The sequence below is a fragment of the Streptomyces olivaceoviridis genome, from assembly GCF_014650115.1.
GTDB classification, from domain to species: domain Bacteria; phylum Actinomycetota; class Actinomycetes; order Streptomycetales; family Streptomycetaceae; genus Streptomyces; species Streptomyces olivaceoviridis.
On sequence record NZ_BMUI01000038.1, the window covers coordinates 1 to 57,671 of the forward strand.

A 57,671-nucleotide genomic window follows, 5' to 3' on the forward strand; every position below is an offset into this window, starting at 1 on the left:
CTGGCGTCGTCTGGTCCTCGGTCTTCGATATCGCCCCGGTGCTCGGCGTTCGGCGCCGCCCGGCCCTCGGCGTCCGGCGTCGCCCGCTCCCCGGCGTCCGGCGTCGTCTGGTCCTCGGTCTTCGATATCGCCCCGGTGCTCGGCGTTCGGCGCCGCCCAGCCCCCGGCATCCGGCGCCCCCGGCCCGCTCCCCGGGCATCCGGAGCCGCCCAGCCCACGGCATCCGGCGCCCCCGGCTCCTCCCCACGCGCCCGACCCCTACCGGCGGCGTTTCCCGTTCCGCCTCTTGACGCCAGTGGTCCGGACCTTTAGTTTCACGCCTTAAACAAAGCCCCGCAGGTCCCAACGGCCGAATGTCCCCCGGCTGTTGGGTCTGCGGTCCCCCACCGAAAGGCCACCCGCCCACATGGCCAGACCCCTTCCGGCGGCAGGCTCGCTCGCCGCACTGTCCCTAGCCGCCACCCTGCTCACCGCGGCGCCCGCGCCCGCCGTCACCGCCGGGGCCGCCGCCCTGCCCACCGGCTTCGCCACGGTCGTGAACGCCGCGAGCGGCAGGTGTCTGGACGCCAAGGCCGCCGCCACCGCCAACGGCACCGCCGTGCAGCAGTACGCCTGCAACGGCACCACGGCCCAGCAGTGGAGCCTCATCGACGCCGGCGACGGCTACGTCCGCATCGGCAACCGCAACGACACCAACCAGGTGGCCGACGTCGCCGACGTCTCCACGGCCGACGGCGCGGCCGTCCACCTGTGGAGTTACGGCGGCGGCGCCAACCAGCAGTGGCTCCCCGTGGACGACGGCGGCGGCGCCTTCCACTTCGTCAACCGCAACAGCGGCAAGTGCCTGGACGACCCCGGCGCCTCGCTCGCCGACAGCGTGCAGTTCGTGCAGTACACCTGCAACGGCACCGCCGCCCAGCGCTTCCAGGTGGTCCCCGTGACCCAGTCGACGAGCAACCCCGACCTCGGCCCCAATGTCGTCGTCTTCGACCCGTCGATGTCCTCCTCGACCATCCAGGGCAAGCTGGACACGATCTTCAAGCAGCAGGAGACCAACCAGTTCGGCTCCCAGCGCTACGCCGTCCTCTTCAAGCCCGGCGCCTACAACGCCAACGTCAACGTCGGCTTCTACACCCAGGTGCTCGGCCTCGGCCTGACCCCGGACGCGGTGACGGTCAACGGCGCGGTGCACGCCGAGGCCGACTGGTTCCAGGGCAACGCCACCCAGAACTTCTGGCGCGGCGCCGAGAACCTCTCCGTCAACCCCACCGGCGGCGGCGACCGCTGGGCGGTGTCGCAGGCGGCGGCCTACCGCCGGATGCACCTGCGCGGCAACCTCGCCCTGGACGACGGCGGCTGGTCCTCCGGCGGCTACCTCGCCGACAGCAAGGTCGACGGACAGGTCAACTCCGGTTCGCAGCAGCAGTGGCTGACCCGCAACTCCCAGCTCGGCAGCTGGACCGGCTCCAACTGGAACATGGTGTTCGTCGGCAGCCAGGGCGTCCCGGCCACCAGCTTCCCCAACCCCCCGTACACCACCGTCGCGCAGAGCCCGGTCACCCGGGAGAAGCCGTTCCTGTACGTCGACGGCTCCGGGAACTACCAGGTATTCGTGCCGTCCGTACGCACCGACTCCACCGCGACGAGCTGGGCGGGCGGCAGCCCGGCCGGCAGCTCGCTGCCGCTGAGCCAGTTCTACGTCGTCAAGCCCGGCGCCACCGCCGCACAGATCAACGCGGCCCTGGCGGCCGGCCAGAACCTGCTGGTCACGCCCGGTGTCTACCACCTCGACCAGACGCTCAAGGTGACCCGCCCGGACACGGTCGTCCTCGGCCTCGGCCTCGCCACCTTCGTCCCGGACAACGGCGTCACCGCGATGTCCGTCGCCGACGTCGACGGCGTGAAGATCGCGGGTCTGCTCTTCGACGCCGGCACCACCAGCTCGAAGACCCTGGTCGAGGTCGGGCCGGCCGGCTCCACCGCCTCCCACGCGGCCGACCCGACCTCCCTGCACGACGTGTACTTCCGCGTCGGCGGCGCCGGCGTCGGCAAGGCCGCCACCAGCCTCGTCGTCAACAGCGACAACGTCATCGGCGACCACATGTGGATCTGGCGCGCCGACCACGGCAGCGGCGTCGGCTGGACCAGCAACACCGCCGACACCGGCCTGGTCGTCAACGGCGACGACGTCACCATGTACGGCCTGTTCGTGGAGCACTTCCAGAAGTACCAGACCGTCTGGAACGGCAACGGCGGCCGTACCTACTTCTTCCAGAACGAGATGCCGTACGACCCGCCGAACCAGGCCGCCTGGATGAACGGCTCCACGCAGGGCTACGCCGCCTACAAGGTCGCCGACTCGGTCACCAGCCACCAGGCGTACGGCCTCGGCAGCTACTGCTACTTCAACGTCAACCCGAGCGTGACGGCCGCCCGCGCCATCGAGGCGCCGAACAACCCGAACGTCCGCTTCACCAGCATGGTGACCGTCTCGCTCGGCGGCACCGGCACCATCAGTCACGTCATCAACAACACCGGAGGACCCTCGAACGCGACGACCAACGTCGCGAACCTCGTCCGCTACCCGTGAGCGAAGGGGACGACCTTCCGGACGTGTGAGCCCGGCGTGTCCTGGATACGCGGTCTGCACGGCTCCACCGTCCGTCCGGAAGGTCGTCCCCCGCCATGACCAGCGCATCCCACCACTCCGAGGTCACCCTCCGGGTCAACGGCAAACCCCACACCCTGCGCGTCGACCACCGGCGCGTGCTGCTCGACCTGCTGCGTGAGGACCTGGACCTCACCGGCTCCAAGAAGGGCTGCGACCACGGCCAGTGCGGTGCCTGCACCGTGCTGGTCGACGGGCGCCGCCTCAACAGCTGTCTGCTCCTCGCCGTCACCCTCGACGGCAGCGAGATCACCACCGTCGAGGGCCTGGGCGGCGACCGCGAGGAGCCGCACCCGCTCCAGCGGGCCTTCCTGGACCGCGACGCCTTCCAGTGCGGCTACTGCACCCCCGGCCAGCTCTGCTCCGCGGTGGGCATGCTCGCCGAGGCCGCGGCCGGCCACCCCTCCCACGTCACCGACCCGGCGGCCCCCACCGAGGGACCCGTACCGCTGGACCGGCCCGAGATCCGCGAACGGATGAGCGGCAACCTGTGCCGCTGCGGTGCCTATCCACGCATCGTCGAGGCGATCGAGGACGTGATCTGAGTGAACGGCTTCGGATACCTCAGGCCCGGCAGCGTCCAGGAGGCCGTCGAGGCCCACGCCGCCCAGCCCGGCGCCCGCTACCTGGCCGGCGGCACCAACCTGGTCGACCTGCTGAAGCTCGGCGTGGAGCGGCCCGCCCTCCTCATCGACATCGGCCGGCTGCCGCTGAACGGCATCCAGGAGCTGCCCGACGGCTCCCTGCGCGTCGGCGCCACCGTCCGCAACAGCGACCTCGCCGCCGACCCGCGCGTCCGCGAGCGCTGGCCGGCCCTGTCCCAGGCGCTCCTCGCCGGCGCCTCCGCACAGCTGCGCAACGCCGCCACCACCGGCGGCAACCTGCTCCAGCGCACCCGCTGCCCCTACTTCCAGGACCTGGACAAACCCTGCAACAAACGGGAGCCGGGCAGCGGCTGCGGCGCCCGGGACGGCGTCCACCGCGACCACGCCGTCCTCGGCCACTCCCCGCAGTGCATCGCCACCCACCCCTCCGACATGGCCGTCGCCCTCGCCGCCCTCGACGCCCAGGTCGAGCTGTACGGCACCGACGGCACCCGGCGCCTGCCGGTGGCCGACTTCCACCGGCTGCCCGGCGAGCACCCCGAGCGGGACACCTGGATCCGCCCCGGCGAACTGATCACCGGCGTGCTGCTCCCGGCCGCCACCGCCGGTGCCCCGTCCGCCTACCGCAAGGCCCGGGACCGGGCGTCGTACGCCTTCGCGCTCGCCTCCGTGGCCGTCCTGCTGCGGGTCGCGGACGGCGTCGTCGACCAGGTGGGCGTCGCCTTCGGCGGGCTCGCCCACCGGCCCTGGCGGGCCCGGCACACCGAACTGGCCCTGCTGGGCGCCCCCGCCACCCCGGCCGCCTTCGAAGGGGCCGTCGCCCTCGAACTCGCGCACGCCGAGCCGCTGCGGGACAACGCCTACAAGGTGTCCCTCGCCCGCAACCTCGCCCTGGACGTCCTGAACCGTCTCGCCCCGGCCCCGGCAGTGGCCTGAGCCCTCGCCGGAGGAGCAGGAGGATTCCATGACCGGCACGACCGGCACGACCGGCACCGCCCTGGGCGCCCCCGCCGAGCGCCGGGAAGGGCGCCAGAAGGTCACCGGCGCCGCCCGCTACGCCGCCGAGTACACCCTGCCCGGCCGCGTCCACGCCTGGCCCGTGCCCGCCGCGGTCACCCGGGGCCGGGTCACCGCCGTCGACACCTCGGCCGCCCTCGCCCTGCCCGGCGTCCTCGCCGTCCTCACCCCCTTCGACGCGCCCCGGCTCGCCGAGCCCGAGGACGGCACGCTCGCCGTGCTCCAGAACCCGGACGTGCCGCACCGGGGCTGGTGCGTGGCCCTGGCCGTCGCCGAGACCCTGGAGACCGCCCGCGCCGCCGCCCGCACCGTCCGCGTCACCTACGCCACCGCACCCCACGACACCGGCCCCGTCGAGGGCCACCCGGGCGGCTACGAACCGCAGGAAGCGGGCGGTCAGCCCGGCCGGGTCGAGCACGGCGACCCCGAGGCCGCCTACGCCGCGGCCGAGGTCCGCGTCGACGTCACCTACCGGGTGCCGCCGCTGCACAACCACCCGATGGAGCCGCACGCCAGCACGGCCCACTGGGACGGCGACCGGCTCACCGCGTACACCTCCAGCCAGGGCGGTACGACCGTGCGGTCCGTGCTCGCCCAGCTGTTCCGGCTGCCCGAGGAGCGGATCACCGTCGTCGCCGAGCACGTCGGCGGCGGCTTCGGCTCCAAGGGGACCCCGCGCCCGGACGTCGTCCTCGCCGCGCTCGCCGCCCGGCACACCGGCCGGCCCGTCACCGTGGCCTACCCCCGCCGGTACCTGCCCACCGTCGTCGGCCACCGCGCCCCGACCGTGCAGCGGCTGCGGCTCGGCGCGCACCCGGACGGCCGGCTCACCGCCCTGCTGCACGACGTCACCACCCAGACCTCCCGCGTGAAGGAGTTCGTGGAATACGCCGGGGTGGTCTCCCGTGTCATGTACGCCACCCCCAACCTGCGCAGCGTCCACCACGTGGTGCCGCTGGACGTGCCCACCCCGTCCTGGATGCGGGCCCCCGGCGAGTCACCCGGCATGTACGCCCTGGAGTCCGCCATGGACGAACTCGCCGACGCGCTCGGCGTGGACCCGGTGGAACTGCGCGTGCGCAACGAACCGGAGCGGGAACCGGGCAGCGGCAAGCCGTTCAGCAGCCGGCACGTCGTGGAGTGCCTGCGCGAGGGCGCCCGCCGCTTCGGCTGGACCGGCCGCGACCCGCGCCCCGGCGTCCGCCGCGAGGGCCCGCTGCTGATCGGCACCGGCGTGGCCGCCGCCACCTACCCCGTGCAGGTCGCCCCGTCCACCGCCACCGCCGAGGCCCGGCCCGACGGCACCTTCGTCATCCGGGTCAACGCGGCCGACATCGGCACCGGAGCCCGTACCGTCCTCGCCCAGATCGCCGCCGACGCCCTCGGCGTCCCCCTGGAGCGGGTGCGCACCGAGGTCGGCCACAGCGATCTGCCGCCGGCCCCGCTGGCCGGGGGGTCCATGGGCACCGCCTCCTGGGGCTGGGCCGTGCACGAGGCGTGCACCCGGCTCGCCGCCCATCCCGAGGAGGGGCCGACGGTCCGCGCCGACACCACCGGGACGGCCGACGCGGAAAGCCCCTACGCGCGGCACGCGTTCGGCGCGCACTTCGCCGAGGTCGCCGTCGACACCGTCACCGGCGAGGTCCGGGTGTGCCGGCTGCTCGGCGTCTTCGCCGCCGGGCGGATCCTCAACGCCCGCACCGCACGCTCCCAGTTCACCGGTGCCATGGTCATGGGCCTCGGCATGGCCCTCACCGAACACAGCACCCTGGACCCGGCGTTCGGCGACTTCCCCGAGGCCGACCTCGCCTCCTACCACGTGCCCGTCCACGCCGACGTCCCCGGCATCGAAGCCGACTGGATCGACGAACACGACACCCACCTCAACCCCATGGGCAGCAAGGGCATCGGCGAGATCGGCATCGTCGGCACCGCCGCCGCCCTCGGCAACGCCGTCCACCACGCCACCGGCATCCGCTTCCGCACCCTCCCCCTCACCCCCGACCGGATCCTCGCCGGCCTGCTGTCCGAGGGGTGACGGTGACGGGACCGGCGTGGGAGCACCCCTGGGAGTACCCCTGGGAGTACGTCTGGGAGTACGACGGCTACCGGCCCGCGGAGGAACGCCTTCGGGAGTCCCTGTGCACCCTCGGCAACGGCTACTTCGCCACCCGCGGGGCGCTGCCCGAGTGCACCGCGGACGACGTGCACTACCCGGGCACCTACGCGGCCGGCTGCTACAACCGGCTCACCTCCGAGGTCGCCGGGCGCCGGATCGAGAACGAGGACATGGTCAACCTGCCCAACTGGCTGCCGCTGCGCTTCCGGCCCACAGGCGGGGACTGGCTCACCCCGGACACCGTGCCCGTCACCGAGCACCACCAGGTGCTCCACCTCGATCCCGGCCTGCTGGAACGCCGTACCCGCTACCCGATCGGACCCGGCGCCACCCTCCTCGTCCGGCAGGTGCGCCTGGTCCACCTGGCCGACCCCCACCTCGCCGCGCTGCGCACCGAGTTCACCGCCGAGGGCCACACCGTCGAGCTGGACGTCGAGGCCGCGCTCGACGGACGCGTCACCAACTCCGGCGTCGCCCGCTACCGGGACCTGGACGGCCGGCACCTCAGCCACATCGAGGTCGGCACCAGCGCACCCGGCACGGTCTGGCTGCGCTGCCGCACCCGGGTCTCCGACATCGGCTTCGGACTGGCCGCCCGGCTGACCGCCGGGGTGCCGGTCACCCACGCCAACGAGGCCCACCGCGCCGTCCAGCGGCTCCGGTTGTCCCTGCCGCCCGGCCGGACGGCCACCGTCGACAAGACCGTCGCCCTGCACACCTCCCGGGACCCGGCCATCAGCGACCCGCTGCGCGCGGCCGTGGACCGGGCCGGCGCCGCCCCCGGCTTCGACGAACTGCGCGAGACCCACCACGCCACCTGGGAGCAGCTGTGGCGGCGCACCGCGCTCGACGTGCCCGGCGAGGCGGGCAGCATCCTGCGCCTGCACCTGTTCCACGTGCTCCAGACCCTTTCGCCGCACACCGCCGACCTGGACGTCGGCGTCCCCGCCCGCGGCCTGCACGGCGAGGCCTACCGGGGCCACGTCTTCTGGGACGAACTCTTCGTCCTGCCCTACCTGAACCTCCACCTCCCCGAGGTCTCCCGCGCCCTGCTCCGCTACCGCCACCGCCGCCTGGACGCCGCCTGCCACGCGGCCCGCGACCTCGGCCGGGGCGGCGCGCTCTACCCGTGGCAGAGCGGCAGCGACGGCCGCGAGGAGACCCAGCAGCTGCACCTCAACCCGCGCTCCGGCCGCTGGCTGCCGGACCACTCCCGGCTCCAGCACCACGTCGGCTCGGCCGTGGCCTACAACGTCTGGCAGTACTGCGAGGCGACCGGCGACATCGAGTTCCTGCACGGCGAGGGCGCCGAGGTGCTCCTCCAGATCGCCCGCTTCTGGGGGCAGTCGGCGACCTGGGACGACCACCTCGGCCGGTACCGCATCCGGGGCGTGGTCGGCCCCGACGAGTACCACGACGCCTACCCCGGCGCGGACCGGCCCGGCCTGGACGACAACGCGTACACCAACGTCACCGCCGCCTGGGTGCTCATCCGCGCCCTGGAACTGCTGCACGGCCTGCCCGAGCCGCGCCGCCGGGAGCTCACCGAGCTGACCGGTCTCGGCGAGGACGAACCCGACCGCTGGACGGAGGTCTCCCGCCGCCTGCACATCCCCTTCCACGACGGGGTGATCAGCCAGTTCGACGGCTACGGCGACCTCGCCGAACTGGACTGGGCGGGCTATCGCGGACGGTACGACGACATCCGGCGCCTGGACCGCATCCTGGAGGCGGAGGGCGACACCGTCAACCGGTACAAGGCGTCCAAACAGGCCGACGTGCTGATGCTCGGCTACCTCTTCTCACCGCTCGAACTCCGCGCGCTGTTCCAGCAGTTGGGCTACCACCTGGACGAGCACATCTGGCTCGCGACCGTGGACCACTACCTGCACCGCACCAGTCACGGCTCCACCCTCAGCGGCCTGGTCCACGGCTGGATCCTGGCCCGCGCCCGCCGCTCCGACGCCTGGAGCTTCGTCCAGGAGGCGCTGCGCGGCGACATCGCCGACCTCCAGGGCGGCACCACCGGAGAGGGCATCCACCTCGGCGCGATGGCCGGCACGCTCGACCTCGTCCAGCGCGGACTGACCGGGCTGGAGACCCGCGCCGGCGGCCTGTGCCTCGACCCGGTCCCGCTGCCCGAGCTGTCCTCCTACGGCTTCGGCATCCGCTACCACGGCCACTGGGGCGTCCGGCTGCGCCTGCGCAGCGGCCTGCTGGAGATCGCCGTACCGGACTCCGACCGCTCACCCATCGACGTCCGCCTGCGCGACCGCGTCATACCGGTGGGGCCGGGGGAGACGGCCCGGCTGGTGCTGCCGGACTGAGGCCCGGCCACCGGCCCCCGGGGCGAGGCGCGCCGGGCGGGGACTCAGCCTTCCGCGACCGGGTACCGGTGCACCGGCGGCAGACCGGGCAGCAGTCCCGGCCACACCGTGTCCAGGACGTGCGCGCTCGGCGTGAACAGCGGCCGGGCGAGACCGGGCAGGTCGGCGGGCTCGTGCCACTCCCAGCGGCGGACCAGCCGTGGCTCGGTGACGACCGGCTCGCCGGTGAACGCCGTGACCTGGACGGCGGCCGTCACCCGGGGCATGCCCTCCACGGAGTCCATCAGGACCGCCCGCACCCGCGCGCCGACGGGATCGGCCTTCAGGGACGTCTCCTCCTCCAGCTCCCGCACGGCCGCCGCGGCGAAGTCCTCGCCCGGCTCGTTCTTGCCGCCGGGCAGCTCCCACACGCCCCGCACCGACCAGCCCAGCAGCACCCGCCCCGCCGCATCCGTGACGACGACACCGGCCCCGGTCAGGGCGTGCGGAGCGGGCCGGCCCTTGCCGGCGCAGACCAGCCCGGCGGGAGCGGGGCCGCGCAGGACGAGCAGGGCCAGGCCGTCGGCGTCGTACCGCCCGGCGGACTCCCAGCCCGCGCACAGCAGCCCGATCTCCTCCTCGTCGAGCGCCACGCCCCGCTCGCGCTCCGGTACGGCGTCCACCACCGGGGTGATCACGCAGAGCGCGCCGCCGGGACGCAGCCGCTCCCGCAGCCGGCCGAGCACCCGCGTGCGGTCGCGGACGAACGCCCAGCCGAGCCGGACGGTGATCAAATCGTAGATGCCATGGGGTAGTTGATCCAGGTCGTCGCGTTCGATGTCCAGCTGCCGGTACGTCACCCCGTCCGCGCCGGCGCTCCGGGCCCCGGCGAGCGCGACGGCGGACCAGTCCACGGCGTCCACCAGGTACCCGGACGCGGCCAGGTGGCGGGCGAGTTCGCCGAGCCCGCAGCCGACGTCCAGGCAGCGCCCACCCGCCGGAACCGGGACGTGCTCGGCTAGCAGCCGGCGCTCGGCGGGGCCCAGGGACCGGAACCGGCCGCCGCGCGCGTAGTGCGCGTCCCACTCCTCGGGTTTCAGCTGTGCCACCGGGCCTCCTCATGACGGTCGATACGCGGACAAGGGGATCATGACCTGGTCACGGCCGGGACACACCGCCGTCCCCGATCTCGACGGCGCCCCCCGGCGGGACCACCATGGGAGGGCGGTCGAGGACGAGAGGAGCCGCCGCACATGAGGGTGACCGACGCGCCCTTGCGCGTCCTGGCCGTGGACGACGAGGAACCCGCGCTCGAAGAACTGCTCTACCTGCTGGGGGAGGACCCGCGGGTCGGCACCGCCGTGCCCGCCCTGGAGGCCACCGAGGCGCTGCGCCGGCTGAGCCGGGCCATGGCGGAGGGCCCGGGTGGCACGGAGGGCTTCGACGTCGTCTTCCTCGACATCGACATGCCCGGCCTCAGCGGTCTCGAACTCGCCCGGCTGCTGGGCGGGTTCGCCGCTCCGCCGCTCGTCGTCTTCGTCACCGCCCACGAGGACTTCGCCGTGCGCGCCTTCGACCTCAAGGCGGTCGACTACCTGCTCAAGCCGCTCCGCAAGGAGCGCTTCGCCGAGGCCGTACGACGGGTCGCCGAGCTCGTCCGGGCCGGACAGGGCCCCCGCCCGGCCGCCCCCGTGCCGCCCGCGCCCACGGCACCCGCCCTCGGCGACCAGGTGCCCGTCGAACTGGGCGGGGTGACCCGGTTCGTGCCCCTCGCCGACATCACCCACGTCGAGGCGCAGGGCGACTACGCGCGGCTGCACACCGGCCAGGGCAGCCACTTGGTGCGGATACCGCTGTCCACCCTGGAGGAGCAGTGGCGCTCCCGCGGCTTCGTCCGGATCCACCGCAGCCGGCTCGTCGCCCTCGGCCGGATCGAGGAACTCCGCCTGGACGGGGGCAACGTGAGCGTCCGGATCGGCGACCGGGTCCTCGCCGTCAGCCGCCGCAACGCCCGCGAGCTCCGCGACCTGCTGGCGGGCCGCGCGACCGGCCGGATGCGCTGAAGGGTGCGGGGAAGTGCCGTCACCCGTCCCGGCCGCCACGCGTGTTAGGTTCGTCGAATGAGTGCCCAAAACGGCTCGTTCTGCGTGGACTTGGACTTCACGGTGCCTCGGTCCGAGGTCTTCCGCGGCTTCGCCGACCCGTCCCTGCGGCGCCGCTGGTTCCGTCTCCCCGGCGGCTCCGCCACCGCCCGGCACGAACTGGACTTCCGGGTCGGCGCCGGCGAGACCGCCGGCAACGTCTTCGTCTCCGAGGACACCGAGGAACACCTCGCCTACCGCTCCCGGTTCCTGGACATCGTGCCGGACACCCGGATCGTCTACGTCTACGAGGCCGAGGTCGACGGCAGCCGCCGCTGGATCTCCCTCGTCACCGTCGAACTCGCCGACGAGCCCGCCGGCTCCCGCCTGACCTGGACCGAGCAGTACACCTGGCTCGTGCCGACCGGGGACGGCAGCCAGGACGCCGCCCACCTCCGCGGCGGCACGCGCCTGCTGCTCAACGGCCTGTCCACGGTCGTGAACCCCGACCGCCACCACGGCCTGCGCGTACGGCCCTGAGACCCGGTGCCGGGATCATCCGACCGGCGCCACGACCACGTCCCGCCTGGCGATGCCGGGGTCGGTGAACTCCAGCACCCGCTCGGCCTCGGCACTCAGCTCCCGCACGGCCCTCGCGGGCAGAGGCTCGAACGGCGTGAGGGTCAGGGTCACCGCCGTCCTGCGCCGGGTCGTGGCCCAGGTGCCGGCGACGAACCCGTCCCACAGGAAGGACGCCGGCACCCGCAGGTTCCTGGTGATCAGCCGGGGCCGGTACTCGGTGCGGACGATCCGGCTGCGGTCCTTGTGGGCGAGGACCAGACTGTCGAACTCCGGCAGCAGGCGGACCGGCGCCGGCGTGTCCGGGTCGGGGCGCGGCGCGTCGGGGAGGTCGTACACCACCCGGCCGTCCTCGGTGGTGAACGCGCGCAGCTCCGGGGCCAGCCGCTCGAACACGTCCGCCGCCTTCAGCCAGCCGAACTCGCGCAGGTCGGCGGGGCCGGCCGGGCCGTACGCGGCCAGGTAGCGGCGGACGAAGTCCTCCGCCGAGCTCTCCACGGCCGGCTCCGCGCCGAGCCAGGACCCGGCCATGGTCACCCCGCTGGAGGCGGGGAACGCCCACCGGTCCGCCGTCGGCACCATGACCAGGGGCAGGTTCATGCGCACGCGGTACCCGAGCGCCCGGTCATCGGCGTCGGGGAACTCGCGCCGCATCCGCTCCCGGATCGCCGCGAAGTCCAGCGGGCCGGCGTCGAGGACGCCACGGGCGACGGCCACCAGGCGCTCCTGGTCGATCTCCGGGCCGGCGATCCGCTTGGTGACACCGGCCGCCGCGGCCACCAGGGAGGGCTCCACCAGCGCGCGGAAGGCCAGGTAGTCGCGGGCGCTGAGCAGGTGCAAGGTGGCCCGGACGTAGGTGGCCCGGACCACCTCCCGTTTGTCCAGGGCCGTGCGCAGGTCGTCGGCGCCGAAGCCGGCCAGCCGGTTCCACAGGGCGAGGAACGGTGAACTCGGCTGCTGGGCCTGGAGGGCGAGCAGGCGTTCCACGGCGTCGGCCACGGACGTCCGTGCCCGCTCCAACAGCAACTGCCGGGCCAGGGTGGCACGGTTCAGCGCGCGACGGCTCAGGACGTCGGTCATGTCGCTCCTCGGATCGGGTGCAGCTCCCAGCGCCAAGCTAGGGCACGAGAGCGTCATCCCGGGAACCGCCGCCGGTGACGGAGAGTGCCCGGGTGGCTGCACCGATGGCGACCCCCCTCGGCAGCCGAGGCCGCCCCCGGCCCGGCTCACCTGCCCATCGGCGCGGATGCCGTCCGGCGGGACGGGTGACAGACTGAAGTGTCCGAGCCCGGGCCCGCGGCAGCCGGCTCGGGGCGTGCCCGTGCGCCGGCCGGATGGGAACCCTCCATGACTTCCGAGACCCCCGAAGCGCTGTACTCCCCGGACCGAACCGCCCTCCTGATCATCGACCCGTACAACGACTTCCTGTCCGAGGGCGGCAAGCTGTGGCCGCGCGGGAAGGAAGTGGCGGAAGGCGTCGGCCTGCTGGACCACATGCGCACCATGCTCGCCACGGCCCGCGGCCAGGGCTTCCGCGTCTTCATCGTGCCCCATCACCAGACGACGCCGGACGACTACGTCACGTGGGACCACCTGTCCCCGACCCAGCGGCGCATCGTGCGGCAGCAGACCTTCGCCGCGGGCAGCTGGGGAGCCGAGTGGCACCCCGACTTCCGGCCCGGCGAGGGCGAGTTCGTCACGCGCCAGCACTGGGCGTCGAGCGGTTTCGCCAACACGGACCTGGACTTCCTGCTCAAGCAGCACCACGTCCGGAACGTTGTGCTCATCGGCATGCGGGCCAACACCTGCGTGGACACCACCGCACGCTTCGGTCAGGAACTGGGCTACCACGTGACCCTCGTCCGTGACGCCATCGCCGCCTTCAGCTGGGAGGAGATGACGGCGACGTGCGACATCAACGCGCCTCTGTACGCCCACGCCGTCCTCACCACGGACGAGTTCGTCGACATCGTGAACGGCGGTGACAGCCGGTGAGCGGAACGCGCGGAGGGCTGGCCGGGCAGACGGTCGTGGTGGTGGGAGGCAGCGCGGGCATCGGCCTGGAGACCGCGCGCCAGGTACGTGCGGCCGACGGCGAACTGGTGCTCGTGGCGCGCGACGCCGAACGTCTGCGGCGGGCGGCGGACGAACTGCACCCGCGGAGCACCGCCGCGTTCGACGCCCGGGACAGCGGCCGTCTGGAGCGATTCCTCGGCGAGCTGCCCGGGCAGGTCGACCATGTGTTGGTCACGGCGGGCAGCCCGTCGTACACCCCCCTCGCCGAACTCGACCTGACCGACGCGGGGCGGGACTTCGGCGGGCGCATCGCGATGCTGCTCGCGGTGGCACGGGCGAGCCGGGAGAAGGTCAGGGCCGGGGGGACGCTGTTGTTCATCGGCGGTACCGGTGGCCGCCGGCCGGCCCCCGGGATGGCGGTGACGGGCGCCGTCACCGCCGCGCTGCCCGCGCTGACCGCCAACCTGGCACTGGAGGTCGCCCCCGTCCGGGTCAACCTGATCGCCGCCGGGTTCGTGGACACCCCCCTGTCGGCCTCCCTCCTCGGTGACCGACTGGAGGCTCGCCGCGAGGAGTTGAGAAGGACACTGCCCATCGGCCGGGTGGTCGGGCCGGCGGACGTCGCCGCCCTCGCACTGCACATCATGACCAACGGCGCCCTCACCGGCGCCACCTACGACATCGACGGCGGCCAGCAGCTCGTGACCCACTGACGCATCGAGACGGGGAGCGCAAGTCATGGACATGAAACTGGAGATCGTCGTGGTGCCGGTGGCCGACGTCGACCGTGCCAAGGACTTCTACACCGCCCTCGGCTGGAGGCTCGACGGGGACTTCGCCCCCGAGGAGGACTTCCGGGTGGTGCAGGTGACCCCTCCGGGTTCCCCGGCGTCGGTCATCTTCGGCCGATCGGTCACCGACCGGCCCCCGGGCTCGGCCCAGGGCCTGTACCTGGTCGTCGACGACATCGAGGCCGCCCACGAGGAGCTGACGCGGTGCGGCGCCGACCCGAGCGAGGTGTTCCACGACGCCGGCGGGATCTTCCACCACGCCGGCACCGAGGCCCGGGTGCCCGGTCCCGACCCGAAGCGCGGCAGTTACGGCTCCTACCTGGCCTTCAGCGACCCGGACGGCAACGGCTGGTTCCTCCAGGAGGTCACCACACGCCTCCCGGGCCGGCTGGATCCCACGACCACCTCGTACTCCTCGGCCGACGACCTGGCCGGCGCCCTGCGGCGGGCCGCGGCGGCGCACGGGGAACACGAGGCCCGCATCGGCACGGAGGACCCGGACTGGCCGGACTGGTACGCGCGGCACATGGTCGGCGAACAGTCCGGCACGGAACCGCCCTCCTGAACCCGGCCGCCGGTGAACCGGGCGTCCTGGCGTTCGTACGGCTCGCGCCGGCCTGGCAGGATGCACGGTGACATGGAGCGTGGGGAGGCGACGGCTTCGATGGACCCGAGTTCGATCAGTGTGCTGGTGACCTTCGTCGGCGGGCCGGCCGACGGCCGGACCGAGCACCTGCCGCTGTTCGAGGCGACGAGCCAGGTCACCGTAGGCGGGGTGACCTACGGGTGCGACCCGGGCCCGCCTCCGGAGGTGCGCGACACTCCGGAGGGGCTGGCCCAGGTGATGCGACCTGTCTGAGGCACGGGGAGGCACGGGGGTGCGCTCCCGTGGACGGCGAGCCCGCCCGAGGCATCCGTCAGACCGGGCAGAAGTCCTCGCGGGCCGCCACGAACTCCTCGATCGTCCCGGCGGGGCGCCGGTCAGGCGCTCCACGTCGCCGGAAGCCCGGTCGTAGCGGTTCTGCCGGTGCAGGCGGCACATGGTGACGATGTGCCGCTCGACGCGCGGCGGCAGGCCGATCACGGAGAGCACCTCCTCGCGCCACCGGTCGAGGAGCACGTCCCCGTACGACACCGGACTCCCCAGCGCCTTCGAGAAGGCCTCGGCCATCTCCGTCATGTCCACGGTGCGCGGCCCGGTCAACTCGTGCGCGTGTCCCACGTGGGGCAGGGGGTCGCGCAACACGGCCGCGACCGTCCGGGCGACGTCGTCCACGGCGATCGGCGAGGTGCGCCCCGCTCCGAACGGCAGCACGATCGCGGGTGGGCGCGCGCGTCGCTCAAATGCCCAGAAGGACAAGGGTGTTGGTGAGCTCGACTCCACGGCCGAGCCAGGAGGCCAAGCATGCGCTCGGGGCGCCGGTTCCCTGCACGCGTCCGGTCAGGTGTGCGCCCAGTGCTGTGACCGGGACGGTCCACCGTGATCGGAAGGCGGCTCGCGGGACGAGCGGACGCGCAGCGGCTGGTATTACTGGGGCATGCAGGAAGAGACGGCACGCTCCGCGATCGACACGTTCATCTCCGCGTTCAACGCCTCGGACGACAGCTATGTGACTGCCCTGCTCTCCCAGGCCCTGACCTCAGACGTGGTCTTCTGGGGGCCGTTGGGTCGCAGCGAAGGAATCGCTGCGGTCGAGCGGTTCGTGCTGGACATCCGGCGCCACCCGGCGGGGACCGGCACGATGGTGCGCTGCTCGGCGGTGGACATGCCTGACGAGTGGGCCCGGTACCAGTGGGTCTTCACCACGCCGGATGGCGGCCCCCGCCTGGCGGGAACGGACGTCGTCCATCTGCGGCGGAGCCTCATCGACCAGGTCATCGTCTTCGCGGGGGAGATCAAGCCGTCCGTCTCCTGAGTCGCCCTCCTGTCGCTGTCCTTCTCGTGAACTTGTCCCTTTCGGCACTCCGGGGCTGCGGTTCGCGGTCGGTCAGGCAGCGGCGTTGAGGGGCGTCCGCCCCGGCGGATGCCCTTCTCGCCGCGGATGCGGGCGCGTTCCTTGCGTTGGGCGGCGAGTACGTCGGGGTGGCGGGCGTTGGCGTTGCGCCGGCGCGGGTAGCGGTGCAGTGCCTGGGTCTGCGTGGGGTGGCGCCGGTGTGGGCGGAGAGGTCGTCCAGGATGATGTGGATCGGGGCGCCGTCGGGTCGGGCGGCGCGGCTCGACTTCAGCGCGGCCAGGGTGTTGACGGTGCCCTCGCGGCGGCGGTCGACACCCCACAGGGGGGCGTCGCCCACGGAGCAGCAACCGTGTGTTCTGGACCGCTTCCCGGACCAGGTCTTCGCAGGGCAAGCCAAACCGGTTGGGATCAGGTCGCGCACGGTGTCCTCATCGGCCCGGACCAGCTGGGCGATCACCGGCACCCGGTTCCCGCCCGCCGAAGCGAGCAGCATCATCGCCCTCCGGCATACGCGGACACGGCACTGGGCAGTGGGACGAAGGGAGTCGAAGGTCACGGTGAGTCGCACCCAACCGCCTGGGCCAGGGACGAGCGCCCGGCCATGCCGCAGTGGTGGGTGATGTGGAGGAGGTATGTGTGCCGGACGACGTGTGATCTGCGTATACAGGCTGCGTGTTAGCCTGCCCGCGGTCACGATCGAACGCGTGCGGGGGAGACGGCGGTGGGCTCGGACGGTTACCAGGTCAAGGCAGGCATGACCGGGCAGGCCCAGCAACTCGACGACGCCGGCACGGACATGGACGGCGTCGGCTCGGCCGTGAAGTCCCGCACGAGTTACTCGTACGGCGAGGTCGGCGGCCAGGACGCCGCGTCGGCGCTGAACGCGTTCGTCACGGCCTGGGAGGCGGAGGCCAAGACACTGGCGTCGGCGCTGCACGAGCTCGGCGGCAAGGTGCAGTTGGCCAAGAAGACCTACCAGGGCACCGACAGCCTGGTGAAGACGCACGCGGACGGCGTCCCCGTCGGCGGCGCGAGCGGCCTCACCGACACATCGGCGCGGGGCGGGCGCACCTCGGTCCTGTCGAGCTACTGAGGAACGGGCCGGTGTCGTTCTTCTCCTCTCCTCTCGACTCCCCTTCCCTCCGTCTCACGTGGCTAGCGGGGCTGTCCGAGAAGATGCTCGCCGCCGGGAGCAAGAACGAGCTCCTCGACCTGATCGACGACGCCCTCTCGGTGCCCGAACCGGGCGGCGACCCGGCCGTGCTGGAGGGTCTGGCAAGCCTCTACCGCGGCCAGGTCGACCACGTCGGCAGCGTCTTCGACCAGGTCGACCGGGTGGGCCGCAAGGGCCTTTTGGAGGTGTGGGTCGGCGACACGAGCGTCCTCGCCTCCGACGTGGTGAAGGCCGCCGGGCGGTCCGTGAACCGGATGAGCGAGGCGTTCCAGGGCTGCGCGACGGTGCTGCTGACGCTGGCCGACGCGATCGGCGCCGCGCAGCGCAAGGACGAGCAGGGCCGCGGACAGCTGCTGGAGCAGAAGAAGACGCTCGGCGGCAAGGACGGCTTCTTCGACGACCTGCACGAGAACGACGAGGAGGAGTGGGACCGCAAGAACGCCGCCCACTTCGGCTCCTTTGCGGTCGACCTGATGCACGCCGCCGTGGCCGACGCCCAGGAGGCCACCCGCGTCGCGGCCCGGGACCTGAACAAGTGGGCCGCCGAGGCACGGGCCGGGAAGATGGGGACCAGCGAACTCACCGCCGTCGACAAGCTGATGCTCGCCGACACCGGCGTGGCGGGCGCCGACGCGGCACTGAACGAGATCCTCACGGCCGGCGACCTGGAGCGCGCGTCGGCGCGCATGGACCTGCTGAGCCTCGACGACGAGACGGCCATGGAGCGGATGCTGGCGAAGTCGGACAGCCCGCAGGAGCGGGCCTACCTGATGAAGGCCCTGGCCGCCGGGCACAGCGTCGCCGAGATCGAGACGTTCCAGAACAAGATCCACGGCAAGGGCCCGGCCTGGCTGCGCCGGCACCTCACTCCGGTGGTCACCGCCGCGGACAGCAGGGACGACGAGGGCCTGGCGCCGGACGGCTCGAACAACAACAAGGACTACGTCACGTTCGACGGCCAGCGCTGGATCCAGGGCGGCGACGGCTCCGAGGGCACCTGCGTGGCCTCGTCCACCGTCACGTCCCGCGCCATGGTCGACCCCCTCTACGCGCTCGACCTCACCGGCGGCCCCGACGGGCAGCAGGACGACCCCGACGCCTTCAGACAGCGCCTGGTGGCCGAACAGCACCGGCTGCACACCGAAGGCGACGGCGGCGAGAACTGGGGCGGCATGGGGCCCGAGGGGCAGGAACGGATCAACGACACCACCGTCGGCAGCGCCACCGGCACCGACTACGAGCGGCAGGACCTGAACAGCGCCGCCGACCGCAGGGCGGTCCTCACCGAGGTCGAGAAGTCGGTGGCGCGGGGACGGCCGGTGCCGGTCGACGTCTCGGGCAAGGAGGGCGCCCACGCGATGACCATCATCGCCCAGGAGGGTGACATGCTTCAGGTGTACAACCCCTGGGGCTCGACCACCTGGGTCAGCGAGGACGACTTCATCAACGGCCACATGGGCAAGGCTTCCAACAGTGATCTCCCCAACGCGTACAGCGTCTATCTCCCGCGGTAGCAGGGGCGGTGCCGCGATCGCGGTGGCCGCGCTCCTCGCTCTCGCCACGGGCTGCGGCTCGGGCACCGGCGAACCGGCCGGCGGCTCCACGAGCGCCGCGGGCCGTCCGGCCGGCCACCCGGTGAAGGACACCAGCATCACCGCCCGGCCGGGTGAGCGCTTCTCGCTCACCGTCGACCAGAACGCCTCCACCCGCGAGTACTGGTACCTGGTCGACCCCGCGCCCGACAGCTCGGTGCTGGTCAGCCGCGGCCGTGACTACGCGTCCGACTCCGGCGACGAGCCGGTGGACGGCGCCGGCGGCCGGCTCACCTTCACCTTCGAGGCCAAGGGCAAGGGCACCACCCGGTTCACGCTGCTGCACTGCACGTTCACCACCTGCCAGGGCAACACCTCCACCCGGCCCCCCGAGACGACCGGCCCCTCCGCCACCCCGACCACGGCGGCGGCCACCCCCTCCCAGCCCCCCCAGCGCATCACCTACACCGTCACCGTCCGCTGAGGGACGGGACACCCGAGGCCCCGCCATGAACGACGACGCCCCGTACCCGCCGGACCGCCCGGACGACGAGCTGGCCCGGCTCGACATCACCGTCCTGCTGCGGTACGGCCTCACCGCCGAGCCCGGCACCCGGCGCACCGCCCTGTTCGGCGACGGTGCCGCGGCTGCGGCCGTCGTCCTCGACCGCCTCGGCACCGAGCCGCGCTCGGTCGCCTTCCTCGCCGACACCGTGCGCGCCGGCGGACTCGCCCGCGCCGCGGAGCTGCCCGAGCCCCTGCCCCGCCCGGAGGCGGCCGTCCTCGTACGGGAGTGGCTGCGGGCCGGCGCCGAACTCGCGGGCGGGATCGCCGCCGACGACACCGCGGCCACCTGGCTGCACGCCGTCGCGACCGTCATCGAAGTGAAGCGGCTGACCCGGGCGCGGGGCCGGAGTGCGTGATCGGGCCGACCCGTCCGCGTCCGCCGGTGGCCGTGCCGCGCTCATGCCTCGGGAATGGTGATCCCGAGGCTGAGGGGGTCCCGTTCGTCGGGGTCCGGTCCGTGGCGTACACCGGTATCCAGAGCGTCGACGCGGGTGATCTCCCCGGCCGACAGTGCGAAGTCGAACACGTCGAAGTTCTCGGCGATGCGCGCGGGGTTGGTGGATTTCGGGATCGCCGAGCGCCCCTGTTGCAGGTGCCAGCGGAGCATGACCTGCGCCGGCGTCTTCCCGTGCGAGTCGGCGATCTCGCGCAGTACGGGATCCGAGAGCGTGCTCCTGCGGTGTTCGCCCCAGCCCGGATAGAACGTGATGCCGCCGATCGGCGACCACGCCTGGGTGAGGATGCCGTACTCGGCGTCGGCCTGCCGCACCTGGGGCTGGGTGAAGTAGGGGTGCAGCTCGACCTGGTTCACGGCGGGCACGACGTCGGCGCGTTCGAGCAGCTCGGCCAGGTGCCGGGGCATGAAGTTGCTGACTCCGACGGACCGGACCCGCCCGTCGGACAGGAGCTTCTCCAGCGCCCGGTAGGCAGCGACGGTCGCGTCGAACGCCTTCGGAGCCGGCTGGTGGAGGATCAGCAGGTCGATCCGCTCCACGCCGAGCTTCCCGGCGGCCTTGTCGAAGGCGTGCAGGGTCTGCTCGTACCCGTAGTCGCTCACCCAGACCTTGGTCTCGATGAACACCTCCGAGCGGTCCAGCCCGGAACGGCGGATGGCCTCGCCCACCTCGCGTTCGTTTCCGTACGCGGCAGCGGTGTCGATGTGCCGGTAGCCGGTCCGCAACGCGGTCTCGACCGCTTCGGCGGTCCCCTCGGGGGGTGACTGGAAGACGCCGAAGCCGAGGGCCGGCATCTCGACGCCGTTGTTCAAGGTGAGAGGGGGAATGGTCATGGCGACCACCGTAGGAAGTCCCGGCACTGCGAGGGAGAGGAAGCCAGTACCCCCCTCGCAGGGAATAGCCGGGACGCGGGACCGACAGGTGGGTCGCGACGGCAGTCGGCTGCGTTGCCCGCGGGTGCGGTCAGCGGTGCTTGACGCCGGTCCGGGCGGCGGGAGCGAGGGTGGGTTCGGTGACGGGGGCGGCGCCGAGGGCCCGGTCGACGGACCGCTCGTCCGGAGCCGGGCCGGCGGCCGGACCGCCCCCTACGAGACGGCAGCACGCGCCGGCATGGGCCACTGAGCCAACCGCTCTGAGAGATCCGAGAGCCCACGGCATCGCGGCCCGCGCGTGCCCCTGACCCCTGTTTGTCGTCTGCGCAGGTGGGGACCCGGCCGACCATGAGTACTACGCCACGCCGACGCCCGCGGATGCGGCCAAGCCGCCTCCTGCGGCTGCTGGACCGCCTGGAGCGGGAGCCCAGGGCCGACGCGGTGATCGACGGGATCCGCAAGGGGGTGCGGGCCCTGCCGCTCGGCGACGGGCGGGACCTCCTGCACGGCAGGTGGCTGGGGCACCCGGTGCATCCGCTGATGGTGCAGGTGCCGATCGGCAGCTGGTTGTCGGCGGCGGTACTGGACCTGTACCCCGGCCGCTCCCGTGAGGCGGGCCTCCTGGTCGGCGTCGGCCTGGCCTCCGCCGCACCCGCGGCCCTGGCGGGCTGGGTCGACTGGGCGGAGCTGCACCGCCAGCAGCGGCGTGTCGGACTGGTGCACGCCCTCGCGAACTCGGCGGCCGTCGGTCTGTACGCCGCCTCGCTCACCAGCCGCGCCAAGGGACGGCACGCGGCAGGCCGGGCCTACGGCTTCCTGGGGCTGACGGCGGTCGCACTCGGCGGCATGCTGGGCGGCCACCTGGCCTACCGCCAGGCATCCGGCGCCAACCACGCCGAAGAGGTCCCGCACATCGTCACCCGGGGCTGGCACCGGATCGGAACGGTGGCCGAGTTCCCGGTCGACCGGCCGGTACGGCGCAGCGTGGACGACGTCCCGGTCCTGGTCGTCCGGGAAACCGGAGGACAGATCCATGCCCTGGCCGAGCGGTGCAGCCACCTCGCCGGGCCGCTCTCCGAGGGCACCGTCTCCGACGGCTGCGTCCAGTGCCCGTGGCACGGCAGCGTCTTCCGGCTCTCGGACGGCTGGAACGTCCGCGGCCCGGCCACCGCGCCCCAGCCGTCCTTCGACAGCCGGGTCACCGACGGCCACGTCGAGATACGCCTGCGTCAACAGCACGGGGACGGGCAGGCGCCGGACGAGACGCGGTCCTGACCGCGGTCGCCACGTCACGGCTCAGCCGACTAGGGCGTGGTGCTCTGGGCGAGGATCAGGTCGGTGACTGCGGGCAGACCGCCTTCGGCAAGCGCGGCGCGCTGCCGGTCCGCGCCGGTGCCGCTTCGCAGAAGCCGGTGGACCAGGGCCGTCACCTGCCGGTTGTCGCCCGACGCGTCGAGCGCGGGGGCGACGTGGCGCAGCAGTTCGTACAGCATCTCGCCGGCCCGGCGTTGCCGGCCACCGGGGTCGACCAGGGTGCTGCTCAGTCCGTGGCGGGCCGCGTGCCACATGCTCGCCTGGAGCAGTTCCTGGTCGCAGTCGAGCGCGGGAGCGCCGACGGCGGCCTCCGCCAGCGCGGTCTCCACGAGGGCCCGTACCAGGCCCGTGAGCATCACCGCGTCGTCCGCGCGCAGCTGCACGTCCAGGCACCGGACCTCGATGGTGGGGTACCGCGCCGAGAGCCGGGCCTGCCAGTACAGCTGACCGGTGTCCGAGATCAGACCGCTGTCCAGCAGCTGTTGCACGCGCCGGTCGTGGTCGGCGATGTCGGCGAAGTGCGGGGGCATGCCGCTGACCGGCCAGCGGCTGAAGATCACGGTGCGCCAGCTGGCGAACCCCGTGTCGTGACCGTCCCACAGCGGGGAGTTCGCGGACAGGGCGGTGAGGGCCGGCAGCCACACCCTGATCCGGTTCAGGACCTGCACGCCGGTCTCCCTGCTGGGGACGCCGACGTGCACGTGCATGCCGTTGACCAGCTGCTCCGCCACGAGCTGGGGCGCCTGGGTGAGCATGGCCCGGTACCGGGCCCGGTCGGTGACGGCCACGGGGTGGCCGTGGCGCAGCGGGGGAGTGGCGCAGGCGGCGATCCGGCAGCCGTGCGCCTCGGCGGCCGCCCCGAGGGCGTGCCGCAGCCGCAGCAGGTGCCCCCCGACCTCCTCCAGGGTGGCGCACACCGGCGTGGCCACCTCGACCTGCGCCTGCAACAGCTCGCACTGCACCTCCCGGTCGGCCACGAGGTGCCCCAGGCCCGCGGCTGCTCGCACCTTGTCCCCCAGAGGGACGGGCAGACCCGTGACCGGGTCGAGCAGCAGGTACTCCTCTTCGACACCGATCGTCGTCATCGATCGCCTTCTGTTCCGCCCGGGTGCGCCGCCGGACTGGCTCCCGATGCGCCTGGCCGGTGCATCGCACGGCGAGGACTCGTCGGGAGAGTCACTCGCGATGCCCGAGTGCCGCACCCACGTCGCGGTAAACCATCACCTGTCGCCGATCATCACGATATGAGCGGATATCCCTGGCGGGCGGACCGCCGTCAGACTCCGCCACACAGGCCGCCGTAGGGCGGGACCACGACGCTGCGGGGGGAAGGGTCGGCAACGGGTCGGTGTGAGTCCTGGAACACCTGGCGACAGCTGATCGAACCAGGGAAACGATGTAGCCTCCGGAGAACGCCCTTGACCCGCAAGAAGCGGGCAGGGAGCAGACAGACCGGGAGTTTCCTCGTGCTTCGTACCATGTTCAAGTCCAAGATCTAGCGTTTGAGTGTTTCCGCAGGTCAGAGCCCTGATCGCTGCCTCCGGGTCAGTAAATGGTCAGCATTGGGCCGGACGGTTTCCGGCTTGCTGACCCGTACCGGGGCGGGGCTTGCTGCGCTGACCGGCGCGTCAAGTCAGTCGTCGCCAGAAGGCGCCTCCTCGGCCTCGATGGCCCGCTGCGCTCATCCGCGATCGCTTGCAAGCCTGGAGACGGCTCGGGCCGACCAGGGGCCGCCGAGGCTGTCAGGTCCTCGAAGACATGCCGCCCTGCCAGGGCGGACCCTGTGCTGCTGTTTCCCACGCGATCTGTCGAGCAAGATGGGTGCCGAGCCGGGGCAATTTCTTGACGTACTCGTCGGATGAAAACCATCAACCAGCCTTAGGCGCGTCGCCCGTGTCTCGGGGGAGATCTTCTAGCCTGGCAAGAACTCCTTCAGACAGCGTCTTAAATTCCTTGAAGCAGGTTTTCACGTATTGCTGGGTGCTGCCGAGTGCACCATCAGCCGGCCGCAGATCGAACATTGGCTTGCGTGCGTCGTGCGCGAGGGGCATCAAACTGCGATAATTCCTCATGGTGGCAATGCGGTGGCTATCGTCCCCTCGCGAGGGCGGGGATTCACCGAGGACTGCTGAGGAATAGACCCAGGGAATGCGCTGGAGCCATCGCTCGTACGCCTTGACTGGTCTGTCAAGTCGCATTTCTGGCTGCATGATGACGTACCCCAGCGGCTGCATGCTCGCGCGAGGGGCGGAGATGTTATCGGGAACCCTTGGCAGGACGAGGGACTGCCAGTCGGTGCGCCATTGGCGCAGGGTCGGACCCAGGTTGCTCAGGCCCTTCAGCGAGAACAGGTCCGCGGCCAACGGCATTAGCACCGTGTCAGCTGAGATTAGGGCGGCCCGGTTGATGGCACCCAGGTTGGGGCCGACGTCGATCAGGACGATGTCGGCGTCCACGGACCGCGCCGCCTGCTCGGTGATGCGGTGGAACGACGTGGATGTGCGAATGGCGGCGACGTCGCCCGCATAGGCGCGTGACCATTCATTGGACAGTTTGTCCTCGAAGCGGCTCAGGTCGAGACTGCCCGGCAGCAGCCATAGGTCCGGCTGGAGCCGAACCGGCTCGACGACAGCGATGTCACCGGTGCCCTCCAGGATGGGACGGACGGCGTCGGCAATGGTCTGACCGCTGCGCACCCGCCCCGTACCCGGCAGGCCCGCCATGGCCGCGCCTTGGTTGATGAGCTCGGAAGAGTTCTCCCACAGTTCCTCGATCTCTGTTTCCTCTAGGCACATCGACGTGAGGTTGGCCTGAGGATCGAGGTCGACCGCCAGCACACTTAGGCCGAGTCGCCTGATCATGTGGGCGAGATGGTAGGTGAGGGTCGTTTTACCCACCCCACCTTTATTGTTGAACAACGCGATCGAGGTCATGCGGCTCTCCGGATGACGACAGCCCAGGACGTGTCGTCGACCTGGAACTCGGCGGGTGGGTTTCCATTGGTCTCTAGCGCCTTTTTCACCCGGCCAATACCCCGGCCGAACCGGTTCACGTAGCCGAGACCCTTCATCGCGGCGGCCAGGGAAGGATTGCGGTAATCGGTGACCCGGTCGAAGTTGTCGTCCCGGACCTGCCCGAAGGGGCCACCGGGGTTGGTGACCTCGATGCGGTCGTCGAACCACACGATGCGGGTCGGCGCGTAAGAGGTCTCGTAATTTCGGTGCATGAGGGCATTCATGCAGAGTTCGCGTAGTGCTTCCAGCGGATAGTCTGGGCGAGGCGTCTCGCGGAAGCCGTCCTCCACGAGGCGAGTGCGCAGGTTACTCCGCAGAAGGGGTTCGAGCCGTGCCGACAGCCCTACCAGGTTCTGACGCAGTTCCTGCTCGTCCGCGACGGGGGCGTCGAGGTCCATGCCCTGATAGCGGACGAACTGGAGGTACGCCCCGGGAATGTGACTTCCGGGGTCGAGACCGATGGTGAGTAGGCCGAGCACGGTCGGCGCGCCGCCCGGCGTCATGAGGTGGAGTGACGACAACTGAAGGTTGACGGGACGGCCGTTCTCCTCGATCACCTCGGGCGCGACCATGGATGGTAGGTACGACTGCCGGAACAGGTCAAGGTCTAGGTCTTCGAGGCGGGTGAGAGGCAGCGGGCGTGTGTCGAACGGGATGTCCTTGGCGCGACGACGCTCCGCCAGCACACGCTCGTCCTCTCGGCTCGCCCTGCGTGTGGTGGGGCCGGGACGGACCCAGATAACGCCCTCGAACCGGACTGGTGGAGTGGCGCATGCCTCGACATGAAGGCGGATGACCGGTTTACCTCGAAAGATGGCCCTATCGACGGTGAGGGACGGGCGGTCGAGGATGCGCCCGTCGTCCCGCAGCTCGGTAAGCTGAAGGAGTGCTCGGTCGCTCAGGTCGACGTCGTCGACAGGATGTCCCTTGTCATCGACACCGATGAGGATGTCGCCACCACCGTGGCCCCCCAAATCGTTGGCCATGGCGCACACCGCGTTTGCGATGGCGTCTCCGCGCTTCCCTTCGCGTTTAGCGGTGCGCTTGAACTCGAGGGACGCGGTCTCCTGCGTGCCCAGGAGGTCGGCAAGATCCGTTCTGTTGTCGCTCACGGTGTCCATTGTGCCGTGCGGGTGCGCTGCTCAGTCGTGATCCAAGCCCTGCGGCGGATCATGGCTGGCGCCTGTGCGCCTCCTATTCCGCCCACGGTCCTGCGGGAGGACGGGCGAGGCTCCGCACCCAGTGGTCGGCCAGGACGTCAGCCAGGAGGAGGCCGCGGCCGGTCATGGTCATCGCGTCCGGGTCAGCGGTAGCCAGCGCAGTCCGGAGGGTGTCCTGGCTTGCTGGCTTGATTCGACGACCGTTCCCCTGGTAGCTGTAGGCGGCGAAGAGCACGACCGGTTTGAGCTAGGCGAGGCGCCGTAACCCAGGCTGCAGGCCGATCACGGCGCACTGACCTGCAGCGGATCCGGGTCGAGCGCGACGATGCCGCTGAGGACGCGTAAGCCGGGAGGGATGCGTCCACTCCGCCGGCCGAGATGATGCCTCCTTGTCAGGCAGAGTCCGGCCTTTCCATGAATCCCGTAGCCATGGACCCGGTACCTCTGCGGTGGTCCGTGCCCGCGCTGGGGGAGGTTCTTGGTCCGATTGAGTCCGCCGCAGTCCAGCATCCGACCATGTGCATGAGAGCGGGGCCCGGAACGCGATACAGGTACTTACCAATGGCGGTACGTCTTCCCCTCGGGTTGTGCATGGTGTCCCTCGTCCTCGATGGGGAACTGGTGGCCGTGCAGCCGGTAGACCATCTCGTCTGGCGCAGCCAGCATCCGTGCCTGCCGCCAGGCTGCATCGAATGACAAGTGGCCGCCCGCTTCGCGCCGCAGGCGAAGCGCACGCCAGGAAGAGACAGGGTCCAGGAGGATCCGCCACAGAGCCAGGCTCATTGCTTGCCCCGCTCTTCCGCGGCACCAGGAGAAGGGACGGCAGAGTCGTCCGACGCGTCATCGCCCTTCAGCTTCTGGAGCGCATCGCAGAGCGCGAGCATGGCCCGGTTCTGCAGCTCAATATCGTTGAAGCCCTGGCCGACCTTTTCCCACTGATCGAGCATGGGCTGCCACCATTCGTCAACTGCCACCATCCATCGCGCCAGACGCTGCCATTCGGCAACCTGCTCAGCGCCCGGCCAATCGCTCTGCCGCTCGATCCGGTCGAGCACGAAGAGGTCGGGCTGCTCGTACAGGTGCTTGCGCAAGAACCGCAGACGCCGTACCCGGGCCTCGTCCGCCTGCTGCTGAGCGAGGTCCTCCCGTGCGCTCTCCGAGAGCGCCAGTTCCACACGGGCAGCCAGACACCGGTACCCGGTGGCGCGGGTGTGTTCCGGGGCGCCGAGCTCGGCATTGATGGTGTCCTGGGCGGTGCGCACCTCGAGGGCTGGGAAGAGCTGCGCGACCTCGCTGGCCCGCGCGAGGGTCCGGCTGAGTACGAGGTCTTCGAGATTGGGCCGGGCTCGTAGCGCGGGGCGCCACTCGATCGTGAACGTGGCCTCGAAACGGATACCGGGGGTTGCACAGCGAAGCATACGTGGCTGGGTGCACTGGATCGTACGGGCCCGGCGCTGCCAGAACCACCTCACGCCGAATCCCTGTTGAGCTGAAACACCGTGCGGACACGTGGGTCTACGAGACGGTCCCAGAAGTCGTTGGCCGCGTTCGTCTCCCCGTCGACCGAGACGTGCTCCAGTGCCTGCATTAGACTCACGGAAGCCTTGAAGATCTTTTGGCCGCGGAGGACGGGGAGCAACCCGTCGCGGACGCGGGCGTAGGTGTCGGGGTCGGTCGCTGACTGCCTGACCCATGTGGTGAGGCGGTTGATGGCGTCGGGAGCCGTATCGATGTCTCCCAATAGATCCTGCAAAGCCCGCTTCACGTCCACTTCGGAAGGGACTTCATCGGACAGCAGCCACGGGGTGGTGCCCGGTACGGACATCAGGGCCAGGAAGGCCGCGGTGCCGGCCCCGCGGGACCGACCTGACTGCTGCCATGTGCGTACTTCGGTGATGAGCCGCGCCACCCCGGCGGGGTGCTGAGCCTGCTCGATGAAGGCTGCGAGGGCCTCAGACCAGGCGGATTCGTGCCCACTGTTGGCGGCTCGCCGCAGCCGGACCATGGCCATCCTGGCCTGAGAAGACGTGACATCCGGGGAGTTCAGGACTTGTCGGCAGGCGGTGACCACCGTAGTCGCCCGTTCCTTGCCCGAAGCCCAGCCGTACAGAATGCCCCACGCTTGGCGGCCGATATGCTCGTCCTGTACTGCCTGGACCAAAAGGGCGCTGAGGAGTTCTTCCTTCAGTGGGTAGGTCTTGGAGCCGAGCTGTACGAGGTGGTCGACGTTCCCGTGCCGCAGGGTCAGAGCGGCGATGGCATCCACGACGTGCTCGTTCGCCTCGCTGCCGTCCCCGGACATAAGCCACTTCAGCAAGGGATCGCGCATGACCTCGTAGTTGTCCCAAACGTAGGTCAGGATGGCCCGGCCGTAGCCGGGTTGGTCGAAAACGACTTCGTCGTTGCTGCTAACTCCGGCGCCGACATCGACGACACGGCGGCGCAACCCGCGGCCGGCGAATGCCGCACTTGTCGTCGAGGCGAAGTCGCTCCCGCTTGCGACATCGGCGCTGATGATGCGCTGCAGGTCCCGGGCGGCTTTGGCCACTACGGGCATTGACTCGGATTGGCACACAGCCAGGGCCAGGAGGAGGCAGCGGTCTTCCAGTGGCAGCGATGTGTCCTTGCCTCCATGCACGGAGACCGTCTCTCCGAACAGGGTGTCGAGTTTGTCTCGCCAGTCGGACATGGCGGACGTGATCCGTTCGACCAGTCCGGCATCGAGGGCGGACCATGACGACGGGACGTCCATGGGGAGCGACGTGTCAGTCAGCCGTTCGTGTTCCCGCCACGCCAGCATGATCGAGTCCGCGGTGCGGACCGCTTCCACGGCGTCGAGACGGCTTATCGAAGCCTTGCTCTTGTCGACGGAGTGAAGGTAGGCAATCAGCCCAGCGGCCTCGCGAGCCCTCAGTCGGGCTTCCACGACACTCTGGGCCGGCGGCGGCTCGGTGAGGTGGACGACGAGAATGCCTGATTGGACCGAGGCGTAGTGATCAGTCCAGAGATCCTTGGCCACGTTCAGGACGAGGTAGGAGCCCAGTTTTTCCAGAAGCCCGGCATGCTCTTCCAACATGGTGAGGAAATCGGCCGAGATCCGGTCGTGCTCAGGGTCCTTGAGGTCGACTTGGTAGGCGTGGCGCTCCTCGGCGGGAAGCCAGCCCACTTTGGGTGTCTTCCAGTCTGCGTCCAGTTTCACGATGTCGGTGTCCTCGCCCGTGTGCTCGGCGAGGAGGTGCAGAGCCAGGGTGGTCGATCCGTACGACCGCGGGGCGACAATGATCAGTACGTGCTTTCGCGGGTGTAACCCCGCCGGATCCAGAGCCTGCTGCCACGTCTCGGCCCATTGGCCTTCGCGGACGATTGGCTCCTGCTTGATCCGGTGATGAGGAAGAGTGGGGCCTTCGAGGATTCCCTGCTTGCGAGTCTCGTTGATGATCTTGTCGGCGTGGTTGACGAAAAACTCCGGACGGTTCACAGTGATCGGCGCCGGCCCGGTGTCCGGTACGGGGGACACGACGAACGCTGCCGGGTCGGCCCGGTCTCCACCAGCGGCCTCCGTGCCTTCAGTAGCGTTACTGCTTGGGTCCGGCGGCCACGGAGCCATGCCGTCTGCTCCCTTCAGCGGAGACTCGTGCTCGTCGGGAGGGCGGGGCGGAAAAAGGGGACGATCATCGGACATGCGCTTTCTGGTTCCTTTCAACGCGACACGGGTGCGAGGGCACAGGCAAGGTCAGATCCGGCGCCGGTCGATGCGCATCGTCCCGACCTTGTTGATCACGGTGGTGTCGGTCATTTCGCCGTTGAACTGGAAGACGGCGCCGGACGGGTTATTGGGGCTGGCCGACGACGTCGGCGCAACTGTTCCACCCCCACCTCCGAGCGGCTCCGGGTTGATGAGCGGGGCGAGGGTTTGCGGTGTCATCTCAGGTACGAACAGCCAGCACGGCTCCTCGAACGCCTTGCCGTGCACCCGCGCCGTGGCGGGGAGGAAGTGTTCCTCGTGGAGGTCCGGCGTGCGTCCCGCACGGACGGTCCGCCGGAATGCCGACTCTGAGACGACGGCGGCCAGAAAGCCGCCCCGGTGTTCCCGGGCCACGGTGAGGCCCGCGCGCACGACCTGGCTGTCGAGCAGTCGGCACACCTCGTTGATGGCATCGCCGCGGTGGTCGGGCAAGGAGAGCGGTCCGACGTGAACAGCGGCACGCAATCGGATCGCCGGTGCGCTGGCGAGCCGCTCACGGTCGTACCGGACGAGCGCTGTGTGCAAATGTTCCAGCAACGGGTCGACCAGCCGTGCGATGTCCTTGGGTGGCATGACGAAGATGGCCCCGTCACCGGTGTCCTTGAATGCACCGGGCCGATCTCGTGGGTCCTGCAGCCCGACGTGGGCCAGCACATTGGTGAGAACGTCGTCCAGGTCGGAACGGACCGGTGCCATCTTGGCTTCCTGGATCTGGCTGTAGCCCTGCATGTCCACGGCCAGGAGTGCCTGCTCCGGAGGCACGTCGACGGACGAAGGTGGGGAGAGGGGCATGCTGTCACCGACCTTTCGGTCACGACGGAGGGAATCGAGTGCCCCATGCTGATCGGCCCGGGCGCGCTCTGGTGCCCACCACTGGGCACCGCCTGGGTGCGGCCGGTCACATCGTGCTGCGGGCGTGCGTCGCGATCGATGTGATGTCGTGGATCAGGAGTCCGCCGCCCGGATCCGTCTCTAGCCAGCCCTCTTCCCGCCACGGCTTGATCGCCGCACCCACGGCGTTGCGGGACGCACCGATCATCTGGGAAAGCTCTTCCTGAGTCAGTCGGACACTGACCGCCGGCTGATTCGTCGAAGCCGCATCCACAAGTCGGCGCAGGGCACCGGCCAGGCGTACGGGTACACACGCGGTGGCCAGTTCGAGCCTGACGGTCTCGGACTCCCTGACCCGCGCGATCGCATGGCGCAGTAACGGGTTGAGCAGGCCGTTGCCCTCGACAAAGGAAAGGAAATCGGGGGCCGGAATGAGGTGCACGTGGCAGGATTCCGCGGCGATCACAGAAGCCGAGCGGGGCTGCGCATCCAGGACGGCCAGTTCGCCGAGCAGCTCACCAGGGCCGCGTACCGCGAGCAGAGCCCGTTCCCCGTTCGGCCCCGTCAGCGTTACGAGGGTCGAGCCCGAAGCCAGCAGGACCACATGGGTACCGGGATCCCCCTGCCGTAGGAGGACGCTGCGGGCCGGGCGCACCCGCATGGGGGCGAGGCCACGCAATTGCGCCCACAGACGCTCGCCGATCACTGCCATGTGCGACTGATACATATCCCTCCAAACGCCGGGACCAGCCCATAGAGGATGAGATTTTCAGGACGCGAGGAAGGTGGGCAACAGGAGCAATCCGGCCACAGTGATTGCGGCCACGGTGAGATCCACGGCCATCTTGATCGCCTGGAACTTTCGGCGCGCGAGGGCGGTCAGGGCGGCCTCACGTTCTGGTAACTCGGCGCAGTTCACCGGGCGTCGCGGGTCGGATGCCGACGAGTGCCTGCTATCGCTGCCTCCACCGATGCACTCCTCACGCCAAACCAGCCCGTCGTCCTTCGGGAAGTTGGGGCGCAGGGCCATCAGCGCGGATACCAGGGCCGCCCCGAGCAGTGTGCACACCAGTGCCATAGCCGCGCTGAGCATGCGCGACGAGTTGACCGGTGTCGACAGTGCCGTCCCCGCCGTGATCGCAAGTAGTGCACCGGTGACCCCACTCAGCGCTGTTGCTTTCGTATCCGCACGCTGCACCTCGACGAACATCCTGTCTTCGCTACTCGGGGGCGCACCGGTTGTTGTCGAGACATGCAGTGGGACGTTTTGCGGCTCGGATTCTTCCACTGCCTTCTCCTTTTCGTTGCCTTGCGGCTTGGAGTAGCAGTCTGGGCAGGCAGTCAGAACGCAACTGCCCACCAGGTTGCAGTGGTCGCGATCGGTCGGTCACAGTCGGGAGCCCGACTTGGTTTGAACCACAGGGCTGCCCGGATCGTGTGCTCCACAGGCACCGGCGGGGCATCAGTCAGTCGTAGGTCTACTCCACCGCCTATTGTTCCGGGACCGGATGAAGCCCGGGCTGCCGGGCACGTTGAATGGCTTCCAGATCGATGCGGAGAGTGGCTCCGTGCTCGACGAAGCGCGTACCTGGCGCATCGTCAGGTAAATCAGCATCTGGTCAGCATCGGTTGCCGAACATACTGAAAAGGCTGGCCGAACAGGCGCCTGGTCGGTGGCGCCACAACAGCCTGGTTGGCGCGGAAGCCCAGGCAGGGAGCCCTATCCCCAATGAGACGCGATGTTCCTCACAATCATCGACTCCGACGCGTGCCGGTGTACAGTGAAGACCGCCCTTGACCTGCACAAAGCAGGCAGGGAGCTGTCTTCCAGGAGTCCAAAGTGCTGCGTACTCTGTTCAAGTCCAAGATCCACCGAGCCACCGTCACCCAGGCCGACCTGCACTACGTGGGATCGGTGACCATCGACGCCGATCTTCTCGACGCCGCCGACCTGCTGCCCGGGGAACTGGTGCACATCGTGGACGTCACCAACGGCGCCCGGCTGGAGACGTACGTCATCGAGGGTGAGCGAGGGTCCGGGGTCATCGGGATCAACGGGGCCGCGGCCCACCTCGTCCACCCCGGCGACCTTGTGATCATCATCAGCTACGCTCAGGTCACCGACGCGGAGGCACGCGCGCTGCGGCCCCGGGTCGTGCACGTCGACGCCGGCAACCGGATCGTGTCCCTCGGCGCCGACCCGTCCGAACCGGTGCCCGGCTCGGACCAGCAGCGCAGCCCGCAGGCCGTCGGGGCCTGACCGGCTGATCAGCGTCAGGACCAGGAGCGTGCGTGCCCATGAGCGAGACCGAGATCCGCGACGACCGGGCGGCGGGCCGTCTGGAGGCCGTCGGCGACGGTGAAGTCGTCGGTCACATCGAGTACTTCGTCCTGGAGGCGCCCGAGCGCGCCCTGGTCCCCGTCCACACGATTGTCGAGCCCGCCCACGAGGGCAAGGGCATCGCCGGATCGCTCGCCCGTGAGTTGTACGCCCTCGCCGAGCGCGAGGGCGTCCCGGTGGCCCCGCTCTGCCCGTACGTCGTGAAGTGGGCCGCACGCCACCCCGAGTCGGCCCCGCCGGCCGACCCCCGACTGCTGTCGGCCGCGAAGGACTGGCTGCGCGCCCACCCGGACCGCTTCTGATCGAGTGGCGGTCCACCCGGGCCGGTTCGAGGGCGCCGTCGCTCCTCGGTCGCGGTTCGAGTGTGCGGTCGGTCGAGGGGCGGTCCGGATGTGAGGCCGCCCACGGGGGCTGTGGCTCCGTGAGCACCCGCCTCCGGCTGTCTTTCAGCGAGCACCCGCCCCGGCCGTCTCTCGGCGAGCACCCGCCTCCGGCCTCTCTCCGCGAGCACCCGCTCAACATCCCGTCGGCCACCCGCCTGGTCCCGTTCCGTGCTGCCGTCGGGTGAGTGGCCGGGCGGCCGTCGGGTAGGCGGGGGAGTAGTCCAGAGGCGACGTCCCGTGACTGCCCGGAGGACACCATGACGAACCCGCACCCCGACCCGGTACCGCCGGGCCCGACACCGGGTCCGGGCCCGGCCCCGCCGGATCCGTACCCGAGCCCGGTCCCGACCCCGGAACCGGTCCCGCAGCCCACTCCACCCCCGCCGGGCCCCCACCCGAGCCCGCCCCCGCCCCACCCGGGCCCCCCGGAGCCGTCCCCGTCCCCCATCCCGCCGGGCCCGGAGCCCGTACCGAACCCGGAGCCGGGGCCTCCGCTCACCTGAGACACAACAGGGGCCAGGCGCCTGGGACAGGGGAGGCGCCGGGCTCCTCCGAGGAGCGCGGGGCGGTGCCCGGAGGCGAGTCAGCCGCGCCGCGCGGGTGCGACCAGCCACGCACCGCCCGCACCCGCACCCGCGCCCCGATCGAACGGACCAAGGCGGCCAAGGCGGCCAAGGCGACCGAGACGGCCGAGCCCCTTCGAGCCGGACCGCGCTACGCGGTCACCTCGCTCCGGTCCCCGCCCCACAGCGTGTGGAACGAGCCCTCCCGGTCCACCCGCCGGTACGTGTGGGCACCGAAGAAGTCCCGCTGTCCCTGCGTCAGCGCCGCCGGCAGCCGCTCCGCCCGCAGCGCGTCGTAGTACGCCAGCGCCGCCGCGAATCCCGGCGTCGGCACCCCCTGACGGGTCGCCGCGACCAGCACCTCCCGCCAGTCGTCCTGCGCCTCGGCGATCTCGCGGGCGAACGTCTCGTCCGACAGCAGGCTCGGCAGGTCGGCCCGGGCGTCGTAGGCGGCGCGGATGCGGTCGAGGAACGCGGCCCGGATGATGCAGCCGCCCCGCCAGATCGAGGCCACCGCGCCCAGGTCGATGTCCCAGCCGTACTCCTCGCTGCCCGCGGCGATCTCGTGGAAGCCCTGCGTGTACGACACGATCTTGGACGCGTACAGCGCCTGTTCCACCCGGTCGGCGAAGGCGGCGGCGTCCGACTCGCTCAGCGGGGACGGCTTCGGGCCGGCCAGGTCCCGCGACGCGGCCCGCAGCGGCGCGTGGCCGGACAGCGAGCGGGCGAAGACGGCCTCGGCGATACCCGACACCGGAACGCCCAGGTCCAGCGCGATCTGCACCGTCCAGCGGCCGGTGCCCTTCTGCTCGGCCTGGTCCACCACGACGTCCACGAACGGCTTGCCGGTGGCCGCGTCCACGTGGGACAGCACCTCGGCGGTGATCTCGATCAGGTACGAGTCCAGCCGGCCGGTGTTCCAGGTGCGGAAGATGTCCGCGATCTGCGCGGGCGCGTACCCGGCGACGTCGCGCAGCAACTGGTACGCCTCGCCGATCAGCTGCATGTCGGCGTACTCGATGCCGTTGTGGACCATCTTCACGAAGTGCCCGGCACCGTCGGGGCCCACGTGCGTCACGCACGGCGCGCCGTCCTCCGCCTTCGCGGAGATCTTCTCCAGCATCGGACCCAGCGACCCGTACGACTCCTTCGAACCGCCCGGCATGATGCTCGGGCCGTGCAGCGCGCCCTCCTCGCCGCCGGAGATGCCCGTGCCGACGAAGTGGATGCCCCGCTCGCGCAGCTCCCGCTCCCGGCGCCGGGTGTCCGCGAAGTGCGCGTTGCCGCCGTCGATGATCATGTCGCCGGGCTCCAGCAGCGGGGCGAACTCCTCGATCACCGCGTCCGTCGGCTGGCCCGCCTTGACCATGATGACCAGCCGGCGCGGACGCTCCAGGGCCGCCACGAACTCCTCGGCGGTCTCGGCCCCGACGAAGTCGCCCTCGTCGCCGAACTCCTCGACCAGCGCCTTCGTCCGCGACACCGTACGGTTGTGGACGGCGACCGTGTAGCCGTTGCGCGCGAAGTTCCGCGCGAGATTGCGGCCCATGACCGCGAGGCCCGTGACACCGATCTGCGCTGAAGTGCTCATACCGCCTGCTCCCTGGTTGCCTCGTGTACTACGGCTCCGTCAGTACGGGCCCTCGCCCATCCTGACGTGCCGCTACGGCGAGCGCACATCCGACCCGCCACGCATGTGTACGCAGCGGAGCCGCCGTCCGCCTCACTGACCGGCCCGTCGGATCAAACAGGGGCCGTTCCCGGCCACTTGGGTCGCACGGGAGGCCGATTTCCTGTCTTGTCATGGCCTGTTCGTGGCGCTTACTTTTGCCGCTCCTGACGCATGGCGAGGGGATTTCGGACATGGCCGTACGCGGCCGGCACCGCCGGTACCAGCCGAACAGGATCAACCGCGCCTCACTCACCGTCACGGCGGGCGGCGCCGGCCTCGCGATCCCGCTGGTCGCCGCCGGCACCGCGGACGCCGCCGACGCGGCCACCTGGAACAAGGTCGCCGCCTGCGAGTCCAGCGGCAACTGGAGCGTCAACACGGGCAACGGCTACTACGGCGGGCTCCAGTTCACCCAGTCCACCTGGGAGGCCTACGGCGGCACCCGGTTCGCGCCGCGCGCCGACCTGGCCACCAGGGCGGAGCAGATCGCCGTCGCCGAGAAGGTCCTCGACGGGCAGGGGCCTGGCGCCTGGCCGGTGTGCTCGGTGCGGGCCGCCCTGACCCGGGGCGGACCCGCCCCCGACGTCCACACCGAGACCAGCTCCACGCGCCCCGCGAAGACCGGTTCCGCGCACTCCGGCCCCGCGCACTCCGGCTCAGTCCACTCCGGCTCCGTCAAGGATGTGCAGCCGCAGACCACCCCGCAGTCCCGGGCCGGCCGGGCCGAGATGTACACCGTGGTGCACGGCGACACCCTCTCCGGCATCGCCGGCGACCGCCGCGTGACGGGCGGCTGGCGCACGCTGTACGCGGGCAACCGCGCCACGATCGGCACCGATCCCGACCTGATCATTCCGGGGCAGCGGCTCAGTCTGAACGGCACCCCGCCCCGCTCCGCACCCCCCAAGGCACCGAAGAAGAAGGCCCCTTCGGAGCATCCCACCACCCACCGCACGACACCCCCGGCCCGGCACGCGCTCGTCGCCCCGGTGACCGCGTCCGTCGGCACCGGCTACCACGTCGCGGGCTCGCACTGGTCGAAGGGCTACCACACCGGTGTCGACTTCCTCGTGCCGACCGGCACCTCCGTGAGGGCAGCGGCGGCCGGGCACGTGGTGGCCGCGGGCTGGGGCGGCTCGTACGGCTACCAGGTCGTGATCCGGCACGCCGACGGCCGCTACACCCAGTACGCCCACCTGTCGGCCATCGCCGTGCGGAACGGCCAGAGCGTCACCGCGGGCCAGCGCATCGGCCGCTCCGGCGCCACCGGGAACGTCACGGGCCCGCATCTGCACTTCGAGGTGCGGACGGGGCCCGGATTCGGCTCGGACGTCGACCCGCTCGCCTACCTCCGGGCAGGCGGCGTCAGGATCTGACGCGGGTACGGGTGCAGGTCCAGCAGCGGCAGCGGCACGGCGACGCTTGCGGGCAGCAGAGTGTACGGCGCCGGGAGCACAGCGTCGCCGGTCGGCCCGGCCCCGTCGGCGTCCGCCCTGCCGCTCCCGGCCGAACCGGACACCACCAGCCCGGAAACGACCGACTCGACTGTCCCGGCGTGCACCACCCGCTCGGCCGCCCCGGCGTGGCCGACCGCCTCGCCCGACTCGGCGCGCACCACGGCCTCGGCCGTCCCGGCGCGCGCCACCCACGCGGCCGGCCCGGCGTGGCCGACCGATTCGAACGGCCTGCCATGGCCAACCGACTCACCCGCCCCGGCGCGCATCCCCGCCCCAGCCCGCACCCCCGGCTCGGCCACCCCGGCGCCCCTCTCCACGCGCCCTTCCCCTTCCGCCCCGGTACCCATGGCCTTGCGCTGGTGCGGCATCGCGAGACGCGTGTCCTCGGTGCCCCGCGCCGCCGGCTCGGCGGTTCGCGTCGGCTCCGCGGCGACCGGCACACCCTGCGCGGAGGGCACCTCGGCCGACGACCGGACGGCCGGTGCCGGAACAGCGGACACCGGCTCATCCCAGGCCGACGCAGGCTCGTCCCAGGCCGTTGCCGACGCCGGGGTCGGCTCGTCCCAGGCCGCCGAAGAAGGCGCAGGCTCGTCCCAGGCCGCCGAGGCCGGGGCCGGCTCGCGGGTCAGCCGTTCCGTCGTCAGCATGATCAGTCCGCCCGCCGCCACCACCCCGCAGCCCAGGGCGAGCACGGTGCCCGTGGTGCCGTAGCGGAACGTCTCGCCGAACATCAGGATGCCGACCGCGGCGGCCAGCACCGGATTGACCACCGTCAGCGTGGCCAGCGGGGCGGCGAGGCCGCCGCCCCGGTAGGAGGCCTGGGACAGCAGGACGCCGGCGACCGAGAACAGGCCGATCACCGCGAGCGAGGGCAGGTCGCCCAGCGCGATGCCGTGGCTCCAGTCGACGGCCACGGTCTTGGTGAACACCGACGACATGCCGAACGCGATGCCGGAGGCGGTGGCGAGCAGCACGCTGCGCACGGCGGGATGCCGGTGCGCGGCCAGGCCCGCGAACATCAGCGCCACCACCGCCCCGCCGGTGACCAGCGCGACCGCCAGCCGCTGGGCGGGGCTGAGGGAGTGCGCGGAGGAGGAGCCGACCAGGGAGAGCAGACCGGCGAGGCCCACCGTGGCCATGAGGGCGCCGCGCCAGGCGGTCGCGCCGGCCCGGCGGCCGACGCACAGCGCCGCCATGGGCAGCGCGAAGACGATGGTCAGCGCGCCGAGCGGCTGGACCAGGCTGAGCGGACCGTAGGCCAGCGCCACGACGTGCAGCACGCCGCCGAGACCGTTGAGCGCCAGCGCGCCCCACCAGCCCGGCCGGCGCAGCGGCAGGTACCCGCTGTCGGGGGAGGACACCGCGACCTGCTCCTGCACGATCGCTCCGCCCGCGTAGGCCAGGGCGGAGACGACCGACAGGAGCACGGACAACGCCAGGGCGCTCATCGGTGTCTCCTCTGCGTGCGACGGGCGTCCTGGGCCCGGCGCGGCGTACGGTCGGCTTCCATGGCGAACACTCTGCCCGCCCGGGTGCTTCCCGTCGTCGTACCTGAGCACGCAATGCGTCCTACTGCCGATGGAGTACACCAGCGGCCTGATCATCCCCTGGACGGGTGAGGGCGGGCGGACACCCGCCCGATCACCCCCGCGCCGCGCCTGGTACGAGTGTCTGTCGTGGACCTGGACCCCGCTCTCTCAGCCCTGCGCGCCCTCGGCGGCTTCTTCCCCCTGCGCATCCTCCCGGAAGCCGCCGACGGCACCGGGGCACGACGGCTGCCGACCCTCGCGGAGGGCTACGCGGGGGCGGGCACGGAGACCGGCCGCGACCCTTTGGCGCTGCGCGTCGCCATCGTCGCGGACCGGCTCGGGACCGGCGAGCCCCGGGTCGCCGCCTCCCTCGCCCAGCAGGGACTGGCCGCCCGGCTGTGGTCGGCGGCCCTCGGCTGTGCCGTCCTGTACGGCCGACTGCCCGACCTGGACCCGCGCCTGCTGCGCTGGGACGCCCGCGCCGCCGTCCCCGACGATCTGTGGCTCGCCGAGCTGCGCCCGCTGCCCGGGGACGCGGCCACGCTCGCCGACACCGTGCTGCACGGCCATCTGGAGCCCCTGACGGCGGTCCTGCGGGCCCGCTACGGCGTCGCGCCGGGCCTGCTGCGGGGCAACGCGGGCTCCGCGCTCGCCGCGACCGCCCGGGAACTGAGCGGCTGGGCGCGCGCCCACGGCCGTACCGACGTCGCGGCCCGCGCCCGGGCGCTCACCGGTGAACTCTTCGCGCACCCCCTGCTGAGCGCCACCGGCACCCGCACCGGCACGGCGTTCCGGCGCCGCAGCTGCTGTCTGTACTACCGGGTGCCCGGCGGCGGGCTCTGCGGCGACTGCTGCCTCTCCCGACCGCCGCGCTCGTCCCCGTGCTCGCCCCCGCGCTCTTCCCCGGGCGCCGCATCTGGGTGACCATGAGGGGAACCTGCCACCGAGACCAGGGGGTTGTCGGGTGCGAGTGGGACTGCTGACCCGGGAGTACCCCCCGGATGTGTACGGCGGCGCCGGTGTCCATGTGGAGTTCCTCGCCCGCGAGTTGACCGCCCTGGTGGACCTGGAGGTGCACTGCTGGGGCGAGGGGCGCGGCGTCGGCGTCGTACGCCACCGGCCCTGGTCCGTCCTCGACGGCTCCAACGACGCGCTGCGCACCTTCTCCGTGGACCTCGCCATGGCCGCCGCCCTCGAAGGCCGCGAACTCGTCCACTCCCACACCTGGTACGCCAATCTCGCCGGCCATGTCGCCAAGCTGCTCCACGGCATCCCGCACGTGGTCACCGCGCACTCGCTGGAGCCGCTGCGCCCCTGGAAGGCCGAGCAGCTCGGCGGGGGCTACGCGCTCTCGGGCTGGGCCGAACGCACCGCGATCGAGGCCGCCGACGCGGTGATCGCCGTCTCCGGTGCCATGCGCGACGACATCCTCGCCTGCTACCCGGCCCTCGACCCGGCCCGCGTCCACGTCGTCCACAACGGCATCGACACGCGCCTGTACCGGCCCGACCACGGCACCGACGCGCTCACCCGGCACGGCATCGACCCCGCCCGCCCGTACGTCCTGTTCGTCGGCCGGATCACCCGGCAGAAGGGCGTGCCCCATCTGCTGCGCGCGGTACGGGACATCGACCCCGGCACCCAGGTCGTGCTGTGCGCGGGCGCGCCCGACACCCCCGAGATCGACCGGGAGTTCCAGGAGCTGTTCGAGGAGCTGCGCCGGGTGCGAGCGGGCGTGTTCTGGATCCCGCAGATGCTGCCGCGCACGGAGGTGATCCAACTCCTCACCCACGCCACGGTGTTCGCCTGCCCGTCGGTGTACGAGCCGCTGGGCATCGTCAACCTGGAGGCGATGGCCTGCGGCACACCGGTCGTCGCGTCCCGGGTGGGCGGCATCCCCGAGGTCGTGGACGACGGCCGTACCGGCCTTCTGGTCGACGTGGACGACGGCTTCGAGGCCGGGCTCGCCCGGGCGCTGGACGCCGTCCTCGGCGATCCGGACGCGGCCCGGCGGATGGGCGAGGCCGGACGGGCCCGCGCGGTGGGGGAGTTCGGCTGGGACGCGGTGGCCCGCCGCACGGCGGGGCTGTACGAGGAGATCCTCAAGCAGGCTTAGTCCGGTCTGCTCGGGGCAACCATGGTTCAACCACGGTGAGGGGAGCGGCCATGCGTCGTGGAGGGCCTTCCGTACTCGGGATCGTGCTGGCCGGCGGCGAGGGCAAACGCCTGATGCCGCTGACCGCGGACCGCGCCAAACCAGCCGTCACCTTCGGCGGCACCTACCGGCTCGTCGACTTCGTCCTGTCCAACCTCGTCAACGCCGACGTGCTGCGCATCTGTGTGCTGACCCAGTACAAGTCGCACTCGCTGGACCGGCACATCACCACCACCTGGCGGATGTCCAGCCTGCTCGGCAACTACGTCACCCCGGTCCCCGCCCAGCAGCGCCTCGGCCCGCGCTGGTACCTGGGCAGCGCCGACGCCATCCTCCAGTCGCTGAACCTGGTCCACGACGAACAGCCCGAGTACGTGGCCGTGTTCGGCGCCGACCACGTGTACCGCATGGACCCGCGGCAGATGCTCGCGCAGCACATCGAGGGCGGCGCCGGGGTGACGGTGGCCGGCATCCGGGTGCCGCGCGCGCAGTCCTCCTCCTTCGGGGTGATCACACCGGGCTCGGACGGCCGTACCGTCGAGCGCTTCCTGGAGAAGCCCGCCGACCCCCCGGGCCTGCCGGACGACCCGGAGACGGTCTTCGCCTCGATGGGCAACTACGTCTTCACCACCAAGGTCCTGGTCGAGGCACTGCACCGGGACGCCGAGGACAGCCAGTCCGTGCACGACATGGGCGGTTCGATCCTGCCCCAGCTGACCGCGCGCGGCGCGGCGCAGCTGTACGACTTCAGCGACAACCACGTGCCCGGCGAGACCAGCCGCGACCAGGGCTACTGGCGGGACGTGGGCACCCTGGACGCCTACTACGAGGCGCACATGGACCTGATCGCCGAGCGCCCGGCGTTCAACCTCTACAACCGGCAGTGGCCCGTCTACACGCACTCCTACCAGCTCTCCCCGGCCCGCTTCAACGCGGGCGGCATCGCGAGCGAGTCCATCATCAGCGCGGGCTGCCTGATCCGCGGCCAGGTCACCCGGTCGGTGCTCTCCCCGGGCGTGCGCGTCGATCCCGGGGCGGTCGTGCAGGGCTCGGTCCTGCACGACAACGTCCACATCGGCCGGGGCGCGGTGGTCCGCGGCGCCGTGCTGGACAAGAACGTCGAGGTGCCGCCCGGCGCGACGATCGGCGTCAACCCGGAGCGGGACGCCGAGCTGTACACCGTGTCCAAGGGCGGGGTCATCGCGTTGGGGAAGGGGCAGCGGGTGCCCTGACGGACCGGGCGTCAGCGGCCCCCACGGCGCGACGCGTTCGACATCACCCTCTCGGAATGCCCAGGTTTGCACCGTCGGCCGTCCAGGATGCAGGCAACGATGTCCAACCTGCGGAGGTCATCCGACATGAGAGGGACCCGGCGCACGCGGCTGTGCCTGGCCGGGGTGATGGCAGCGTCCGCGCTGATCGCCACCCCCGCCGCACGCGCCGCCGAACGGACCGACGGCCGCCTCACCGACCTGGTCAACCCGTTCATCGGGAGCCAGAACGAGGGCAACACCTTCCCCGGCGCGGCCGTGCCCTTCGGCATGGTGCAGTTCTCCCCGGACACCGGGCACAGCACCGGGTACGACTACGCGCAGAACCGTATCCGCGGATTCTCGCTGGTCCACCTCTCAGGCGTCGGCTGCCGGATCGGCGGCGACCTGCCCGTGCTGCCCACCACGGGCGACGTCACCCAGACGGACTACGCCCAGTACGCGGCGGCCTTCTCGCACGACGACGAGGAGGCGAGCCCCGGCTACTACCGGGTCGGCCTCGCCTCCGGCATCCGCGCCGAACTCACCGCGACCGCCCGCACCGGCGTCCAGCGCTACACCTTCCCGGCCACCGACAAGGCCAACGTCCTGCTGAACGCGGCCCAGTCGCTGCACAAGGCGGTGAGCAGCGCGGTGCGGATCCTGGACGACCGCACCGTGCGCACCGAGATCACCGGCCACGGCTTCTGCCGGGACACCGGCCCCTACACGGTCTACACGATCACCCGCTTCAGCCGGCCCTTCACCGCCTACGGCACCTGGGACGGCGGGACCGTCACCCCGGGCGCCCGCAGCGGATCCGGCGGCGCCTACGTCCGCTTCGACACCACCCGGGACCGCACGGTCGAGGCGACCACCGCCCTGTCGTACGTCGACTCGCGCGGCGCCGCCGGCAATCTGCGCGCCGAGGGCGGCCGGGCCTTCGACGCCGTACGCCACCGGGCCCGCGAGGAGTGGGAGCGCCGGCTCGCCGCCGTCCGGGTGCGCGGCGGCACGCCCACGCTGCGCCGGACCTTCTACTCCTCGCTGTACCGCTCCCAGCTCGCGCCCAACGTCGGCAGCGACGCCGACGGCCGCTACTTCGGCTGGGACCGCCGGACCCACCGCGCCCGCGGCTTCACCTACTACCAGAACTGGTCGCTGTGGGACACCTACCGCACCCAGGCCCAGCTGCTCGCGCTGCTCGCCCCGCGCGAGGCACGGGACATGGCCCGGTCGGTGGTCGCGGTCGACGAGGACGGGGGGTGGCTGCCCAAGTGGGGCTACGGGCCGGTCGAGACGAACATCATGAGCGGCGACCCGGTCACCCCGTTCCTGACCACCGCCTACCGGATGGGGCTCCTGAAGGGGTTCGAGGAGCGGGCCTACCGCGCGCTGAAGAAGAACGCCGACGGCGTGCCGCCCGCCGAGCACCCGGGCATCGGCCGGGAGGCCAACACCGAGTACATCGCCGAGGGTTTCGCGCCCTACGTCAAGGACCGGCCGTACGCCAAGATGGGCGACTCGGACTACCACCACGGCGCCTCCGTCACCCTGGAGTACGCGCTCGCCGACGCGATGCTCGCCCAGATGGCCCGCGGTCTCGGCCACGAGGACGACGCCGCCCGCTGGGCCGCCCGCTCGCGCAACTACCGCAACGTCTTCGACCCGGGCACCGGCTTCTTCCGCGCCCGTGACGCCTCCGGCGCCTTCACCGGCTCGCCCGACCCGGCCCGCGGCACCGGCTTCCACGAGGGCACGGCCTGGCAGTACCAGTGGCTCGTCCCGCAGGACGTCCCGGGCATGGTCGGGCTGATCGGCGGCACGCGCGCGGCCAACGCCCGGCTGGACGCCTTCTTCGCCTACGACCGGCTGCTCGCGGACCCGGAGGGGACCGCCCGCGAGGTGTGGGTGCACGGCGACCCGTACGCCTACTACAACGCCGCCGTCTACAACCCGATGAACGAGCCGGACCTCATCGCGCCCTACACCTACCTCTCCACCGGCCAGCCCTGGAAGACCACGGACGTGGTGCACGCGGCGCTCACCCTGTTCACCGACAGTCCCACCGGCATGACCGGCAACGACGACCTGGGCACCATGTCCGCCTGGAACGTCCTGTCGTCCATCGGCCTCTTCCCGGTCCAGCCCGGCTACGACACCTGGGGCCTGACCACCCCGGTCTTCGACCGCGTCGACCTCACCCTGGACCGCCGCTACTGGCCCGCCGGCCGGCTGACCGTGACCGCGCCCGGCACCTCGGCCGCCGACCGCTACGTCCAGGCCGTACACACGGACGGCAGGCCGCACGGCCGGACCTATCTGCCGACCGGCGCGCTGCGCTCCCTGCGCTCCCTCGCCTTCACGGTCGGCCCGCGCCCGTCGGAGTGGGGTACGTCACCCGAAGCGGCGCCGCCCGTCCTGAAATGACCTCAGCCGTCGCCTGCGTCCCGGCGCTCGCACCGGTGGCGGGACTTAACCCGACCGACCTTAACTGTGCGTAGCCTGATCGTACTTGACCGTAATCGCTCAGCGGGGATTGACTGCTGATCCACCCCTTGTCGACGCGTGAGGCAAGCCCTTGACTTCCGACCTGCTCGCTCCACTCGACCTGGCCTTCTGGAACATGGAGTCCGACCGGCATCCGATGCACCTCGGGGCGCTCGGCGTCTTCTCCGCGCACTCGCCCACCGCCGGGGCCCACGCCGCCGACCTGCTCGCCGCCCGGGCCGCCGCCGTACCCGGCCTGCGCATGCGCATCCGCGACCTGTGGCAGCCGCTCGCCTTCGGCGGCGCCGCCCGCGAGACCGACCCGGACTTCGACCCCCTGAACCACGTACGGCTGCACGCCCCGACCGACGACTTCCACGCGGATGCCGGGCGGCTGATGGAGCGCCCGCTGGAACGCGGCCGGCCGCCGTGGGAGGCGCATGTGCTGCCCGGCGAGGACGGGGTGTCCTTCGCCGTGCTCTTCAAGTTCCACCACGCCCTCGCCGACGGGCTGCGCGCGCTGAAGCTCGCCGCCGGCGTCCTGGACCCCGTCGACCTGCCCGAGCGCGCGCCCCGCGCGAGCGAGCCGCCGCGCGGCCTGCTGTCCGACGTGCGCCGGCTGCCCGCGCGGATGCCCGGGCTGTTCCGGGACGCGCTGTCCGACGTGGGCCGGGCCCTGGACATCGGCGCCTCGCTCGCCCGGTCCACCCTCGGCATGCGGCCGTGCGCCGCGCTGACCTGCGCGCCCAGCGGCACCCGCCGCACCGCCGGGGTCGTCCTCGACATCGACGACGTGCACCGGGTGCGCAAGAACGCCGGCGGCACCGTGAACGACGTCCTCATCGCCGTCGTCGCCGGCGCGCTGCGCCGCTGGCTGGACGAGCGGGGCGACGGCAGCGAGGGCGTGGCGCCCCGCGCCCTGATCCCCGTCTCCCGGCGCCGTCCGCACACCGCCCAGCCGCAGGGCAACCGGCTCTCCGGGTACCTGATACGGCTTCCGGTCGACGAGCCCGACCCGGTCGGCCGTCTGGAGACGGTGCGGACCGCGATGATCCGCAACAAGGACGCGGGTCCCAACCGGGGGGCCGGCGCGGTCGCGCTGCTCGCCGACCACGTGCCGGCGTTCGGGCACCGGCTGGGCGGACCGCTGGTCGGCCAGGCGGCCCGGCTGTGGTTCGACATCCTGGTCACCAGCGTGCCGCTGCCCGGGTTCGGGCTCCGGCTCGGCGGCCACGAGCTGACCGAGGTGTACCCCCTGGCCCCGCTCGCGCCCGGCCAGGCGCTGGCGGTCGCGATCTCGACGTACCGCGGGCGCGTGCACTACGGGCTGGTCGCCGACGCGGCGGCCGTGCCGGACCTGGACCGGTTCGCCCACGCGGTGTCGGCGGAGGTGGAAACGCTGCTGACCGTCTGCGACGGCTGAGCACCGGGCACGGCACCGGCACCGCCGGGCCCCGGGCACGGGTCCCCGCCGGCACCAGCCGTGCGGCTGTAGTCGCCGGGTGCGGGCGGCCCCCGCGGGGCGCGCGCCGCCGGCAGCCGCGGGTGCGGGGCCGTGCGGCCGGCCGGGTGCGGCACCCACCCGTCCGGGCAGCGGTTTGGCGCGTCGGGCCGGGCTCCGTAAAATTCGCTGTTCGAAAGCGGGCGCGAGTCGGAGCGCTGCGCGGGTGACCAGGGAAGCGGCAGCGCGATGACGGTGACAGACGACGGCTCGGCGGCGATGGACGTGCCCACGGACGCCGCCATGGACGAGGCGGTCCACGGGCCCGGTATCGACCCGGAGCGGCTGGCCGTCTGCCTGAGCGTGCTGGAGGAACTGGACCGGATCGACGTCGACCACCCCGACGCCATCGCGGTCCGCCGTGCCACCTCGCACATCTACCGGACGGTGAAGCAGCGCCGCCGCCAGGAGCGCCGGGCCGCCAAGACCGCGCACGACCGCTCCGTCACCGAGGCCACCGCCACCGGCTCCGCCGAGCGCATCGACGACGAGACCGAGGGCATCCTGCCCTCCTCCAAGGTCGAGTCCGGCCGGATCGCGGGCATACTCCAGCGCCCGCGCTCCTGCTACATCTGCAAGCAGCGGTACGTGGAGGTCGACTACTTCTACCACCAGCTCTGCCAGAAGTGCGCCGCCGAGAACCGCGCCAAGCGGGACGCCCGCGCCGACCTCACCGGCAAGCGCGCCCTGCTCACCGGCGGCCGGGCCAAGATCGGCATGTACATCGCGCTGCGCCTGCTCCGTGACGGCGCGCACACCACCATCACCACGCGCTTCCCCAAGGACGCCATCCGCCGCTTCAAGGCGATGGAGGACTCGGCGGAGTGGATCCACCGCCTGGAGGTCGTCGGCATCGACCTGCGTGACCCCGGCCAGGTCGTCGCGCTGGCCGATCAGGTCGCCGAGGCCGGCCCGCTGGACATCCTGATCAACAACGCCACGCAGACCGTGCGCCGCCTGCCCTCGGCTTACGCCGCCCTGGTCGAGGGCGAGAGCGCCCCGCTGCCCGCCGGGGAACTTCCCGCCCACCACGTCATCGGCGCGTTCAACTCCGGCGCGGTCGACGGTCTGGCCGCGCTGCCCGTCGGCACCAGCGGCCTCGACGCGCAGAAGGTCGCCGACCTCGCCCTGGTCGCGGGCAACGCCAGCGTCGCCCGGCACCTCGACGGCACCGCCATCGACGCGGGCGGCCTGCTCCCCGACGTCGTGGAGTCCAACACCTGGGTGCAGTCGATCGAGCAGATCTCCCCGGTGGAGCTGCTGGAGACCCAGCTGTGCAACTACACGGCGCCGTTCATCCTGATCAGCAAGCTCCGCCCGGCCATGGCCGAGGCCGCCAGGAAGGCGGCGAGCGGACGGGCGTACGTCGTGAACGTCTCGGCCATGGAGGGCGTCTTCAGCCGGGGCTACAAGGGCGCGGGCCACCCGAACACCAACGCCGCCAAGGCCGCCATGAACATGGTGACGCGGACCAGCGGCCACGAGATGTTCGAGACCGACCGCATCCTCATGACCTCGGTCGACACCGGCTGGATCACCGACGAGCGACCCCACTACGACAAGCTGCGCCTCGCCGAGGCCGGCTTCCACGCACCGCTCGACCTGGTGGACGGCGCCGCCCGCGTCTACGACCCGGTCGTGCGCGGCGAGGCGGGCGAGGACCTGTACGGCGTCTTCCTGAAGGACTACGCGCCCGGCAAGTGGTAGACGACGGGCGCAGCCGCCGCGCATGACACCCGCGCGCGAGCCAGGGCGGCCGCCGTGTCCTCAGTCGACCGCGCCGAGCCGCGCGTGGCGGGCCGCCACCAGTTCCAGCACCGTGCGCCAGTCCTCCAGCACGCCCGCGTCGAGGCCGGCCGTGCGGCTCTCCTCGCCGGCCTGGCGCAGCCGCAGCGCATCGTCGTCCGCCGGGTCCGCGTCCCCGCGGACCAGCCGGAACACCCGCTCCCCGAGCAGGGCGCGCACCGCCTCGGCCGCGCTGCGCGCCCGGGCCGCCTCGTCCTCCGGGCAGAGCACCGGCCCGATGCCCAGCACCAACCCGGCCACCTGGAGTTCCTTGTCGGCGGGACGGCCGCGGCGCAGCAGCGCCGCGGTCCGCAGCGCGTGCTGGGGCCGGCCGGCGTGCAGCAGATCCATCAGCTCCTCGACACTGCGCAGCTCCATGCGTCAGCCCTTCCGCGAGACAGCCGTTGCCGCGTCAGCACAACATGACGAGCTTGCCGCCGGGCCAACAGCACTTGAAGAGGTGTTCGTTCCTGTAGGCCACACGGGTGATTCACCGCGTCGTCCGAGTGAGCGGCTTGTTTCAAAAGGCCCCATATTAGGGGGTATTGAGGAGCCGCAGGAAGCATATCCGTTACAGCTTGTTTGCACTCCCTATCGAGCGGATGCCCGCTCATTTGGTTAATCTGGAGCCGACGGACACCAGCACCGGGGTTCCACCCACACCCACCGTCCGTCCTGGGGCGAGCCGGCGGACAACGGCCTGCTCTGACAGAGGAACCGGCGCCACCGCGTCCGAACTGGCCTTCCATCCAGACCCGAGCGGGCGTCGAGCACCGGAGCGCAGACTGTCCGGTACGCCCCGAGGGTGACCCGACACATAAGGAGTGCGCGGTGACACCGGAGAAGACGAATCGCGAGCAGCGCCCCAAGGAACACACGGAGCGCCCGGGCCGCCGGCCCGGAGAACTCGGCAGCCTCGACGTGTGGGCCCGGTCCGCCCCGATCCGCCTCGCGGGTTACGAGGACGACCTCGCCGAGCCCCACATCCTGCCGAGCGTGGACTGACCCCGGGTCGGTCCCGTCGCGATCGCCGCTCGCGTGGGCGTGACAGGCGCACGCCCACGCGGATCACAGAAGCAGTGGCCCGAACACCGCCCGCCGATCCGGCCTCCCGCACCTCGGACACCAGCCGCCGGTCCGGCCACCGCGCGTCACCTGCCGGTCGCCGGCCCCTCGCCCGGCTCCGCCACCGGTGCGGTCCGCCGCCACGGGCTCAGCTCCTCCAACTCCCGCGCCAGTTCCAGCAGCACGGCCTCCGTGCCCGGCCGGCCCACCAGTTGCACGGCACAGGGGGCGCCCGAGGGCAGACCGCCGGCCGGCACGGACATCGCCGGCCAGCCCGTCAGGTTCCACGGCGGGGTGAAGGGCGAATACGCCGTGTCGGCCAGCACGTTGCGCAGCCAGCCGCGCTCGTGCCACGGCCCGGCCTGCGGGGAGCGGCGGGCGAGGGCCGGGGTGAGCAGCACGTCGTACTCGGTGAAGAACGGCGTCAGCCGGGCGCGCAGCCGCTCGCGCGCCGCGCCGGTGCGGACCCGCCGGACGAACCGGCTGCCCACGGCCGCGTGCACCCGGGTCCGGCGGGCCAGCCGCGCCCGGTCCAGGCCCTGGGCGTCCACCGCCGTACCCGCCGTCCAGTGCTGGAGCGCGGTCACGCCGAGGGAGCGCGGGTACGGCGGCTCGGCCCGCCGCACCTGGTGCCCCGCCCGGGCCAGCGCCCCGGCCGCCTGCCGGACGGCGGTCGTATACGGTCTGCTCACGCTCACCCCCGCGAGCGGACTGCGCAGGCCGACGGCGATCTTCAGGCGCGACCCGTCCCGTGGCCGTAGGAACTCCGTGTCCGCGAGGACCGCCAGCATCAGCCGCAGGTCCTCGACCGTCGTGGCCAGCGGGCCGTTCTCCGACATGCCGAACCAGTCGCCGTCACCGATCCCCGCCGGCACCACCCCGTGCCCCGGTTTCAGTGTGACCAGACCGCAGTTCGCGGCCGGGATGCGCAGCGAGCCCATCCCGTCGTTGCCCAGCGCGAGGGGCACGAGCCCCGCGGCCACCGCCGCCGCGCTGCCCCCGGAGGAGCCGCCCGCCGTGCGGGAGGGGTCCCAGGGGTTGCGGGCGATGCCGTACGGGCCCTCCGTGGTGCCGAAGACGCACAGCTCGGGCACGTTCGTCAGCCCGACGACGACCGCGCCGGCCGCCCGCAGCCGGGCCACCGTCACATGGTCCTCGGCGGCCGGGGTGTCCGGGGTGGCGGCGGAGCCGTTGCGGCACGACTCGCCGCGCACCGCGAGATTGTCCTTCACCGCCAACGGCACGCCCGCGAGCGGCAGTCCGGTCAGATCGGCGCGGGACGCCAGCTCGTCGGCCTCGGCGAGCGCCGCCTCCGCCCGGACCTTGCGGAACGCCCCGATCCGGCCGTCGAGCCGCTCGATCCGCGCGAGGTGCCCGGCCACCACCTCCCTCGGCGTCACCCGCTTCTCGCGGACGGCGGCGGCGATCTCGGTGGCACTCCGGCCGGCCCAGCTGCTCACGGTCACTCCTCGTTACTCATGGGTACGGAAGGCGGGCAGGGAGAACTGTGCCCGCTCACGGGGCCGCACGTCGAGAGGACGTGCACCGTCATTGACTTCCACCGAAGGTCCCGACAACGATGTCACGGCGCAGTCGTCACAGCAGGTATGTTCCGTCCCTCATGGAGGCCTCCGCTCGTGAACCCCACCAGACGCACGGTCCTGATCGCCGCCGGCGCCGCCGCCCTGACCCCCGCGCTGCCCGTGCTGTCCGCGCAGGCGGCCCCGCGAGCCGCCGCCGCGACCCCGCCGTACGCCTCCTACTGGTACCCGGACTCGCTGCCCGCCGGCAGCCCCGGCCCCGGCATCACCTGGCGCAGCCTGAAGAGCTGGCGCGCCGCCGACGACCCCGACCTCGCGTTCAACGCCGCCTCCATACCGCTCGCCGCCCGCTTCACCCCGACCCCGGCCAACGCCACCGCCCGCTCCGGACAGGCCCGCGTCCAGGCCCTCGTCTCCTTCGGACCCACCTCCGCCAACCCCTCCCAGGGCTCGGCCACCGCCGACTACTACGCACTGACCCACTGGGCGTACATCGACGAGCTGGTGTTCTGGGGCGGCTCGGCCGGCGAGGGCCTGATCCTCGCGCCGAACGCCCCCATCGTGGACGCGGCCCACCGGCACGGCGTCCCCGTCCTCGGGAACATCTTCCTGCCCCCGGTTGCCTACGGCGGACAACTCCAGTGGACCCGGGACCTGGTGCAGAAGGACGCCACCGGCCACTACCCGCTCGCCGCGCAACTCGTCGCGGTCGCGGCGGCGTACGGCTTCGACGGCTGGTTCGTCAACGCCGAGACCAGCGGAGGCAACACCGCGCTGGGCACGGCCATGCTGGGCTTCCTCAAGGAGCTGAAGTCGCTCGCGGCGGCCCGGGGGCAACGGGTGACCTGGTACGACGCGATGACCGTGAACGGCACGGTCAGCTGGCAGGGCGCCCTGAACAGCCAGAACCAGGCGTTCTTCCAGTCCGCCGACGACATGTTCGTGGACTTCAGGTGGAGCGCGGCCACGCTCGCCGCCTCCGGCACGCAGGCGGACGGACTGGGGCGCAGCCGCTACGAGTTGTGGGCGGGCGTCGACGTCGAGTCGAACGGGTCCGGTACGTCCGTGAACTGGGACGCGATCGTGCCGACCGGCAAGCCGCACGTCACCTCGATCGGCTTGTACCGGCCCGAGTGGACCCGCAACCACCTGCCCGCCGACCAGCGCGCCCCCGAGGACTTCCACGCGGCCGACGACCGGTTCTGGACCGGGCGGTCGCTGGACCCGTCGCGGCCCGACGCGAGCGATCCGTGGCGGGCGCCGGCGGTGTCCGTGGCGGACCGGTCGACGGTGACCTCGGTGCCGTTCGCGAGCGTGTTCAACACCGGGCACGGGCTGCGGTGGTACGAGGAGGGGGCCGTCACCTCGGAGGCCCCCTGGAACCACCTCGGGCTCCAGGACCGGTTGCCGTCGCGGCGGTGGGCGGTCCGCACGGCGGGGGAGCGGCCGGCCGTGTCCTTCGACTTCGCCGATGCCTGGCGGGGCGGGAGCAGTGTGCTGGTCGCGGGTGAACTGGATCAACCAGCGGTGGTGGACCTCTACGCGACCCGGCTGCCGATCGGTGTGAACACGGTTGTCGAGCTGACCTTCCGCAGCGACTCCGGGAATGTGAACGTCGAGCTGGCGGTGGCGACGGCCGAACCGAGCACGCCGGGGGCGACACCGCCGTACACATATCTGGCTGTGAACTCGGTCAACAGCGGGGTGCGGGTTAGGTCGGTCAACGGCTGGCAGACCGTGACCGTACCGCTCACAGGTCTTGCCGGCACCGTCCACGCGCTCGGTGTCCGGCTCACCGCGACCGAGGGCCCGGTCCGCTGGCGGCTGGGCGGCCTGGCCGTACGCGACACCGTCACCGCACCCGCCGCCCCCTCCGGCGCCCGCGTCACCGCGGCGAACGGCGGCGACCTCCGCCTCGCCTGGTCCGCCGCCCCCGGCGCCGTCCGCCACTACACCCTGCACCGTCTCCTCCCGGACGGCACCCGCCGCTTCCTCGGCGCCACCGGCCAGCTCGCCTACTTCGTCGCAGGCCAGCGGCCCGAACAAGGGGAGACGGCCGCACGGTTCGAACTGCGCGCGGTGGGGGAGCTGTACAACGCCTCGGCCGCGGTGACCGTGACCTACCCCTGGTAGGCACCCGATCCCGGAACCGCGGGGAGTGGCGTCGGGGTCGTCAGGACTCCACCCAGGGCCACGACGCCACCAGCGGGGCCGTCGACGAACACCCCTAGCCGCCGAGCTGGGCCCGTAGCCACTCCTCCACCTCGCCCACGTGGGCCGCTGCCGCGGCCCGGGCCGCTTCCGGGTCGTGGGCGGCGAGGGCGCGGTGGATGGCGGCGTGTTCGCGGCGGGTGCGGGCGAAGGCGCCCTCCTCCTGGTAGCCGCGCCAGACGCGGGCGCGGAAGGTGCGCGAGGACAGGCCGTCCAGGATGGCGGCCATGGTCTCGTTGCCGGCGGCGGAGGCGATCTCGCGGTGGAAGGCGAGGTCGTGGGCGAGGATCTCCTCGGGGTCGTCGGTGGCGTTCATGGCCGCCAAGTGCTTCTCGACGGCGGCCAGTTGGTCGGCGGTGATGCGCGCGGCGGCCAGCGCGGTCGCCGTCGACTCCAGGATCCGGCGCACCTCCAGGAGTTCCACCAGGCGCGGACCCCGGGACAGGTCGGCGACCACCCCGAAGGTCTCCAGCAGGTCGCCGGCCTCCAGCGCGGTGACGTAGATGCCGGACCCGTGCCGTGCCTCCAGGACGCCCATGACCGTCAGGGCGCGGATCGCCTCCCGCATCGAGCTGCGCGAGATGCCCAGCCGAGCAGCGAGTTCCCGCTCGGTGGGCAGCCGCTGGCCCGGCTCCAGCCGGCCCTCGGCGATCATCGCCTTGATCTCCTCGATGGCGCGCTCGGTCACCGTGCCCTTCTGCGGGGCTGCCTCGTCCACGCCACTCCTCCAGTCACCGGGTGCGTCGCAGTCTAGCCAGCCGAGTGGTCCGACCACTACGCGTCGGCAGCCGGGATTTTCGCTGCAAGAGGGTGTTCCGCTGACCGAGTGGTCTGATAAGTATGCGGTCGTCTGCTCGAACCCCCTCGACGAGGAGCCGCGAGATGCCCGCCAGCACAGTGACCAAACGCAGCAGGTCCCGGATCACCGGCGCGGCGGCCCTGGCCGTCGGCGCCTCGCTCGTGCTCGCCGCCTGCGGCAGCACCAAGGACACCGCGAGCGCGGGAAGCGGCGGCACCGGCAAGGTCGGCGTGATCCTGCCGCTGCTGACCTCGCCGTTCTGGCAGTCGTACAACGACTACGTGCCCAAGATGGCCAAGTCCGAGGGCGTCGAGGTGCTGAAGACGGTCAACTCCAACAGCGACCCCTCGCAGCAGATCACCGACATCGACAACGAACTCAACCAGGGCGTCAAGGGACTGGTCGTCGCCCCGCTGGACAGCGCCGCCATCCAGGCCGGACTCGACCAGGCCGAACGCAAGGGCGTGCCGGTCGTCGCCGTGGACGTCGCACCCGACAAGGGCAAGGTCGCCATGGTCGTGCGCGCCGACAACGTCGCCTACGGCAAGAAGGCCTGCGACTACCTCGGGCAGCACGTGAGCAGCGGCAAGGTCGTGCAGATCATGGGCGACCTGGCCTCGGTCAACGGCCGCGACCGGTCCGAGGCGTTCCGGTCCTGCGTGAAGGAGAAGTACCCCAGGCTCAAGGTGCTGGAGATCCCCGCCAAGTGGGAGTCCGACACGGCCGCCGCCAAGCTCGACACCCTCCTCAACGCCAACCCCGACATCAAGGGCATCTACCTCCAGGCGGGCGGTGTCTACCTCGCCCCGACCCTCCAGACCCTGAAGTCGAAGAACATGCTCAAGGCGGCCGGGCAGAAGGGGCACATCGCGATCGTCTCCAACGACGGCATCCCGCAGGAGTACGAGGCCATCCGCAAGGGCCAGATCGACGCCACCGTCTCCCAGCCGGCCGACGCCTACGCCAAGTACGGCCTGTACTACATCAAGGCGGCGATGGAGGGGAAGAAGTTCAGGCCCGGCCCGACCGACCACGACTCCACGATCGTCAAGCTGCCCAGCGGCATCCTGGAGGACCAGCTGCCCGCCCCGCTGGTCACCAAGGACAACGTCGACGACCCCAAGCTGTGGGGCAACACGGTCCGATGAGCCACGGTCCGATGAACCACGGTCCGCAGAGCCACGGTCCGATGAGCGCCCCGCCCGTCGACGTCACACCGCTGGTCGAAGCCACGGACATCGTCAAGCGGTACGGTCCCACGGTCGCCCTGGCCGACGGCCGGCTCACCGTGCTGCCCGGCGAGTCCCACGCCCTCGTCGGCCGCAACGGCGCCGGCAAATCCACCCTGGTGACCATCCTCACCGGCCTCCAGGCCCCGGACGCGGGCACCGTCCGCTTCGACGGCGAGAGCGCGCCCCCGCTCGCCGACCGGGACGCCTGGCGCCGCAAGGTCGCCTGCGTGTACCAGAAGCCCACCGTCGTACCGGAGCTGACGGTCGCGGAGAACCTCTTCCTCAACCGGCAGCCGCGGGCACGCGGGCTGATCAGCTGGCGCCGGCTGCGCACCGAGGCCGCCGACCTCCTCGCCACCTGGGACGTCCACGTCGACCCGGAGGCCCGTACCGCCGAACTCAAGGTCGAGGACCGCCAGATGGTGGAGATCGCCCGCGCGCTGAGCTTCGGTGCCCGGTTCATCGTGCTGGACGAACCCACCGCCCAGCTCGACAACCGGGAGATCGAGCGGCTGTTCAGCCGGATGCGGGCGCTCCAGGACTCCGGGGTGACCTTCCTGTTCATCTCGCACCACCTGCAAGAGGTCTACGAGGTCTGCCAGACGGTCACCGTGCTGCGGGACGCCCGCTGGATCACGACGGCCCCCGTCGCCGAGCTGCCCAGGTCGGCCCTGGTGGAGGCCATGGCGGGGGAGTCGATCGCCGAGCACGCGCGGTCGCGCGGCACGGTGACCGGCACCGCCCCGGTCGTGCTCGACGTGCGCGGCCTGACCTCCACCACGTACGACGACATCGACCTCACCGTCCGCCGCGGTGAGGTCGTGGGACTCGCCGGGATCAGCGGCAGCGGCAAGATCGAGCTGGCCGAGACCCTCGCCGGACTGCACACCCCGGCCGGCGGATCGGCCCTGCTCGAAGAGGAGCCGCTGCCGTTCGGCGACGTGCGGGCGGCCCTGGACGCGGGCGTCGGCTGTGTGCCCCGCGACCGGCACGAGCAGGGCCTCGTCCCCGGCATGACCGTCGGCGACAACACCACCCTGAGCGTCCTGGACCGGCTCGGCCGCTTCGGGTTCGTCGGCACCGACCGCAGAAGTGCCTTCGCCACCGAGCTGATCGACCGCCTCGACATCCACACCGAGGGCCCCGGACAGCCCGTCTCCGACCTGTCCGGCGGCAACGCGCAGAAGGTCGTCATGGCCCGCGCCCTGGCCTCCGACCCCCGCCTGCTCGTCCTGATCAACCCGACGGCGGGCGTCGACGTGAAGTCCAAGGAGTCCCTGCTGGCCCGCATGGACAGCGCCCGCGAGGACGGCACGGCCGTACTCGTCGTCTCCGACGAACTCGACGACCTGCGGCGCTGCGACCGCGTCCTCGTCCTCTTCCACGGCCGCATCGTCGCCGAGCACCCGGCCGGCTGGCGCGACCACGAGCTGATCGCCTCCATCGAAGGAGTGGACCATGGCTGACACCAAGGCCCCGCCGCTCACCTCGCCCCGCCTGCCCGACCAGCGGGCCGCCCGGGCCGTGCTGCTCCGCCGCGCCCGCGAACTGGCGCTGGTACCGGCCCTGTTGCTGCTCATGGTGCTGGGCGCGGTGGTCAACGACTCGTTCCTCACCGAACGGAACCTGATCTCGATCCTGGGCGCGTCGGCCGCCCTCGCCATGGTGGTGCTCGCCGAGTCGCTGGTGCTCATCACCGGCAAGTTCGACCTGTCCCTGGAGTCGGTCGTCGGCATCGCGCCCGCTCTCGGGGCGCTCCTCGTCCTGCCCTCGGCGCAGGCCGGCTGGGGCACCGGGTTCCCGGCGCCGGTCGCCCTGCTCGCGATCCTCGTCGCGGGCGCGGCCGTCGGCGCCTTCAACGGCGTCCTGGTCGTGAAGTTCAAGCTCAACGCGTTCATCGTGACCCTCGCGATGCTCATCGTGCTGCGCGGGCTGCTGGTCGGCGCCACCAAGGGCAAGACCCTGTTCGGCATGCCCGACAGCTTCTCCTCGCTGGCCACCACCACCTTCCTCGACGTCCCGATGTCGGTGTGGCTGGCCGCCGTCGCCTTCGCCGTCACCGGAGGCGTGCTGAAGTACCACCGGGTCGGCCGCGCGCTGTACGCCATCGGTGGCAACGCGGAAGCCGCCCGCGCCGCGGGCATCCGCGTGGAGCGCGTGATGCTCGGGGTGTTCGTCGTCGCCGGTGTCCTCGCCTCCGTCGGCGGCATCATGCAGACCGGCTACGTCGGCGCGATCAGCGCCAACCAGGGCCAGAACATGATCTTCACCGTGTTCGCGGCGGCGGTGATCGGCGGCATCAGCCTGGACGGCGGCAAGGGCACCATGTTCGGCGCCCTGACCGGTGTCCTCCTCCTGGGTGTCGTGCAGAACCTGCTCACCCTCGCCCAGGTGCCGTCGTTCTGGATCCAGGCCATCTACGGCGGGATCATCCTCGTCGCCCTGATGATCGCCCGTGTCACCACGGGCCGCGCTCAGGACTGATGGACCGTCACCTTCTCCCGGCAGAAAGGACATCCGTGTCCGACGCTCCCGCCCGCGTCATCGCGGTCGACACCCACGACATCCGCTTCCCCACCTCGCGCGAGCTGGACGGCTCCGACGCGATGAACCCGGACCCCGACTACTCGGCGGCCTATGTCGTCCTGCGCACCGACGCCGCCGACGGCCTGGAGGGACACGGATTCACCTTCACCATCGGGCGGGGCAACGACGTCCAGGTCGCCGCGATCGACGCACTGCGGGGCCATGTGCTGGGCCGCGACGTCGAGGAACTGTGCGCCGACCCCGGCTCGCTCTTCCGGGACCTGATCGGCGACAGCCAGCTGCGCTGGCTCGGCCCCGAGAAGGGCGTGATGCACATGGCGATCGGGGCCGTCGTCAACGCCGCCTGGGA

47 protein-coding genes and 2 pseudogenes (1 of these 49 running past the window's edge) are annotated in these 57,671 nt (G+C 71.8%); 32 read left to right on the top strand and 17 right to left on the bottom strand.

Going from position 1 to position 57,671, the window contains the following annotated elements; translation table 11 throughout:
• Nucleotides 1–406: 406 nt before the first annotated feature.
• The 5 genes from IE273_RS38390 (at nucleotide 407) to IE273_RS38410 (ending at nucleotide 8,736) form a co-directional block, all read left to right on the top strand.
• Nucleotides 407–2,590, top strand: coding sequence for an RICIN domain-containing protein (locus IE273_RS38390; protein WP_189819765.1), 2,184 nt, complete (start codon nucleotides 407–409; stop codon nucleotides 2,588–2,590).
• Between the two features lie 95 nt (nucleotides 2,591–2,685).
• On the top strand, nucleotides 2,686–3,213 hold the full coding sequence (locus IE273_RS38395) for a 2Fe-2S iron-sulfur cluster-binding protein (RefSeq protein ID WP_103814229.1): 528 nt from the start codon (nucleotides 2,686–2,688) through the stop codon (nucleotides 3,211–3,213).
• A complete protein-coding gene (locus tag IE273_RS38400; protein WP_189819766.1) occupies nucleotides 3,214–4,209 on the top strand; it encodes an FAD binding domain-containing protein in 996 nt (331 codons plus the stop codon). It begins immediately after the preceding gene.
• A gap of 28 nt (nucleotides 4,210–4,237) precedes the next feature.
• The gene (locus IE273_RS38405; protein ID WP_189819767.1) at nucleotides 4,238–6,328 is read left to right on the top strand and encodes a xanthine dehydrogenase family protein molybdopterin-binding subunit; all 2,091 of its coding nucleotides are present in this window, start codon (nucleotides 4,238–4,240) and stop codon (nucleotides 6,326–6,328) included.
• A complete protein-coding gene (locus IE273_RS38410; protein ID WP_189819768.1) occupies nucleotides 6,325–8,736 on the top strand; it encodes a glycoside hydrolase family 65 protein in 2,412 nt (803 codons plus the stop codon). The genes IE273_RS38405 and IE273_RS38410 overlap by 4 nt, the downstream gene beginning before the upstream one ends.
• A 44-nt stretch (nucleotides 8,737–8,780) precedes the next feature.
• Here the strand turns inward: IE273_RS38410 and IE273_RS38415 are convergent, their stop codons facing one another.
• Nucleotides 8,781–9,824, bottom strand: a complete 1,044-nt coding sequence (locus tag IE273_RS38415; RefSeq protein ID WP_189819769.1) for a bifunctional class I SAM-dependent methyltransferase/NUDIX hydrolase — start codon at nucleotides 9,822–9,824, stop codon at nucleotides 8,781–8,783.
• Between the two features lie 144 nt (nucleotides 9,825–9,968).
• Between IE273_RS38415 and IE273_RS38420 the strand changes: the two genes are divergently transcribed.
• Together IE273_RS38420 and IE273_RS38425 are read left to right on the top strand one after the other, a co-directional pair.
• A complete protein-coding gene (locus IE273_RS38420; RefSeq protein WP_189819770.1) occupies nucleotides 9,969–10,778 on the top strand; it encodes a LytR/AlgR family response regulator transcription factor in 810 nt (269 codons plus the stop codon).
• A gap of 57 nt (nucleotides 10,779–10,835) precedes the next feature.
• Nucleotides 10,836–11,336, top strand: coding sequence for an SRPBCC domain-containing protein (locus tag IE273_RS38425; protein WP_189819771.1), 501 nt, complete (start codon nucleotides 10,836–10,838; stop codon nucleotides 11,334–11,336).
• A gap of 15 nt (nucleotides 11,337–11,351) precedes the next feature.
• On the opposite strand, the gene IE273_RS38430 is transcribed toward IE273_RS38425, so the two are convergent.
• Nucleotides 11,352–12,455, bottom strand: a complete 1,104-nt coding sequence (locus tag IE273_RS38430) for a winged helix DNA-binding domain-containing protein (RefSeq protein WP_189819772.1) — start codon at nucleotides 12,453–12,455, stop codon at nucleotides 11,352–11,354.
• Between the two features lie 267 nt (nucleotides 12,456–12,722).
• Here IE273_RS38430 and IE273_RS38435 point away from each other — a divergent pair, with 267 nt between their 5' ends.
• The 5 genes from IE273_RS38435 (at nucleotide 12,723) to IE273_RS38455 (ending at nucleotide 16,098) form a co-directional block, all read left to right on the top strand.
• Nucleotides 12,723–13,370 (top strand): cysteine hydrolase family protein, encoded by a 648-nt coding sequence (locus IE273_RS38435; protein WP_189819773.1) that lies wholly within the window; start codon nucleotides 12,723–12,725, stop codon nucleotides 13,368–13,370.
• Nucleotides 13,367–14,104 carry an SDR family oxidoreductase gene (locus tag IE273_RS38440; RefSeq protein ID WP_189819774.1) on the top strand — a complete coding sequence of 246 codons (738 nt, stop codon included), beginning with the start codon at nucleotides 13,367–13,369 and terminating at the stop codon, nucleotides 14,102–14,104. The genes IE273_RS38435 and IE273_RS38440 overlap by 4 nt, the downstream gene beginning before the upstream one ends.
• Nucleotides 14,105–14,129: 25 nt before the next feature.
• Entirely contained in the window at nucleotides 14,130–14,747 is a 618-nt protein-coding gene (locus IE273_RS38445; protein ID WP_189819775.1) for a VOC family protein, read from the top strand.
• Between the two features lie 72 nt (nucleotides 14,748–14,819).
• Nucleotides 14,820–15,041 (top strand): hypothetical protein, encoded by a 222-nt coding sequence (locus tag IE273_RS38450; protein WP_229887979.1) that lies wholly within the window; start codon nucleotides 14,820–14,822, stop codon nucleotides 15,039–15,041.
• A 679-nt stretch (nucleotides 15,042–15,720) separates the two neighbouring features.
• The gene (locus tag IE273_RS38455) at nucleotides 15,721–16,098 is read left to right on the top strand and encodes a nuclear transport factor 2 family protein (protein ID WP_189819776.1); all 378 of its coding nucleotides are present in this window, start codon (nucleotides 15,721–15,723) and stop codon (nucleotides 16,096–16,098) included.
• Between the two features lie 74 nt (nucleotides 16,099–16,172).
• On the opposite strand, the pseudogene IE273_RS44205 reads toward IE273_RS38455, so the two are convergent.
• Nucleotides 16,173–16,642: pseudogene (locus tag IE273_RS44205) on the bottom strand (hypothetical protein); the annotation flags it as partial.
• A gap of 216 nt (nucleotides 16,643–16,858) precedes the next feature.
• On the opposite strand from IE273_RS44205, the gene IE273_RS38460 reads away from it, so the two are divergent.
• Genes IE273_RS38460 through IE273_RS38475 form a run of 4 tightly spaced genes read left to right on the top strand, consistent with a single transcriptional unit; the run spans nucleotide 16,859 to nucleotide 19,766 of the window.
• Nucleotides 16,859–17,230, top strand: coding sequence for a hypothetical protein (locus IE273_RS38460; RefSeq protein ID WP_189819777.1), 372 nt, complete (start codon nucleotides 16,859–16,861; stop codon nucleotides 17,228–17,230).
• Nucleotides 17,231–17,241: 11 nt separating this feature from the next.
• Nucleotides 17,242–18,825, top strand: coding sequence for a peptidoglycan-binding protein (locus tag IE273_RS38465; protein ID WP_189819778.1), 1,584 nt, complete (start codon nucleotides 17,242–17,244; stop codon nucleotides 18,823–18,825).
• 22 nt (nucleotides 18,826–18,847) lie between these two features.
• A complete protein-coding gene (locus IE273_RS38470; RefSeq protein WP_189819779.1) occupies nucleotides 18,848–19,327 on the top strand; it encodes a protease inhibitor I42 family protein in 480 nt (159 codons plus the stop codon).
• A 25-nt stretch (nucleotides 19,328–19,352) separates the two neighbouring features.
• Nucleotides 19,353–19,766, top strand: a complete 414-nt coding sequence (locus tag IE273_RS38475; RefSeq protein WP_189819780.1) for a hypothetical protein — start codon at nucleotides 19,353–19,355, stop codon at nucleotides 19,764–19,766.
• Between the two features lie 41 nt (nucleotides 19,767–19,807).
• On the opposite strand, the gene IE273_RS38480 is transcribed toward IE273_RS38475, so the two are convergent.
• A complete protein-coding gene (locus IE273_RS38480) occupies nucleotides 19,808–20,698 on the bottom strand; it encodes an aldo/keto reductase (protein ID WP_189819781.1) in 891 nt (296 codons plus the stop codon).
• A 387-nt stretch (nucleotides 20,699–21,085) separates the two neighbouring features.
• Between IE273_RS38480 and IE273_RS38485 the strand changes: the two genes are divergently transcribed.
• Entirely contained in the window at nucleotides 21,086–22,012 is a 927-nt protein-coding gene (locus IE273_RS38485) for a Rieske (2Fe-2S) protein (protein WP_373309468.1), read from the top strand.
• Between the two features lie 29 nt (nucleotides 22,013–22,041).
• On the opposite strand, the gene IE273_RS38490 is transcribed toward IE273_RS38485, so the two are convergent.
• The 8 genes from IE273_RS38490 to IE273_RS38525 all read right to left on the bottom strand — a co-directional run bounded on the left by IE273_RS38490 (nucleotide 22,042) and on the right by IE273_RS38525 (nucleotide 32,089).
• Nucleotides 22,042–23,136: a carboxylate-amine ligase gene (locus tag IE273_RS38490; protein ID WP_189819782.1), complete on the bottom strand. Its 1,095-nt coding sequence runs from the start codon at nucleotides 23,134–23,136 to the stop codon at nucleotides 22,042–22,044.
• A 783-nt stretch (nucleotides 23,137–23,919) separates the two neighbouring features.
• Nucleotides 23,920–24,984: a ParA family protein gene (locus IE273_RS38495; protein WP_189819783.1), complete on the bottom strand. Its 1,065-nt coding sequence runs from the start codon at nucleotides 24,982–24,984 to the stop codon at nucleotides 23,920–23,922.
• On the bottom strand, nucleotides 24,981–26,186 hold the full coding sequence (locus IE273_RS38500; RefSeq protein ID WP_189819784.1) for an RNA/DNA-binding domain-containing protein: 1,206 nt from the start codon (nucleotides 26,184–26,186) through the stop codon (nucleotides 24,981–24,983). Before IE273_RS38500 ends, IE273_RS38495 begins: the two co-directional genes overlap by 4 nt.
• 818 nt (nucleotides 26,187–27,004) lie before the next feature.
• Complete coding sequence (locus IE273_RS38505; RefSeq protein ID WP_189819785.1) at nucleotides 27,005–27,643, bottom strand: hypothetical protein; 639 nt, start codon at nucleotides 27,641–27,643, stop codon at nucleotides 27,005–27,007.
• A 50-nt stretch (nucleotides 27,644–27,693) separates the two neighbouring features.
• A complete protein-coding gene (locus tag IE273_RS38510) occupies nucleotides 27,694–29,907 on the bottom strand; it encodes a hypothetical protein (RefSeq protein ID WP_189819786.1) in 2,214 nt (737 codons plus the stop codon).
• A 51-nt stretch (nucleotides 29,908–29,958) separates the two neighbouring features.
• Nucleotides 29,959–30,699, bottom strand: a complete 741-nt coding sequence (locus IE273_RS38515; protein ID WP_229887983.1) for a hypothetical protein — start codon at nucleotides 30,697–30,699, stop codon at nucleotides 29,959–29,961.
• Between the two features lie 169 nt (nucleotides 30,700–30,868).
• Complete coding sequence (locus tag IE273_RS38520; protein WP_229887981.1) at nucleotides 30,869–31,513, bottom strand: Crp/Fnr family transcriptional regulator; 645 nt, start codon at nucleotides 31,511–31,513, stop codon at nucleotides 30,869–30,871.
• A 57-nt stretch (nucleotides 31,514–31,570) separates the two neighbouring features.
• Nucleotides 31,571–32,089: a Pycsar system effector family protein gene (locus tag IE273_RS38525; RefSeq protein ID WP_189819789.1), complete on the bottom strand. Its 519-nt coding sequence runs from the start codon at nucleotides 32,087–32,089 to the stop codon at nucleotides 31,571–31,573.
• 552 nt (nucleotides 32,090–32,641) lie between these two features.
• Between IE273_RS38525 and panD the strand changes: the two genes are divergently transcribed.
• Nucleotides 32,642–33,061, top strand: coding sequence for an aspartate 1-decarboxylase (gene panD, locus IE273_RS38530; RefSeq protein ID WP_103813675.1), 420 nt, complete (start codon nucleotides 32,642–32,644; stop codon nucleotides 33,059–33,061).
• Between the two features lie 38 nt (nucleotides 33,062–33,099).
• Entirely contained in the window at nucleotides 33,100–33,444 is a 345-nt protein-coding gene (locus tag IE273_RS38535; protein ID WP_189819790.1) for a GNAT family N-acetyltransferase, read from the top strand.
• Between the two features lie 795 nt (nucleotides 33,445–34,239).
• Here IE273_RS38535 and gnd read toward each other — a convergent pair.
• Nucleotides 34,240–35,679, bottom strand: a complete 1,440-nt coding sequence (gene gnd / locus IE273_RS38540; protein WP_189819791.1) for an NADP-dependent phosphogluconate dehydrogenase — start codon at nucleotides 35,677–35,679, stop codon at nucleotides 34,240–34,242.
• A 272-nt stretch (nucleotides 35,680–35,951) separates the two neighbouring features.
• On the opposite strand from gnd, the gene IE273_RS38545 reads away from it, so the two are divergent.
• Nucleotides 35,952–37,136, top strand: coding sequence for a transglycosylase family protein (locus tag IE273_RS38545; protein WP_189819792.1), 1,185 nt, complete (start codon nucleotides 35,952–35,954; stop codon nucleotides 37,134–37,136).
• 701 nt (nucleotides 37,137–37,837) lie between these two features.
• On the opposite strand, the pseudogene IE273_RS45375 reads toward IE273_RS38545, so the two are convergent.
• A pseudogene (locus IE273_RS45375) lies at nucleotides 37,838–38,665 on the bottom strand (DMT family transporter); the annotation flags it as partial.
• 228 nt (nucleotides 38,666–38,893) lie between these two features.
• Between IE273_RS45375 and IE273_RS38555 the strand changes: the two are divergent.
• The 6 genes from IE273_RS38555 (at nucleotide 38,894) to IE273_RS38580 (ending at nucleotide 47,849) form a co-directional block, all read left to right on the top strand.
• Nucleotides 38,894–39,670, top strand: coding sequence for a (2Fe-2S)-binding protein (locus tag IE273_RS38555; protein ID WP_189819794.1), 777 nt, complete (start codon nucleotides 38,894–38,896; stop codon nucleotides 39,668–39,670).
• Nucleotides 39,671–39,710: 40 nt separating this feature from the next.
• Nucleotides 39,711–40,862 (top strand): glycogen synthase, encoded by a 1,152-nt coding sequence (gene glgA / locus IE273_RS38560; protein ID WP_189819795.1) that lies wholly within the window; start codon nucleotides 39,711–39,713, stop codon nucleotides 40,860–40,862.
• 50 nt (nucleotides 40,863–40,912) lie between these two features.
• Nucleotides 40,913–42,133 carry a glucose-1-phosphate adenylyltransferase gene (gene glgC, locus IE273_RS38565; RefSeq protein ID WP_189819796.1) on the top strand — a complete coding sequence of 407 codons (1,221 nt, stop codon included), beginning with the start codon at nucleotides 40,913–40,915 and terminating at the stop codon, nucleotides 42,131–42,133.
• Between the two features lie 126 nt (nucleotides 42,134–42,259).
• Nucleotides 42,260–44,581 (top strand): GH92 family glycosyl hydrolase, encoded by a 2,322-nt coding sequence (locus IE273_RS38570; RefSeq protein ID WP_189819797.1) that lies wholly within the window; start codon nucleotides 42,260–42,262, stop codon nucleotides 44,579–44,581.
• A 151-nt stretch (nucleotides 44,582–44,732) separates the two neighbouring features.
• On the top strand, nucleotides 44,733–46,064 hold the full coding sequence (locus IE273_RS38575) for a wax ester/triacylglycerol synthase family O-acyltransferase (protein WP_189819798.1): 1,332 nt from the start codon (nucleotides 44,733–44,735) through the stop codon (nucleotides 46,062–46,064).
• 267 nt (nucleotides 46,065–46,331) lie between these two features.
• Complete coding sequence (locus IE273_RS38580; RefSeq protein WP_189819799.1) at nucleotides 46,332–47,849, top strand: SDR family NAD(P)-dependent oxidoreductase; 1,518 nt, start codon at nucleotides 46,332–46,334, stop codon at nucleotides 47,847–47,849.
• Between the two features lie 60 nt (nucleotides 47,850–47,909).
• Here IE273_RS38580 and IE273_RS38585 read toward each other — a convergent pair whose 3' ends face one another.
• Nucleotides 47,910–48,305, bottom strand: a complete 396-nt coding sequence (locus tag IE273_RS38585; protein ID WP_189819800.1) for a hypothetical protein — start codon at nucleotides 48,303–48,305, stop codon at nucleotides 47,910–47,912.
• A gap of 453 nt (nucleotides 48,306–48,758) precedes the next feature.
• Between IE273_RS38585 and IE273_RS38590 the strand changes: the two genes are divergently transcribed.
• A complete protein-coding gene (locus IE273_RS38590) occupies nucleotides 48,759–48,932 on the top strand; it encodes a hypothetical protein (protein WP_014676396.1) in 174 nt (57 codons plus the stop codon).
• A 146-nt stretch (nucleotides 48,933–49,078) separates the two neighbouring features.
• Here IE273_RS38590 and IE273_RS38595 read toward each other — a convergent pair whose 3' ends face one another.
• Nucleotides 49,079–50,452 carry an amidase gene (locus tag IE273_RS38595; protein WP_189819801.1) on the bottom strand — a complete coding sequence of 458 codons (1,374 nt, stop codon included), beginning with the start codon at nucleotides 50,450–50,452 and terminating at the stop codon, nucleotides 49,079–49,081.
• A gap of 177 nt (nucleotides 50,453–50,629) precedes the next feature.
• Between IE273_RS38595 and IE273_RS38600 the strand changes: the two genes are divergently transcribed.
• The gene (locus tag IE273_RS38600) at nucleotides 50,630–52,666 is read left to right on the top strand and encodes an endo-beta-N-acetylglucosaminidase (protein ID WP_189819802.1); all 2,037 of its coding nucleotides are present in this window, start codon (nucleotides 50,630–50,632) and stop codon (nucleotides 52,664–52,666) included.
• Nucleotides 52,667–52,760: 94 nt separating this feature from the next.
• On the opposite strand, the gene IE273_RS38605 is transcribed toward IE273_RS38600, so the two are convergent.
• Entirely contained in the window at nucleotides 52,761–53,462 is a 702-nt protein-coding gene (locus tag IE273_RS38605) for a FadR/GntR family transcriptional regulator (protein WP_189819803.1), read from the bottom strand.
• A 164-nt stretch (nucleotides 53,463–53,626) separates the two neighbouring features.
• Between IE273_RS38605 and IE273_RS38610 the strand changes: the two genes are divergently transcribed.
• The 4 genes in view from IE273_RS38610 to IE273_RS38625 are tightly spaced (at most 41 nt apart) and all read left to right on the top strand, a layout consistent with a single transcriptional unit that may run on beyond the window.
• On the top strand, nucleotides 53,627–54,691 hold the full coding sequence (locus IE273_RS38610) for a sugar ABC transporter substrate-binding protein (RefSeq protein ID WP_189819804.1): 1,065 nt from the start codon (nucleotides 53,627–53,629) through the stop codon (nucleotides 54,689–54,691).
• A 41-nt stretch (nucleotides 54,692–54,732) separates the two neighbouring features.
• Nucleotides 54,733–56,241, top strand: coding sequence for a sugar ABC transporter ATP-binding protein (locus tag IE273_RS38615; protein WP_189819805.1), 1,509 nt, complete (start codon nucleotides 54,733–54,735; stop codon nucleotides 56,239–56,241).
• Nucleotides 56,234–57,259, top strand: a complete 1,026-nt coding sequence (locus IE273_RS38620; RefSeq protein ID WP_058083055.1) for an ABC transporter permease — start codon at nucleotides 56,234–56,236, stop codon at nucleotides 57,257–57,259. Before IE273_RS38615 ends, IE273_RS38620 begins: the two co-directional genes overlap by 8 nt.
• Nucleotides 57,260–57,294: 35 nt before the next feature.
• Nucleotides 57,295–57,671, top strand: partial view of an L-fuconate dehydratase gene (locus tag IE273_RS38625; protein WP_189819806.1) — the 5' end (the start) only. The gene runs 970 nt beyond the window's last position; only the first 377 of its 1,347 coding nucleotides appear in the window; its start codon is at nucleotides 57,295–57,297; its stop codon lies off the right edge, out of view.

What these genes read in the sequence shown, in the direction of transcription:
- IE273_RS38480 (WP_189819781.1), bottom strand. Translation starts at nt 20,698, where the DNA reads ATGACCATTCCCCCTCTCACCTTGAACAACGGCGTCGAGATGCCGGCC.
- IE273_RS38535 (WP_189819790.1), top strand. Translation starts at nt 33,100, where the DNA reads ATGAGCGAGACCGAGATCCGCGACGACCGGGCGGCGGGCCGTCTGGAG.
- IE273_RS38420 (WP_189819770.1), top strand. Translation starts at nt 9,969, where the DNA reads ATGAGGGTGACCGACGCGCCCTTGCGCGTCCTGGCCGTGGACGACGAG.
- IE273_RS38610 (WP_189819804.1), top strand. Translation starts at nt 53,627, where the DNA reads ATGCCCGCCAGCACAGTGACCAAACGCAGCAGGTCCCGGATCACCGGC.
- IE273_RS38500 (WP_189819784.1), bottom strand. Translation starts at nt 26,186, where the DNA reads ATGGACACCGTGAGCGACAACAGAACGGATCTTGCCGACCTCCTGGGC.
- IE273_RS38390 (WP_189819765.1), top strand. Translation starts at nt 407, where the DNA reads ATGGCCAGACCCCTTCCGGCGGCAGGCTCGCTCGCCGCACTGTCCCTA.
- IE273_RS38475 (WP_189819780.1), top strand. Translation starts at nt 19,353, where the DNA reads ATGAACGACGACGCCCCGTACCCGCCGGACCGCCCGGACGACGAGCTG.
- IE273_RS38510 (WP_189819786.1), bottom strand. Translation starts at nt 29,907, where the DNA reads ATGTCCGATGATCGTCCCCTTTTTCCGCCCCGCCCTCCCGACGAGCAC.
- IE273_RS38430 (WP_189819772.1), bottom strand. Translation starts at nt 12,455, where the DNA reads ATGACCGACGTCCTGAGCCGTCGCGCGCTGAACCGTGCCACCCTGGCC.
- IE273_RS38450 (WP_229887979.1), top strand. Translation starts at nt 14,820, where the DNA reads ATGGAGCGTGGGGAGGCGACGGCTTCGATGGACCCGAGTTCGATCAGT.
- IE273_RS38445 (WP_189819775.1), top strand. Translation starts at nt 14,130, where the DNA reads ATGGACATGAAACTGGAGATCGTCGTGGTGCCGGTGGCCGACGTCGAC.
- IE273_RS38485 (WP_373309468.1), top strand. Translation starts at nt 21,086, where the DNA reads ATGAGTACTACGCCACGCCGACGCCCGCGGATGCGGCCAAGCCGCCTC.
- IE273_RS38495 (WP_189819783.1), bottom strand. Translation starts at nt 24,984, where the DNA reads ATGACCTCGATCGCGTTGTTCAACAATAAAGGTGGGGTGGGTAAAACG.
- IE273_RS38405 (WP_189819767.1), top strand. Translation starts at nt 4,238, where the DNA reads ATGACCGGCACGACCGGCACGACCGGCACCGCCCTGGGCGCCCCCGCC.
- glgC (WP_189819796.1), top strand. Translation starts at nt 40,913, where the DNA reads ATGCGTCGTGGAGGGCCTTCCGTACTCGGGATCGTGCTGGCCGGCGGC.
- IE273_RS38615 (WP_189819805.1), top strand. Translation starts at nt 54,733, where the DNA reads ATGAGCGCCCCGCCCGTCGACGTCACACCGCTGGTCGAAGCCACGGAC.
- IE273_RS38490 (WP_189819782.1), bottom strand. Translation starts at nt 23,136, where the DNA reads ATGACGACGATCGGTGTCGAAGAGGAGTACCTGCTGCTCGACCCGGTC.
- IE273_RS38545 (WP_189819792.1), top strand. Translation starts at nt 35,952, where the DNA reads ATGGCCGTACGCGGCCGGCACCGCCGGTACCAGCCGAACAGGATCAAC.
- IE273_RS38435 (WP_189819773.1), top strand. Translation starts at nt 12,723, where the DNA reads ATGACTTCCGAGACCCCCGAAGCGCTGTACTCCCCGGACCGAACCGCC.
- IE273_RS38585 (WP_189819800.1), bottom strand. Translation starts at nt 48,305, where the DNA reads ATGGAGCTGCGCAGTGTCGAGGAGCTGATGGATCTGCTGCACGCCGGC.
- IE273_RS38620 (WP_058083055.1), top strand. Translation starts at nt 56,234, where the DNA reads ATGGCTGACACCAAGGCCCCGCCGCTCACCTCGCCCCGCCTGCCCGAC.
- IE273_RS38580 (WP_189819799.1), top strand. Translation starts at nt 46,332, where the DNA reads ATGACGGTGACAGACGACGGCTCGGCGGCGATGGACGTGCCCACGGAC.
- IE273_RS38395 (WP_103814229.1), top strand. Translation starts at nt 2,686, where the DNA reads ATGACCAGCGCATCCCACCACTCCGAGGTCACCCTCCGGGTCAACGGC.
- IE273_RS38425 (WP_189819771.1), top strand. Translation starts at nt 10,836, where the DNA reads ATGAGTGCCCAAAACGGCTCGTTCTGCGTGGACTTGGACTTCACGGTG.
- IE273_RS38505 (WP_189819785.1), bottom strand. Translation starts at nt 27,643, where the DNA reads ATGCTTCGCTGTGCAACCCCCGGTATCCGTTTCGAGGCCACGTTCACG.
- gnd (WP_189819791.1), bottom strand. Translation starts at nt 35,679, where the DNA reads ATGAGCACTTCAGCGCAGATCGGTGTCACGGGCCTCGCGGTCATGGGC.
- IE273_RS38515 (WP_229887983.1), bottom strand. Translation starts at nt 30,699, where the DNA reads ATGCAGGGCTACAGCCAGATCCAGGAAGCCAAGATGGCACCGGTCCGT.
- IE273_RS38520 (WP_229887981.1), bottom strand. Translation starts at nt 31,513, where the DNA reads ATGGCAGTGATCGGCGAGCGTCTGTGGGCGCAATTGCGTGGCCTCGCC.
- IE273_RS38570 (WP_189819797.1), top strand. Translation starts at nt 42,260, where the DNA reads ATGAGAGGGACCCGGCGCACGCGGCTGTGCCTGGCCGGGGTGATGGCA.
- IE273_RS38455 (WP_189819776.1), top strand. Translation starts at nt 15,721, where the DNA reads ATGCAGGAAGAGACGGCACGCTCCGCGATCGACACGTTCATCTCCGCG.